This window comes from Microbacterium sp. Root180 (assembly GCF_001428485.1).
Taxonomy (GTDB): Bacteria; Actinomycetota; Actinomycetes; order Actinomycetales; family Microbacteriaceae; genus Microbacterium.
In genome coordinates this window covers 170,397-226,107 of sequence record NZ_LMHS01000001.1, presented here as the reverse complement: position 1 = coordinate 226,107, position 55,711 = coordinate 170,397, and the positions used below count along the sequence as shown (strand labels likewise).

At 69.0% G+C, this 55,711-nt stretch carries 63 protein-coding genes (2 of these 63 only partly in view); 11 read left to right on the top strand and 52 right to left on the bottom strand.

Features of this window, described 5'->3' with window-relative positions; translation table 11 throughout:
- The 4 genes in view from gcvPA to ASD93_RS01035 are tightly spaced (at most 4 nt apart) and all read left to right on the top strand, a layout consistent with a single transcriptional unit that may run on beyond the window.
- Positions 1-955: the 3' portion of an aminomethyl-transferring glycine dehydrogenase subunit GcvPA gene (gcvPA, locus tag ASD93_RS01050; protein WP_082569097.1), read on the top strand. Its footprint begins 452 nt before the window's first position; 955 of the gene's 1,407 nt are visible here — the last part of the coding sequence; its start codon lies off the left edge, out of view; the stop codon is at positions 953-955.
- Complete coding sequence (gcvPB, locus tag ASD93_RS01045; protein WP_056117741.1) at positions 952-2,538, top strand: aminomethyl-transferring glycine dehydrogenase subunit GcvPB; 1,587 nt, start codon at positions 952-954, stop codon at positions 2,536-2,538. The genes gcvPA and gcvPB overlap by 4 nt, the downstream gene beginning before the upstream one ends.
- Before the next feature lie 4 nt (positions 2,539-2,542).
- Entirely contained in the window at positions 2,543-3,700 is a 1,158-nt protein-coding gene (locus tag ASD93_RS01040) for an ATP-NAD kinase family protein (RefSeq protein ID WP_082569096.1), read from the top strand.
- On the top strand, positions 3,690-4,448 hold the full coding sequence (locus ASD93_RS01035; protein ID WP_056117738.1) for an SDR family NAD(P)-dependent oxidoreductase: 759 nt from the start codon (positions 3,690-3,692) through the stop codon (positions 4,446-4,448). The genes ASD93_RS01040 and ASD93_RS01035 overlap by 11 nt, the downstream gene beginning before the upstream one ends.
- A 67-nt stretch (positions 4,449-4,515) precedes the next feature.
- Here ASD93_RS01035 and ASD93_RS01030 read toward each other — a convergent pair whose 3' ends face one another.
- Entirely contained in the window at positions 4,516-6,066 is a 1,551-nt protein-coding gene (locus ASD93_RS01030) for a M20/M25/M40 family metallo-hydrolase (RefSeq protein ID WP_235566843.1), read from the bottom strand.
- A 230-nt stretch (positions 6,067-6,296) separates the two neighbouring features.
- On the opposite strand from ASD93_RS01030, the gene ASD93_RS01025 reads away from it, so the two are divergent.
- Positions 6,297-7,241, top strand: a complete 945-nt coding sequence (locus ASD93_RS01025; RefSeq protein WP_056117734.1) for a Ppx/GppA phosphatase family protein — start codon at positions 6,297-6,299, stop codon at positions 7,239-7,241.
- Positions 7,242-7,335: 94 nt separating this feature from the next.
- On the opposite strand, the gene glmM is transcribed toward ASD93_RS01025, so the two are convergent.
- Genes glmM through rplM form a run of 3 tightly spaced genes read right to left on the bottom strand, consistent with a single transcriptional unit; the run spans position 7,336 to position 9,657 of the window.
- Positions 7,336-8,694, bottom strand: a complete 1,359-nt coding sequence (gene glmM / locus ASD93_RS01020; protein ID WP_056117732.1) for a phosphoglucosamine mutase — start codon at positions 8,692-8,694, stop codon at positions 7,336-7,338.
- 16 nt (positions 8,695-8,710) lie between these two features.
- Positions 8,711-9,184 (bottom strand): 30S ribosomal protein S9, encoded by a 474-nt coding sequence (rpsI, locus tag ASD93_RS01015; RefSeq protein WP_082569095.1) that lies wholly within the window; start codon positions 9,182-9,184, stop codon positions 8,711-8,713.
- A gap of 26 nt (positions 9,185-9,210) precedes the next feature.
- A complete protein-coding gene (gene rplM, locus ASD93_RS01010; RefSeq protein WP_056117730.1) occupies positions 9,211-9,657 on the bottom strand; it encodes a 50S ribosomal protein L13 in 447 nt (148 codons plus the stop codon).
- Positions 9,658-9,877: 220 nt separating this feature from the next.
- Between rplM and ASD93_RS01005 the strand changes: the two genes are divergently transcribed.
- Both ASD93_RS01005 and ASD93_RS01000 read left to right on the top strand, forming a co-directional pair.
- Entirely contained in the window at positions 9,878-10,744 is an 867-nt protein-coding gene (locus tag ASD93_RS01005; RefSeq protein WP_056119004.1) for a hypothetical protein, read from the top strand.
- Between the two features lie 53 nt (positions 10,745-10,797).
- Positions 10,798-12,099 (top strand): UDP-glucose dehydrogenase family protein, encoded by a 1,302-nt coding sequence (locus ASD93_RS01000; protein WP_056119001.1) that lies wholly within the window; start codon positions 10,798-10,800, stop codon positions 12,097-12,099.
- 19 nt (positions 12,100-12,118) lie between these two features.
- On the opposite strand, the gene ASD93_RS00995 is transcribed toward ASD93_RS01000, so the two are convergent.
- Entirely contained in the window at positions 12,119-12,829 is a 711-nt protein-coding gene (locus ASD93_RS00995; protein WP_056117728.1) for an endonuclease/exonuclease/phosphatase family protein, read from the bottom strand.
- A 235-nt stretch (positions 12,830-13,064) separates the two neighbouring features.
- On the opposite strand from ASD93_RS00995, the gene ASD93_RS00990 reads away from it, so the two are divergent.
- Positions 13,065-13,955: a response regulator transcription factor gene (locus ASD93_RS00990; protein WP_056117725.1), complete on the top strand. Its 891-nt coding sequence runs from the start codon at positions 13,065-13,067 to the stop codon at positions 13,953-13,955.
- Positions 13,956-14,026: 71 nt separating this feature from the next.
- On the opposite strand, the gene ASD93_RS00985 is transcribed toward ASD93_RS00990, so the two are convergent.
- Positions 14,027-14,749: a glycosyltransferase gene (locus tag ASD93_RS00985; protein WP_056117723.1), complete on the bottom strand. Its 723-nt coding sequence runs from the start codon at positions 14,747-14,749 to the stop codon at positions 14,027-14,029.
- Between the two features lie 190 nt (positions 14,750-14,939).
- Here ASD93_RS00985 and ASD93_RS00980 point away from each other — a divergent pair, with 190 nt between their 5' ends.
- Entirely contained in the window at positions 14,940-16,598 is a 1,659-nt protein-coding gene (locus ASD93_RS00980) for a sensor histidine kinase (RefSeq protein WP_056117721.1), read from the top strand.
- Positions 16,595-17,770 (top strand): hypothetical protein, encoded by a 1,176-nt coding sequence (locus ASD93_RS00975; RefSeq protein WP_056117719.1) that lies wholly within the window; start codon positions 16,595-16,597, stop codon positions 17,768-17,770. The genes ASD93_RS00980 and ASD93_RS00975 overlap by 4 nt, the downstream gene beginning before the upstream one ends.
- Before the next feature lie 51 nt (positions 17,771-17,821).
- Here the strand turns inward: ASD93_RS00975 and truA are convergent, their stop codons facing one another.
- The gene (gene truA / locus ASD93_RS00970; protein WP_056117717.1) at positions 17,822-18,676 is read right to left on the bottom strand and encodes a tRNA pseudouridine(38-40) synthase TruA; all 855 of its coding nucleotides are present in this window, start codon (positions 18,674-18,676) and stop codon (positions 17,822-17,824) included.
- Between the two features lie 135 nt (positions 18,677-18,811).
- Here truA and ASD93_RS00965 point away from each other — a divergent pair, with 135 nt between their 5' ends.
- Positions 18,812-20,866: an acyltransferase family protein gene (locus ASD93_RS00965; protein ID WP_056117716.1), complete on the top strand. Its 2,055-nt coding sequence runs from the start codon at positions 18,812-18,814 to the stop codon at positions 20,864-20,866.
- A 217-nt stretch (positions 20,867-21,083) separates the two neighbouring features.
- Here the strand turns inward: ASD93_RS00965 and ASD93_RS00960 are convergent, their stop codons facing one another.
- The 45 genes from ASD93_RS00960 to ASD93_RS00740 form a co-directional block, all read right to left on the bottom strand.
- Positions 21,084-21,938 carry a type IV toxin-antitoxin system AbiEi family antitoxin domain-containing protein gene (locus tag ASD93_RS00960; protein ID WP_056117714.1) on the bottom strand — a complete coding sequence of 285 codons (855 nt, stop codon included), beginning with the start codon at positions 21,936-21,938 and terminating at the stop codon, positions 21,084-21,086.
- 387 nt (positions 21,939-22,325) lie between these two features.
- Positions 22,326-22,889, bottom strand: coding sequence for a 50S ribosomal protein L17 (gene rplQ, locus ASD93_RS00955; protein ID WP_056117711.1), 564 nt, complete (start codon positions 22,887-22,889; stop codon positions 22,326-22,328).
- Positions 22,890-22,924: 35 nt separating this feature from the next.
- Complete coding sequence (locus ASD93_RS00950) at positions 22,925-23,914, bottom strand: DNA-directed RNA polymerase subunit alpha (protein WP_056117710.1); 990 nt, start codon at positions 23,912-23,914, stop codon at positions 22,925-22,927.
- Between the two features lie 148 nt (positions 23,915-24,062).
- Positions 24,063-24,461 carry a 30S ribosomal protein S11 gene (gene rpsK, locus ASD93_RS00945; protein ID WP_056117708.1) on the bottom strand — a complete coding sequence of 133 codons (399 nt, stop codon included), beginning with the start codon at positions 24,459-24,461 and terminating at the stop codon, positions 24,063-24,065.
- 33 nt (positions 24,462-24,494) lie between these two features.
- Entirely contained in the window at positions 24,495-24,869 is a 375-nt protein-coding gene (rpsM, locus tag ASD93_RS00940; RefSeq protein WP_056117706.1) for a 30S ribosomal protein S13, read from the bottom strand.
- Positions 24,870-25,021: 152 nt separating this feature from the next.
- Entirely contained in the window at positions 25,022-25,138 is a 117-nt protein-coding gene (gene rpmJ / locus ASD93_RS00935; RefSeq protein WP_005050492.1) for a 50S ribosomal protein L36, read from the bottom strand.
- A gap of 62 nt (positions 25,139-25,200) precedes the next feature.
- The gene (infA, locus tag ASD93_RS00930; protein WP_005050493.1) at positions 25,201-25,422 is read right to left on the bottom strand and encodes a translation initiation factor IF-1; all 222 of its coding nucleotides are present in this window, start codon (positions 25,420-25,422) and stop codon (positions 25,201-25,203) included.
- Between the two features lie 150 nt (positions 25,423-25,572).
- On the bottom strand, positions 25,573-27,867 hold the full coding sequence (locus ASD93_RS00925) for a choice-of-anchor A family protein (protein ID WP_056117703.1): 2,295 nt from the start codon (positions 27,865-27,867) through the stop codon (positions 25,573-25,575).
- A gap of 45 nt (positions 27,868-27,912) precedes the next feature.
- Complete coding sequence (locus tag ASD93_RS00920) at positions 27,913-28,599, bottom strand: DsbA family protein (RefSeq protein ID WP_056117702.1); 687 nt, start codon at positions 28,597-28,599, stop codon at positions 27,913-27,915.
- Between the two features lie 9 nt (positions 28,600-28,608).
- The gene (gene map / locus ASD93_RS00915; RefSeq protein WP_082569094.1) at positions 28,609-29,448 is read right to left on the bottom strand and encodes a type I methionyl aminopeptidase; all 840 of its coding nucleotides are present in this window, start codon (positions 29,446-29,448) and stop codon (positions 28,609-28,611) included.
- A 3-nt stretch (positions 29,449-29,451) separates the two neighbouring features.
- Positions 29,452-30,075, bottom strand: a complete 624-nt coding sequence (locus tag ASD93_RS00910; protein WP_056117700.1) for an adenylate kinase — start codon at positions 30,073-30,075, stop codon at positions 29,452-29,454.
- Positions 30,072-31,397, bottom strand: a complete 1,326-nt coding sequence (secY, locus tag ASD93_RS00905; protein WP_056117698.1) for a preprotein translocase subunit SecY — start codon at positions 31,395-31,397, stop codon at positions 30,072-30,074. Before secY ends, ASD93_RS00910 begins: the two co-directional genes overlap by 4 nt.
- 100 nt (positions 31,398-31,497) lie before the next feature.
- Complete coding sequence (gene rplO / locus ASD93_RS15650; protein ID WP_082569093.1) at positions 31,498-32,232, bottom strand: 50S ribosomal protein L15; 735 nt, start codon at positions 32,230-32,232, stop codon at positions 31,498-31,500.
- Entirely contained in the window at positions 32,232-32,417 is a 186-nt protein-coding gene (gene rpmD / locus ASD93_RS00895; protein WP_023954062.1) for a 50S ribosomal protein L30, read from the bottom strand. The genes rplO and rpmD overlap by 1 nt, the downstream gene beginning before the upstream one ends.
- Positions 32,417-33,109 (bottom strand): 30S ribosomal protein S5, encoded by a 693-nt coding sequence (gene rpsE, locus ASD93_RS00890; RefSeq protein WP_082569092.1) that lies wholly within the window; start codon positions 33,107-33,109, stop codon positions 32,417-32,419. The genes rpmD and rpsE overlap by 1 nt, the downstream gene beginning before the upstream one ends.
- Entirely contained in the window at positions 33,106-33,465 is a 360-nt protein-coding gene (rplR, locus tag ASD93_RS00885; protein ID WP_056117695.1) for a 50S ribosomal protein L18, read from the bottom strand. Before rplR ends, rpsE begins: the two co-directional genes overlap by 4 nt.
- A 2-nt stretch (positions 33,466-33,467) precedes the next feature.
- Positions 33,468-34,004: a 50S ribosomal protein L6 gene (gene rplF / locus ASD93_RS00880; protein ID WP_056117693.1), complete on the bottom strand. Its 537-nt coding sequence runs from the start codon at positions 34,002-34,004 to the stop codon at positions 33,468-33,470.
- Between the two features lie 6 nt (positions 34,005-34,010).
- The gene (rpsH, locus tag ASD93_RS00875) at positions 34,011-34,409 is read right to left on the bottom strand and encodes a 30S ribosomal protein S8 (protein WP_045275471.1); all 399 of its coding nucleotides are present in this window, start codon (positions 34,407-34,409) and stop codon (positions 34,011-34,013) included.
- Between the two features lie 100 nt (positions 34,410-34,509).
- Positions 34,510-35,100: a 50S ribosomal protein L5 gene (gene rplE / locus ASD93_RS00870; RefSeq protein ID WP_056117691.1), complete on the bottom strand. Its 591-nt coding sequence runs from the start codon at positions 35,098-35,100 to the stop codon at positions 34,510-34,512.
- A 2-nt stretch (positions 35,101-35,102) separates the two neighbouring features.
- Positions 35,103-35,462 carry a 50S ribosomal protein L24 gene (gene rplX / locus ASD93_RS00865; protein ID WP_056117690.1) on the bottom strand — a complete coding sequence of 120 codons (360 nt, stop codon included), beginning with the start codon at positions 35,460-35,462 and terminating at the stop codon, positions 35,103-35,105.
- Between the two features lie 4 nt (positions 35,463-35,466).
- Positions 35,467-35,835: a 50S ribosomal protein L14 gene (rplN, locus tag ASD93_RS00860; protein ID WP_056117688.1), complete on the bottom strand. Its 369-nt coding sequence runs from the start codon at positions 35,833-35,835 to the stop codon at positions 35,467-35,469.
- 34 nt (positions 35,836-35,869) lie between these two features.
- Complete coding sequence (gene rpsQ / locus ASD93_RS00855; RefSeq protein WP_082569091.1) at positions 35,870-36,262, bottom strand: 30S ribosomal protein S17; 393 nt, start codon at positions 36,260-36,262, stop codon at positions 35,870-35,872.
- Positions 36,262-36,576, bottom strand: a complete 315-nt coding sequence (gene rpmC / locus ASD93_RS00850) for a 50S ribosomal protein L29 (RefSeq protein WP_045275475.1) — start codon at positions 36,574-36,576, stop codon at positions 36,262-36,264. The genes rpsQ and rpmC overlap by 1 nt, the downstream gene beginning before the upstream one ends.
- On the bottom strand, positions 36,576-36,995 hold the full coding sequence (gene rplP / locus ASD93_RS00845; RefSeq protein WP_018171451.1) for a 50S ribosomal protein L16: 420 nt from the start codon (positions 36,993-36,995) through the stop codon (positions 36,576-36,578). Before rplP ends, rpmC begins: the two co-directional genes overlap by 1 nt.
- Positions 36,995-37,759: a 30S ribosomal protein S3 gene (rpsC, locus tag ASD93_RS00840; RefSeq protein ID WP_056117686.1), complete on the bottom strand. Its 765-nt coding sequence runs from the start codon at positions 37,757-37,759 to the stop codon at positions 36,995-36,997. The genes rplP and rpsC overlap by 1 nt, the downstream gene beginning before the upstream one ends.
- Positions 37,759-38,157, bottom strand: a complete 399-nt coding sequence (rplV, locus tag ASD93_RS00835) for a 50S ribosomal protein L22 (RefSeq protein ID WP_056117684.1) — start codon at positions 38,155-38,157, stop codon at positions 37,759-37,761. The genes rpsC and rplV overlap by 1 nt, the downstream gene beginning before the upstream one ends.
- Positions 38,158-38,180: 23 nt before the next feature.
- Positions 38,181-38,462, bottom strand: a complete 282-nt coding sequence (rpsS, locus tag ASD93_RS00830; protein WP_056117683.1) for a 30S ribosomal protein S19 — start codon at positions 38,460-38,462, stop codon at positions 38,181-38,183.
- A gap of 12 nt (positions 38,463-38,474) precedes the next feature.
- Positions 38,475-39,314: a 50S ribosomal protein L2 gene (rplB, locus tag ASD93_RS00825; RefSeq protein ID WP_056117681.1), complete on the bottom strand. Its 840-nt coding sequence runs from the start codon at positions 39,312-39,314 to the stop codon at positions 38,475-38,477.
- A gap of 24 nt (positions 39,315-39,338) precedes the next feature.
- Positions 39,339-39,638, bottom strand: a complete 300-nt coding sequence (gene rplW / locus ASD93_RS00820; protein ID WP_056117679.1) for a 50S ribosomal protein L23 — start codon at positions 39,636-39,638, stop codon at positions 39,339-39,341.
- Positions 39,635-40,297 carry a 50S ribosomal protein L4 gene (gene rplD / locus ASD93_RS00815; protein WP_056117677.1) on the bottom strand — a complete coding sequence of 221 codons (663 nt, stop codon included), beginning with the start codon at positions 40,295-40,297 and terminating at the stop codon, positions 39,635-39,637. Before rplD ends, rplW begins: the two co-directional genes overlap by 4 nt.
- 4 nt (positions 40,298-40,301) lie before the next feature.
- Positions 40,302-40,952 carry a 50S ribosomal protein L3 gene (gene rplC / locus ASD93_RS00810; protein ID WP_414843691.1) on the bottom strand — a complete coding sequence of 217 codons (651 nt, stop codon included), beginning with the start codon at positions 40,950-40,952 and terminating at the stop codon, positions 40,302-40,304.
- Between the two features lie 17 nt (positions 40,953-40,969).
- Positions 40,970-41,278, bottom strand: coding sequence for a 30S ribosomal protein S10 (rpsJ, locus tag ASD93_RS00805; protein WP_013584016.1), 309 nt, complete (start codon positions 41,276-41,278; stop codon positions 40,970-40,972).
- A gap of 476 nt (positions 41,279-41,754) precedes the next feature.
- A complete protein-coding gene (locus tag ASD93_RS00800) occupies positions 41,755-41,970 on the bottom strand; it encodes an antitoxin (RefSeq protein WP_056117675.1) in 216 nt (71 codons plus the stop codon).
- A gap of 217 nt (positions 41,971-42,187) precedes the next feature.
- Complete coding sequence (gene tuf, locus ASD93_RS00795) at positions 42,188-43,381, bottom strand: elongation factor Tu (protein ID WP_056117673.1); 1,194 nt, start codon at positions 43,379-43,381, stop codon at positions 42,188-42,190.
- A 152-nt stretch (positions 43,382-43,533) separates the two neighbouring features.
- Positions 43,534-45,648, bottom strand: a complete 2,115-nt coding sequence (fusA, locus tag ASD93_RS00790; RefSeq protein ID WP_056117671.1) for an elongation factor G — start codon at positions 45,646-45,648, stop codon at positions 43,534-43,536.
- Between the two features lie 73 nt (positions 45,649-45,721).
- Positions 45,722-46,192, bottom strand: a complete 471-nt coding sequence (gene rpsG / locus ASD93_RS00785; RefSeq protein ID WP_056117669.1) for a 30S ribosomal protein S7 — start codon at positions 46,190-46,192, stop codon at positions 45,722-45,724.
- A 5-nt stretch (positions 46,193-46,197) separates the two neighbouring features.
- The gene (gene rpsL / locus ASD93_RS00780; protein ID WP_018171438.1) at positions 46,198-46,566 is read right to left on the bottom strand and encodes a 30S ribosomal protein S12; all 369 of its coding nucleotides are present in this window, start codon (positions 46,564-46,566) and stop codon (positions 46,198-46,200) included.
- A 330-nt stretch (positions 46,567-46,896) separates the two neighbouring features.
- The gene (locus ASD93_RS00775; protein ID WP_157536828.1) at positions 46,897-47,157 is read right to left on the bottom strand and encodes a hypothetical protein; all 261 of its coding nucleotides are present in this window, start codon (positions 47,155-47,157) and stop codon (positions 46,897-46,899) included.
- Positions 47,154-47,768 carry a hypothetical protein gene (locus tag ASD93_RS00770; RefSeq protein WP_056117663.1) on the bottom strand — a complete coding sequence of 205 codons (615 nt, stop codon included), beginning with the start codon at positions 47,766-47,768 and terminating at the stop codon, positions 47,154-47,156. The genes ASD93_RS00775 and ASD93_RS00770 overlap by 4 nt, the downstream gene beginning before the upstream one ends.
- The gene (locus ASD93_RS00765) at positions 47,759-48,337 is read right to left on the bottom strand and encodes a hypothetical protein (protein WP_056117661.1); all 579 of its coding nucleotides are present in this window, start codon (positions 48,335-48,337) and stop codon (positions 47,759-47,761) included. Before ASD93_RS00765 ends, ASD93_RS00770 begins: the two co-directional genes overlap by 10 nt.
- Complete coding sequence (locus ASD93_RS00760) at positions 48,334-48,813, bottom strand: hypothetical protein (protein WP_056117659.1); 480 nt, start codon at positions 48,811-48,813, stop codon at positions 48,334-48,336. The genes ASD93_RS00765 and ASD93_RS00760 overlap by 4 nt, the downstream gene beginning before the upstream one ends.
- Positions 48,810-50,099: a hypothetical protein gene (locus ASD93_RS00755; RefSeq protein WP_056117657.1), complete on the bottom strand. Its 1,290-nt coding sequence runs from the start codon at positions 50,097-50,099 to the stop codon at positions 48,810-48,812. Before ASD93_RS00755 ends, ASD93_RS00760 begins: the two co-directional genes overlap by 4 nt.
- The gene (locus ASD93_RS00750) at positions 50,099-50,428 is read right to left on the bottom strand and encodes a hypothetical protein (RefSeq protein WP_056117655.1); all 330 of its coding nucleotides are present in this window, start codon (positions 50,426-50,428) and stop codon (positions 50,099-50,101) included. Before ASD93_RS00750 ends, ASD93_RS00755 begins: the two co-directional genes overlap by 1 nt.
- A 331-nt stretch (positions 50,429-50,759) precedes the next feature.
- A complete protein-coding gene (locus ASD93_RS00745; protein WP_056117653.1) occupies positions 50,760-55,247 on the bottom strand; it encodes an FtsK/SpoIIIE domain-containing protein in 4,488 nt (1,495 codons plus the stop codon).
- Positions 55,244-55,711, bottom strand: partial view of an RDD family protein gene (locus ASD93_RS00740; RefSeq protein WP_056117651.1) — the end only. The gene runs 840 nt beyond the window's last position; 468 of the gene's 1,308 nt are visible here — the last part of the coding sequence; its start codon lies beyond the right edge, outside the window; it ends in the stop codon at positions 55,244-55,246. The genes ASD93_RS00745 and ASD93_RS00740 overlap by 4 nt, the downstream gene beginning before the upstream one ends.

Sequence of the window (55,711 nt, the reverse complement as noted above, 5' to 3'; positions counted from 1 at the left end):
CGCCATGGCCGGCCGGATGACCGGCCGAAAGAGGGTGCTGGTGTGCAGCGACGTGCTGCCCGCGAAGCTCTCGAAGGTCGTCGACTACGTGCGCGCCGACCTCGCCCTGCAGCACGTGCCGACACTGCGGGGCACCGCGGACGTCGACGCCGTGCGGTCCGCGCTGGGCGAGGACGTCGCCGCGGTCTGGATCGAGACGCCGAGCGCGACCGGGGCCGTGGAGGCGCGGATCGCAGAGATGGCGGATGCCGCACACGCGCTCGGAGCCGTCGTCGTGGTCGGCACCGATCCGATCGGCTACGGCGTGCTCACCCCTCCGGCTCTCCAGGGCGCCGACATCGTCACCGGGGACATCCAGTCGATCGGGCTGCACCAGTGGTTCGGGGGCGCGCACGCCGGGTTCATCGCGGTCCACGACGATCCCCGCTTCGTCATGGAGATGCCCTCGCGCCTGTTCGGCCTGGAGAGCACCACCGTGCCGGGCGAGTACGGCTTCGGCGACGTGGCCTACGACCGCACCTCGTTTGCGCACCGCGAGGAGGGCAAGGAGTGGGTCGGCACAGCTGCCGCACTGTGGGGCATCGCCGCCGGTGTGCACCTCGCCCTCCTCGGCCCGCAGGGCATGGCCGATCTCGGCGAGCTCCTCCTCGCCCGCACCCGCTACGCGCAGCTGCGCCTCGCGGCGGTGCCGGGCGTGACGCTCGACGACGACGCGCTGCATCTGCGCGAGTTCACCGTGTCGTTCGAGGGATGGGCGGCCGCCGACGTCGTCCAGGCGCTTCGGGCCGAGGGCATCGAGCCGGGCATCGCCGTCGGCGAGAACACCCTGCTGGTGTGCGTGACGGACGCCACGACCCAGGCCGACATCGACCGCCTCGTCGACGCCGTCGCGAGACTGACCCCGGCTGCGCAGGACGCAGCATCCGTCATCGCCCCCCAGGAGCAGATCGCATGAGCCTTCCCGTCGCCCCCAAGCCGCGTCCGCGCCGGTTCCACCAGGCGAGCTGGGACGAGCCGATCATCTTCGAGCTCAGCACGCCCGGCGAGCGCGGCGTGATCGTGTCTGCGGTCGAGACCGGCGTGCGCGACGCTGTCGGCGACGTCGTGGCGGCGCTTCCCGACGGGATGCGCCGCGCGAGTGCGCCGGCGCTGCCGGAGATCGGACAGATGCGCGTCCTGAAGCACTACCTGCGGCTGTCGCAGGAGACCCTCGGCTCCGACTTCAACGTCGACATCGGCCAGGGCACGTGCACGATCAAGTACTCGCCGAAGGTCAACGATCAGCTCATCGAGGTGCCGCAGCTGCGCGACCTCCATCCGGCTCAGGATCCGGGCGACGTGCAGGGCGCCCTCGAGATCACGTGGCGGCTCGAGCGCATGATCGCCGAGCTCTCGGGCATGGATGCGGTGTCCCTGCAGTCGCCCGGCGGGTCGGCCGGCATCTGGACCAACATCGCCATGATCCGCGCGTACCACGCCTCGCGCGGCGAGTCCGATCAGCGGGACGAGGTGATCACGACCATCTTCAGCCACCCGTCCAACGCCGCGGCGGCGAAGGTCGCCGGCTACAAGGTCATCACGATCTACCCCGACGCCGACGGCTATCCCGACCTCGACGCGCTGAAGGCCGCGCTCTCGACGCGGACCGCGGCGATCATGGTCACCAATCCCGAAGACACCGGCATCTACAACCCCGCGATCAAGGAGTGGGTCGATGCGGCGCACGCCGTCGGAGCGCTCGCGTCGTACGACCAGGCGAATGCGAGCGGCATCCTCGGCATCACCCGCGCGCGCGATGCCGGATTCGACGTGTGCCAGTTCAACCTGCACAAGACCTTCTCGGCGCCCCACGGCTGCGGCGGACCGGGCGCGGCCGCCAACGCCGTGAGCGCCGCGATGGAGCCCTTCCTTCCCGGCCCCCGCATCGAGCGGACCGGCGAGGGCTTCGTCGTGCACGAGCCCGGCGAATCGTCGATCGGCCACGTGGCTCCCGGGTTCGGTGTCGTGCTGCACGTCGTGCGCGCGTACGCATGGATCATGGCGCTCGGAGCCGAGGGCATCCGCGCCGCATCCGAGATCGCGGTGCTCAACAACAACTACCTCCTGCACCATGTCACCCGGATCCCCGGGGCGTCCGCTCCGTATGCGACCGGGCGGCGGCGCATCGAGCAGGTGCGGTACTCGTGGGAGTCGCTGTACGAGCAGACCGGCATCACCAGCGAGGAGATCGGCATCCGCATGGCCGATTTCGGCTTCCACTACTGGACCAGCCACCACCCGTACGTGGTGCCGCAGCCGTTCACTCTGGAACCCACCGAGTGCTACTCCAAGACGGAGATCGACGAGTACGTCGCAGCGCTCGCCGAGGTCGCACGCGAGGCGCGCGAAGAGCCCGAGGTTGTGCGCACCGCCCCCCATAACCAGACCGTGCACCACACCCACCACGACGATCTCGACGATCCCGAGCGGTGGGCGATCACGTGGCGCGCCTACCGCCGGAAGCATTTCGGCGAGGTCCCGATCGACGCTGTCGCGTAGGCGCATGCTCGGTCTCGTCGTCAACCCCATCGCCGGAATCGGCGGCCCGGCCGGCCTGGCCGGATCGGACGGTGCCGATGTGCAGGCCCTCGCGCAGGAGCGCGGGGGTGCGGCTCGCGCCTCCGCACGGGCGGCGCTCGCGCTCGAGGCCGTGCCGCCCGGCACGGCGGTGCTCACGGCGGCCGGTGCGATGGGGGCGGATGCCGCGGGCGCGGCAGGACTGGACCCCACGGTCGTCTACAGCCCGGCATCGTCTGCCGCCGCAGGCCCCGACGCCCCGCCCTCGACCCCTGCCGACACGACGGCGGCCGTACGGGCTCTCGTCGAGGCCGGAGCCACGCTCGTCCTGTTCGCGGGCGGCGACGGGACGGCACGGGATGTCGCCGCCGGGCTCGACGGAGCCTCCGAGCTCGCGGCGCTCGGCATCCCCGCGGGCGTCAAGATGTACTCGCCGGTCTTCGCGGTGAGCCCGCGCGCGGCGGGAGCTGTGGCGGCGGCCTGGGTCGACGGCGGGCTGCCCCTGCAGGAGCGCGAGGTGCTCGATGTCGACGAGGCCGCGCTGCGGCGCGCGCGCGTCGAACCTGTCCTCTACGCCACGATGAGAGTCCCCTACCGAGCCGGGCGCACGCAGGCGCGCAAGTCCGCCACGCCGGCCACCGAGCACGCGGCGGTGGTCGCGGCGGCGCGGGCCGCAGCATCCGCTCTCCGCCCCGGTGTGCGCTACCTGCTCGGCCCCGGGGGGACCATGTCCGAGGTCGCCCGAGCGATCGGGATCGACAAGACGCCGCTCGGCGTGGACGTCGTGCTCGACGGGCGCATCGTGCGCCGCGGCGCCTCGGAGCGCGAACTCCTCGACGAGATCGGCCGCGGACCCGCGAAGGCCGTCGTCTCGGTCATCGGCGGCCAGGGCTTCCTGCTCGGCCGCGGCAACCAGCAGCTTTCGCCCCGCGTCCTGCGCGGGCTCGGGCCCGATCCGCTGGTCGTCGTCGCCCCCGAGTCCAAGCTGATCGAACTGCAGGGGCGCCCCCTGCTGGTGGACACCGGAGATGCCGTCGCGGATGCCGCGATCGACGGCTTCGTCCGCGTGATCACCGGGCCCGCAGCATCCAGTTTCTATCCTGTCCACGCACCCGAACTCACGGAGGAACCCCATGCGTCTTGAAGGAAAGAAGGCCATCGTCACCGGCGGCGCGGGAGGCATCGGCCGCGCCGCGTCGCTCGCCCTCGCCGCCGAGGGCGCCGCCGTCGCCGTCGTCGACCTGAACGCCGAGGCGGCCGAAGCGGTCGCCTCCGAGATCCGAGCGGCCGGAGGCACCGCGATCGCGCTGGCCGCCGACGTGTCGAGCGAGGTCGACATCGAGCACGTCGTCGCCTCGACGGCGGCGGAGTTCGGCGGGATCGACGTCGTCTTCAACAATGCGGGCATCATCCGCCGCACGACTGCCGTCGAGACGACCGTCGAGGAATGGGACCGCGTCTTCGGGGTCAACGTGCGCGCGGTCTTCCTGATGTGCAAGCACGTCGTGCCCCTCATGGCGGCCGCCGGGGGCGGCTCGATCGTGAACACAGGCTCGGGCTGGGGCCTGAAGGGCGGCGGTCAGGCGATCTCGTACTGCGCGTCCAAGGGCGCGGTCGTCAACATGACCCGCGCCCTCGCGATCGATCACGGACCGCAGGGCATCCGCGTGAACTCGGTGAATCCCGGTGACGTGGACACCGGGATGCTGCGCGACGAAGCGCGTCAGCTCGGGCAGGGCGAGTCGGGGTTCCTGGCCGAGGCGGCCGATCGTCCGCTGGGCCGCATGGGACAGCCGCACGAGATCGCGGCTGCGGTGGTGTGGCTCGCGAGCGACGAGGCGTCGTATGTCACCGGCGCCGCGCTCGTGGTCGATGGGGGCGGCATCGCCTGACCCTCCGGGAGTGAACGCGGGCCCGCCTCCGAGGAGGCGGGCCCGCGTTTCGGGACGGGACGCCGCCTCAGTCGGCCCAGGTGCCTTCCGCGCCCGCCGGGTCAGGCAGACGCAGTCCGCCGGGGATCGACTTGCCGCGCACGCCGTTGACGAGCTCGGTCGAGTACGAGTACACGAGGACCGAGAGCGCGATCGCGTCGGTGTTCACACCGAGTGCCTCCAGGCTGACGTTCTCGATGTCGTCGCACTCCTGGTGGTAGCACGGGTCGAGCCACTCATCGGCCGTCCCGCCCCAGATCTCGGCCTGCTCGGCCGTCTTCACGTCCTCAGCACCCGTGAACAGACCACCCGCGGGAATGCCGTTGAGGATGAAGGCCTCGTAGTCGCTGCGCCCGCTGAACTCGGCGTCGTCGTAGGGCGTGTCGATGCTCGTGAAGTAGCGCTCGAAGAGGTCCTCGATCTGGATCGAGCCTTCGGGCACCACCACCGGCGCCTCGAACGTGGACTCGTCGCCGTCGTACACCATGTAGATGTAGTTCGGCGAGGCGACCATGTCGAAGTTCAGGTAGAGCGCGATGCGGTCCTTCTCGGCCTGGCTGAGCCCGGCGACGTACTCGGTGGAGCCGATGAGGCCTTCCTCCTCCGCACCCCACCACGCGAAGCGCACGGTGTTCTGCGGCTTGAGCTTGCTGATGCTCTCGGCGACCTCGAGCAGCGCCGCCGACCCCGAGCCGTTGTCATTGATGCCGGGGCCTTCGGGCACCGAGTCGAGGTGCGCGCCGGCCATGACGACGTTGTCGTCGTTGACACCGGGCAGTTCGGCGATCACGTTCTTCTGCGGGTGGTTCTCGGACTCCGGCTTCACCACGCGTGCGGTGGAACCCGGAACGGCGAGCGCAGCGCCGGAGGCGAAGTCGGTGGCGATCACGGGGATGTCGAGCGGATCGGGGTTGGCCCCGATGAGCGTGACGTTCGTGATCATGCCGGAGCGTTCGGGGGTGTTCCCCTGGTTCATGATGATGACCGCCTCGGCGCCGGCGTTCTGCGCGTTGCGCGCCTTCACACCGAACTCGCACGTTCCGCGCTGGATGAGCGCGATGTCGGCCGTGCCCGAGAAGTCGAGCCCGGCGAAGTCCGCGGCCTCGCACCCGCTGGTGACCGGATCACGCGGCATGGCGAGCACGAGGTCGACCGGGATGACCTGACCGGTCACCGTTCCCGACCCCGATCCCTCGGAGAAGTTGCCGGCCGCCAGGGCGACGTTCTGCGGCGTCAGCTGCTGCAGCTCTGCCGGCGGCTGATAGGCGTAGTCGAACTCGTCGATCGACACCTCCCAGCCCGCAGCCTCCATCGTCTCGACGACGTAGTCGACGCTCGCCTCGTATCCGGGGGTGTCCGCGGCCCGGTTGCCGCCGTTCGCGGTCGCGATCTCCTGGAACGCCTCGAGGTGCTCGAAGGCGCCCTCCGCCGTGACGCACTCGAGGAGCTTCGAGACGGTGTTGTTGTTGCGGTTGTCGCACTTGGCGGCGGGTGCTGCTGTGGCGGCGGCCGGGGCGATGGCCACGGCCAGGACCGTCGCCGTGGCTGCGGCGAGCGCCAGCCCGGCTCTGCGTGTCATGCGGGATCGATTCATGTTCTCTCCTTCACGAGGGCGCTCCTCTTCGAGCGCCGTGCGCACGAACTCGCCACCGGGGCGTCCGCGCGCGGGACGGATGCCGGATCGGCATCCTGGCGCCGAGGCTAGACGCGCCCCGGAACGGGCGGAAGTGCCCGCCGCGACTTCTCATCCGAGCCTCATGCGACGTCACAGTGACCGCACGCCCGTCCCGCTGCCGCTACTGTCGTGCCGTGCGCCTCGGAGTTCTCGACATCGGTTCCAACACCGTCCACCTGCTCGTGGCCGACGTCCGGCCGGGCGGTCGCCCGCTCGCCGCGACCAGTCAGCGCACGGTGCTCAGGCTGATGCGCTACCTCGGTCCCGACGGCGAGATCACCGCCGAAGGAGTGACGGCGCTCGTGGACGCCGTGACCGAGGCGCGCCGCGTGGCGGCATCCGAGAACGTCGACGAACTGCTCGCCACCGCGACGTCCGCCGTGCGCGAGGCGGCGAACGGCCCGGAGGTCATCGCGCTCATCGAGAACGCGCTCGGCCAGCCGCTCCAGGTGCTCGGCGGCGAGACCGAGGCGCGGTACACCTTTCTCGCCGTCCGCCGCTGGTTCGGCTGGGCTGCGGGGCAGGTGCTGCTGTTCGACATCGGCGGCGGCTCGCTCGAGATCGCGGCCGGAGCGGACGAACTGCCCGAGGCTGCGGCATCCGTCCCCCTCGGGGCGGGACGCATGACCGTGCAGTTCCTGCCCGACGACCCGCCCGGCGAGGACGCGGTCGAGCGGCTGCGTGCCCACGCCCGTGCGACGCTGGCTCCCGTCGCGGCCGAGTTCCGCGCGCTGGCACGCCCCGACCACGTGGTCGGCTCGTCGAAGGCGATCCGCTCGCTGGCCAAGCTGGTCGGATACCCGGTGCCGGGATGGTCGGGAATCGAGCGGATGCTGCTCCCCCGCGCCTCGCTCGGCTCATGGATCCCGCGCCTCGCGAAGATCCCGGCGAGCGCGCGCCAGGAGCTGCCCGGGATCACGCCGGACCGCACGTTCCAGATCGTCGCGGGCGCTGTCGTGCTGCACGAGGCTATGCGGGCGCTCGACGTCGACGAGCTCGAGGTGTCGCCATGGGCTCTCCGCGAGGGCGTGCTCCTGCGCTACATCGAGTCGCTGTCGTGGAGCGCGCCGCCGGCCTGACCCTGCCCCGCACCCCGTGCCCCAGCGAGTCGCCAAGACACGCCGGTGGCACGCGCGAGGTCGGCGCGACTCAGCGACTCAGCGACTCAGCGACTCACAGCGCCAGGCGCTCGCGCACGACCTCGGCGAGAGCGTCGGCGTGACGACGGGCGTCCTCGGCGGACGCGGCCTCGACCATGACCCGCACGAGCGACTCGGTGCCGGACGGGCGCAGCAGCACGCGGCCGGAGTCGCCGAGCTCGGCGACCGCGGCGGCGACGGCATCCGACACGCCCTCGTCGGAGTTCGCGCGCGAGCGGTCGACGCCCTTCACGTTGACGAGGACCTGGGGGTACACGGTCATGATCGATGCGAGCTCCGCGAGGGACTTGCCCTGTCGAGCCATCTCACCGACGATGTGCAGCCCCGTGAGGAGTCCGTCGCCGGTGGTGGCGAACTCGCTCATGATGACGTGGCCGGACTGCTCGCCGCCCAGCGAGAACCCGCCCTCGTTCATGCGCTCGAGCACGTAGCGGTCGCCGACAGAGGTCTGCTCGACGCGGATGCCGTGTTCGGCCATCGCCCGGTGGAGCCCGAGGTTGCTCATGACAGTGGCGACGAGGGTGTCGCCCGCGAGGTGCCCGCGGTCCTTCATCGCCACCGCGAGGATGGCCATGATCTGGTCGCCGTCGACGATCGCGCCGTCGGCGTCGACGGCGAGGCAGCGGTCGGCGTCCCCGTCGTGCGCGATCCCCACGTCGGCTCCGTGGGCGAGGACTGCTTCTGCGAGCTTGTCGAGATGCGTCGAGCCGACGCCGTCGTTGATGTTGATGCCGTCGGGGTCTGCCCCGATGACGGTGACGCGGGCGCCGGCATCGCGGAACGTCTCGGGGGAGACTCCGGACGCCGCGCCGTTCGCGCAGTCGAGGACGACGTGGATGCCGTCGAGACGGTGCGGCAGCGAGCCCAGCAGGTGGACGACGTAGCGGTCCTCCGCGTCGGCGAACCGGCGGATGCGTCCGACAGCCGCACCGGTGGGCTGCAGCTTGGGGCCGGCCATCGCGTGCTCGATGCGCTGCTCGACGACATCGGGGAGCTTCACCCCGCCGCGCGCGAAGATCTTGATGCCGTTGTCGGGCGCCGGATTGTGCGAGGCCGAGACCATGACACCGAAGTCGGCGTCCATGTCCGCGATGAGGAACGCGGTCGCGGGAGTCGGCAGCACGCCGGCGTCGAGCACATCGACGCCCGACGAGGCGAGGCCGGCTTCGACCGCGGCGGAGAGGAACTCACCCGAGATGCGCGGGTCGCGCGCGACGACAGCGGTCAGCCGCTTGCCGGCGGCGCGCCGCGCCTCGGCAGAACGACCCTGGCCCAGGACGACGGCCGTCGCCTGAGCCAGGGACAATGCGAGATCGGCGGTGAGGGGGCCGTTGGCCAGCCCCCTCACCCCGTCCGTGCCAAAGAGCGGCATACGGAACGAGAGCCGATCAGCGCTTCGAGTACTGCGGCGCCTTGCGGGCCTTCTTGAGACCGGCCTTCTTGCGCTCGATGACGCGGGCGTCGCGCGAGAGGAAGCCGGCCTTCTTGAGGGCCGGGCGGTTGTTCTCGGCGTCGATCTCGTTGAGCGCACGGGCGATGCCGAGGCGCAGCGCGCCGGCCTGGCCCGAGGGGCCGCCGCCCTGGATGCGCACGATGACGTCGTACGCGCCGGTCAGGCCGAGAACCGTGAACGGGTCGGTGATGAGCTGCTGGTGGAGCTTGTTCGGGAAGTAGTCCTCGAACGCGCGGCCGTTGACGGTGATGGTGCCCGAGCCGGGGATCACACGCACGCGGGCGATTGCCTGCTTGCGGCGGCCGACCGCGCCGCCCGAGACCGAGAGCACGGGGCGCTCGGCCACGACGACGGTCTCGTCGGCCGGGGTCTCGGTCGAGTAGTTGGTGGATTCTTCGATGTTCGCCACGAGTATGTCCTTAGTCTGTACGGCGCTTACTGGGCGACCTGGTCGAGGGTGTACGTCTTGGGAAGCTGGGCACCGTGGGGGTGCTCTGCACCGCGGTAGACCTTCAGCTTGCGCAGCTGCGCCGCACCGAGGCTGTTCTTGGGGAGCATTCCGCGGATGGCCTTCTCGACGGCGCGCTCAGGGTTCTTGGTGAGGAGCTCGTCGTACGTGATCGACGTCAGGCCGCCGGGGTAGCCCGAGTGGCGGTACGCCTTCTTCTTCTGGAGCTTCTGACCCGTGAGGGCCACCTTCTCGGCGTTGACGATGATGACGAAGTCACCGGTGTCGATGTGGTTCGCGAAGGTCGGCTTGTGCTTGCCGCGAAGCAGGGCGGCGGCGTGCGAGGCGAGGCGGCCGAGGACGACGTCGGTTGCGTCGATGACCAGCCAGTCGCGCTGGGTCTCGCCAGCCTTGGGGGTGTAAGTGCGCGTCACAATAGTGCTGCTTTCTTGATTCGAACGGAGAGGTTCGTGAATCCCGCTCCGGGGTGGTTCTGTCTCTCGAGGAGGACCGAACACGCCAGTGGAGGGCTCACGTTCGTGGTGCCGGGTCAGCTGAGCCGCACACCAAACGTCAAGTCTACGGCATCCGAAAGCACTGACCAAACCGGTGAGAGACGCGCTCCCGTCCGGGCTCCTCGCTATCCTCGTCGACATGCCGCCCGCCGTGCCGTCGACCTCGGTCCAGCGCACCTACCGCTATCTGCGTCTGGCCGTCGCCGGTACGGTCGTGGTCATCTACGTCTCCGTCGGGCTGGCCGCGGCATCCGTCGGCTGGCTCGCCTCGGTGAGCGACTACTTCTACACGCCCGCGCGCAACGCGTTCGTCGGGGCCCTCATCGCCGCCGCGCTCGCCCTGGTCGCGCTGTCGGGCCGCGGCGCCGAGCGGGCCCTGCTCGATGCGGCCGCGCTCTTCGCCCCTCTCATCGCTCTCGTGCCCACCACGCTCGCCCCGGGCAGCGTTCCCGGCGTCGTCGTGCCGTGCGTGCATCGGTGCTTCCCGCCGGAGTTCGCAGCGGATGCCGCGAACGGCGTCGCGACGTACCTCGTGGTCGGCTTGCTCACGATCCTGGTCGGCGTCCTGCTCGCCGCGCTCCGGCAGGTGTCGCTCGAGACCGTCGGATTCAGCCTCGTGAGCAGTACAGCCGTGCTCGTCGTCGTCGGTGCGCTGTGGCTGTTCGCGCGCGACGCGTTCCTCGCCCAGGGACACTTCGTCGCCACGATCGCCTTCTTCGGCTTGTTCGCGTCGGTAGCGGTCATCAACGCGTTCCCTCGTCGCGGGGATCCTCCTCCGATGGTCTTCCGCGCGCTCTATGTCGCGATCGCCCTCGGGCTGGTCGCGGTGCTCGTCGTCTACGTGGCGCTGCTGCCCGACTCCGACGCGACCGGTGTTCCGGTCGTGCTCCTGGCCGAGGCCGCGGCGCTGACGCTGTTCTTCGCCTTCTGGGTGGTGCAGGGGATCGAGAAGTGGAACGACGGCGATCCGAGCATCCGCCCCGCCGGAGTCGATCTCGGCACCTGAGCGCCGCCGGTAGGATGTGGCCGTGCGGCAGGGTGCCGCGGTCTGGAGCGCTCGTGCGCCTGTCGGTTATCGGCTGCGGATACCTCGGAGCGGTCCATGCGGCCGCCATGGCCTCGATCGGGCACGACGTCGTCGGCATCGACGTCGACGCCACTCGCATCGAGAGCCTCTCCCGAGGCGAGGCGCCGTTCTTCGAGCCGCATCTCGACGACCTCCTGACGGCGGGGCTCGCGTCGGGAAGACTGCGCTTCACAACCGACATGGCGGAGGCATCCGGAGCCGCGGTGCACTTCCTCGCCGTCGGCACACCTCAGCAGAGCGGCGGCCATGCGGCCGATCTGACCTTCGTCGACGCCGCCGTCGATGCCCTCGTCCCCCACCTGAGCCCCGGTGACATCGTCGCCGGCAAGTCGACGGTTCCCGTCGGCACGGCGGCACGGCTCGCGGCGGTCGTCGCGCGAGCCGGCGCAAGCCTGGTGTGGAACCCCGAGTTCCTGCGCGAGGGCTGGGCGGTGAAGGACACCCTTGAGCCCGATCGCCTCGTCGTGGGCGTGGGACCGGACGGCGCGGGCGTCGACGCGCTGCGCGAGGTGTACAGCCTCGCGGTAGAGGCGGGAACACCGTTCATCGTCATGGAGTGGCCCACCGCCGAACTCGTCAAGGTCGCCGCGAACGCGTTCCTCGCCACGAAGATCTCCTTCATCAATGCGATGGCGGAGATCGCGGAGGTCACCGGCGCGGACGTCACCCAGCTCGCCGATGCGATCGGCTACGACGAGCGCATCGGTCGTCGCTTCCTCGGCGCGGGGATCGGCTTCGGCGGCGGCTGCCTGCCGAAGGACATCCGCGCGTTCGCCGCGCGCGCCGAGGAACTCGGGCGAGGCGAGTCGATCGGATTCCTGCGAGAGATCGACGCGATCAACCTCCGCCGACGCGAGCGCGCGGTCGAACTCGTGGTCCAGGGTCTGGGCGGCTCGGCGTTCGACAAGCGGGTGACGCTGCTCGGAGCCGCGTTCAAGCCCTTCAGCGACGACATCCGCGACTCCCCCGCGCTCGACGTCGCCGTGCGCCTGCGCGGACTCGGCGCCCACGTCACCGTCACCGACCCGGCAGCGCTCGCCAACGCCCGGCGGCAGTATCCGCAGCTGACGTACGTCGACGATCGGGACGAGGCGCTGCGCGACGCGGACTGCGTCGTGCTGGTGACCGAGTGGGACCTGTATCGCCGCGAGCTCACCCCGGAACACACCTCGTCGCTGACTGCGGGCCGAGTGGTCGTCGACGGACGCAACGGATGGGATGCCGCGGCCTGGCGCGCCGCCGGCTGGACCTACCTGGGCATGGGCAGGCCCTGAGGCCACCCTCCGGATCGGATCAGGATGCCTCGGCGCGAGGCTCCTCGACCGTGCGGCTCCCCGCGACCGGTCGGGCGGTGACGAGGATCGGCAGGTGATCGCTGAGGCCCTGGGGCAGCGTGCGCACCCGGTCGATCTCGAAGCCGATGGAGGTCGCGAAGTCGTAGTGCCCCCGGAAGAAGCGGTAGCGGGTGTAGGTGCGCGAGTCGCTGAGGTTCAGCTCGTAGCCCTGCTCGCGCACCTTCTGCCCGAGATGCTCCTTGAACACCGGATAGTTGTAGTCGCCGACCATCAGCGCCGGGATCCCCTCCCCCAGGCTCTGGAGCTCGTCGAGGGCGGTGCGGATCTGGTGACGGCGCAGCGAGTTGAGCGCGGTGAGCGGAGCAGCGTGGAAGGACGCCACGATCAGCTCACGTCCCTCGTCGATATCGTGCAGGCGCACGCCGAGCAGGCGCTCCTCCGCGGGCTTGAGCACGCGGTCGTGCAGTGACTTCTTCAGCGCGAGCGCGCGGACGTCCACGGCACGATAGGTGTTCTCGCGGTAGTACACGGCGAGCCCGAGGCGGTTGCGCTGCGTGGCGTCCGCGAGCCGCAGTCCCTCGATCTCCTCGGGCAGGTCACTCGTGTCGGCTTCCTGAAGACACAGCACGTCGGCGGCGTGGCCCGCGACCAGGTGGGCGAGCTCGCCCGCCGCGCGGTGTTTGCGCAGGTTGTACGAGATGACCTTCATGACGAGCACAGCCTAGGCCTGCAACGTGACCAGCGGTTGGCCATCACGTGGATCCTCCGCGCACTCACAGAGTCACGGTCGCGGCTGAGCCAGTACTGAGCGAATCCTCGCGGGGCACCCGACATCCGGACAGGGGTGCGCGGTACCATCGGAACACCTCGCCGTCGCGCGCGGAGCGTCGCACTGGGGTCGACGCCCGTCGCAGGTGAACACGCTGAACGAGAGACGCCGGACCATGAGTACCCCAGTAGACGAGCTGAAGACCGCAGTCATCATCGAGGACGACGCGGAGATCCGCCACATCCTCACCGAAGTGCTCGAGTCCGCCGGGTTCTCCACCATCTCCGTGGGAAACGGCATCGATGGGGTCCGTGCCGTCCTGACGTACCAGCCGCTCCTCGCGACGGTCGACGTCAACATGCCCGGCATCGACGGGTTCGAGGCGGCTCGCCGCATCCGCGCGGCACAGTCGGACACGTACATCATCATGCTCACCGGACTCAACGACGAGGCCGACGTGGTGGCGGGCCTGGGGGCCGGCGCCGACGACTACCTGCTCAAGCCGTTCCGCCCGCGCGAGCTCAGGGCGCGCGTCGAAGCGCTGCTGCGTCGCACGCGCGGCGACACCACGGTCCCCGTGAGCGTGACCTCCGCACCGCCCCAGGCACTCACGGAATCGTCGTTCCCCGCTGCTCGGCCCACGACCTCGGCGCCCGCTGCCTCGACCGACGCCACCGCGGCTGCGCTGCCGGCGGCATCCGCGGCGGTCCACGCCGACGACGCGTCCGCAGCGGACGGCTGGATGGCTCATCGCGACCTGCTCCTGCACGCCGAGAATCGGTTGGTGACGATCGACGGAGAGGACCTCGATCTCACGCGCACCGAGTTCGACCTCCTCGCGACGCTCCTCGAGTCCAAGCGGCGCGTGCGCAGCAAGGCCGACCTCACGCTGGTGCTCCGCGGCGAGTCCTACGTGACGAGCTACTTCGTGGGCGACGCGGACAAGCGCGCGGTCGAGGCGCACATGACCAACCTCCGGCGAAAGCTCGGAGACAACCCGACGAGCCCGCGCTACATCGAGACCGTGCGCGGCGTCGGGTACCGCCTCACATCGGAGCTGGCCTGAACGCCAGCGTTGTGACGAGATGCCCCGCCGTGACGGCGAGGCACCCGCATGGCGAACGCGTCGGGTTCGCCTCAGGACCGGGAGTGCCGGCGGCCGAGGCGCGTGAAGAGCCACCGCCGCGACAAGACGAACGCGCCGATCGTGAGCGAACCGGCGAGCACGGTGAGAAAGGTGAACCGCACGGACCGGGCGCCCGGGCCCATCGTGGTGAGAGAGCCGGTGCCGATCTGCAGCGACAGCAGCGAGTCGTCGACCTGGGCGTCCTTGGCCCACGGAGTGGACCGGTGGTTGCGCTCCATGACCTCACGCAGGGCCTGCGTCGAGAAGATCGAGAACCGACCGCCCATGATCGAGCGGTCATCGATCGAATAGATGGCCGAGATGCCGCCGATACGTGTGTCCGAGACGGCCTCGAACTCGAGACGCTCGACCGCCTTCGCGCCGGCGACGGCGTCGCCGTCGACGCCCAGGAGGTAATCGCACGCTTCTACCATCGTGTAGCCGTAGTTGAGGGCGTCGACCTTCCTGCCGGAGTTCTTGCCGATGTCGTGGACGAACACCTCGGTGAACTGCGCCCCCAGCTCGGTGACGAACTCGTGCGGGCCGGCGTACTTCGAGGCGATCTCGACGGTGGCGTCAGACGTGTTGCGCACCACGACATGGATCACGTCGGGCACGCGCGTCTGCGACAGCAGCGACTCGATGACCTCGGCGATCGAGGCCTGCTCGTTGAAGGCCGGGATGACACAGCCGATGGTCGAACGATGCGTCGGGGCGGCAGCCAGGTCGGTCACTGTCGTCCCTTTCGATCGATGCGGTCAGTGAGCGGCGCCAGTGCGGCGCCCTCGTCCAGCTTGAGCGACGCACCGCAACGGGATCGGCGCGCTCCCCTCTGCTTGCCTCAACGTTTCCACAAGAGTTCCGCAACGACGGCGCGCGCCAAGGTCCCGGATTCCAGCCGTCATGACCTCTAAAATCCCTGGTATGGCTCCCGATGAGCGGTCGGCCTCGGCGTTCGCCGCGCCGGGGACGCGCACGCGCTCGATCTGGCTGACGCAGCTCGTGCTCGCCGCGAGTCTGGTCATGATGGGCGTGCTCGTGCTCGCCCTGCAGCCCGAGCTGTTCGCACGATGGACATTCGCGGTCGGGATGCTGACCCTCATCGTGCTCACCCTCGCGACGCTCGCGATCCCGTGGGCCCGCCTGCCGCGGAACGCCGTGCTGGTCGTGCCCTTCCTCGACGCTCTTGCGATCGGCCTGCTGGCCGCCAGCAACACGCAGCTGCGGTTCGGGTTCCTCTGGGTGTTCCCGGTCATGTGGGTCGCGCTGCACTTCCGCGTCGTCTACCTCGGCGCCATGCTCGCGCTCATCGGGGCGATCCTGCTGCTCCACTCGGCGACGGAGCCCTCGAGCGAGTCGGCGCTGCGCGTCTTCACCGTCCTGCTCTCCCTGACCTTCCTGGGTATCACGGCGCACCTCGCGATGCGGCAGACCCATGCACTGCGTCGGCTTCTCGGCCGCCAGGCCGGACGCCTGACGGTGGCGCTCGGCCGCACGTCGGCTCAGGAGCGGCGCACGAGCGAGATCCTCAACGGCGTCGATACGGGCGTCGCGCGCCTGTCGCCGTCGGGCGACGTGCTGGCCGTGAACGACGCCTACGCCCGTCTCTACGGGCTCGACCCGCTCGACCCGAGCCTCCCCGCCCGCTCGGTCGAATACACCGAGCTGCGCGGCATGCCGGTCCCCCCGTCCGGGCGGCCTTTCGCGCGCGCCGCACGGGGCGAGCTGTTCGCCGACGCGCGCGTGTGGCTGTTCACTCCCGCCGGGGAATGGCGAGTGCTGTCGGTCACCGCGAAGCCTCTCGCGGCATCCGATCGCGAGGACGCCAGCATCCTGCTGGTCGTCCACGACGTCACCGCCATCACGCACGCCCAGCGGGAGCGCGAACGTCTGTCCGCGATGGCCTCGCACGAGCTGAAGCATCCGCTCACCGTCATGATCGGCAACGCAGAGCTCGCACTCGAGACCGAGAATCTCACGCCGAAGATGCGGCAGCGCCTCGAGGCGATCGTAGGGGCGAGCGAGCGGATGCTGGAGATGACCAACACGATGCTCCAGACATCGCGCACGGCATTCTCGGCACGCGAGGCGTACGACGACCTCGACCTGCGCCAGATCGTGGCGGACTCGGTCGAATCGTTCCGCGCGACGGCGAACGCGCACGAGGTCGACATCGCGCTGGACCTGGACGAGCGACTCCCCGTCACCGCCGACGGATTCCGTGTGCGCCAGGTCGTCGACAACCTCGTGAGCAACGCGATCAAGTACACCGCGCGCGAGGGTCGCGTGCGCATCGTCGGCGAACTCGACGGCGCGACCGTCTCGCTCGTGGTCTCCGACACCGGGATCGGCATCGCCGCGAGCGATCTGCCCAACATCCTCACGCCCTACTTCCGTACCGCGAAGGCCAAGGAGACGGCCAGCGGCACCGGACTCGGGCTCGGCATCACCCGCGAGATCATCACCGCGCACGGCGGCACGCTGTCCATCGACAGCGAACCCGGCGTGGGCACGACCGTGTCGGTGCGACTGCCCCGCAGCCAGCACGCCGTCGCCACCACCGGGATGGAGACCCGCGCATGAACGACCTCGCCGGCCTCGCCGGAGTGAACCTCGGCATCGCACAGGCCGCGATCACGACGCTCGCGACGATGCTCACGATCGGCGTCGGGTTTCTGAGCAAGCCGAGCGCGGCGACGCTGTACTGGTCGTTCGCGTTCGCGCTGGCGATGGTGGCGACGTTCGGCGTCGTGGCGGGCGGCCTCAACGACGCCGAGGTGCTGCGCCGGGCGTCGCTCGGGCTGCTGCTGGGTACTCCCGCGCTGCTGTGGTCGGGTTTCCGCGCCCTCTGGGGACTGCGCGCACACCTCTGGGCAGGACCCGTGCTCGCCGTCACGTCCGCAGCAGTGCTCATGGCGGTCGGCGACCTCGCCGCGTTCACTGTCGCCTATCGGACGGCATTCTTCGCGTCATCCGTCTTCGCGGGGCTGTTCTTCCTCGACTGGGTGCGGGTGCCCGCGCGGCGGCAGGACAAGGTCGTGCTGCCGCTGGCGATCGTGTCGGCGGCGTTCTTCGTCTTGGCACTCGGCACCCTCATCGCAGGGTTCGTCTTTCCGCCCTCCGGCGGCGACGACTTCGTGCTGCTGCGCACCGTCTCGTCCATCGGAATGGTCGTCTACGTCGGGTGCGCTCTGGTGGCCATCATGGGCGTCGCGACGCGCGACACCCCCTTCACGCGCGCTCCCGCTGCGACCTCCGACTGGCAGCGCTTCGAGAACACGGCGATCGATCGCCTCCTGCGCGCGCAGCGCACGTCCGAGGCGTGGTCGGTGGTCTATCTGCAGCTGGACGACGCGGCCGACATCCGCCAGACGGCGGGATCGGCGACCTTCGGGGCGCTCTCGGCGAGCCTCGAGGAGGCTGCCCGCCTCGCCTTCCCCGCTGAGACCGACGTCGGAAGCCCTGCCCCCGGCGCGACGGTCCTCCTCGTGCCCCGCACGGACGCGATCGTGCGCGACTGCCTCCGCGACGTGCTCGAGCGCGTCCCGCAGCTCGATGTCGACGGGCGGCTCCCCATCCGGCCCACGGCGAGCGCAGGATGGGCTCCGGCATCCATCCTGGGCTATGACCTCGATGCTCTCGTCTACACGGCGCGCGAGGCGGCGGGCGTCGCGGCGCAGAAGGGCGGCGACCGGTGGGAGCGGGTGAGCGCCGCCCTCGTCGAGGGCCTGCTCAACCGCACAGAGCGACTCTGAGCTCGGCGGCCGGGATCTACCGGCTCCGAGCGGATGCCGCATCCCGGCCGGTCACGGCAGGGCGCGACGGGCCCGCGTCTGCTCCGCGCGCTGATCCAGCAGTTCGTCGACCGGGTAGCCGACCTCGGTCAGTGTCAGCCCGCGGGCGGCGAGGACCTTGACCTCGGGCACTCGCTCACGCGCATCCCGGATCTCGACGATGTCCTCGATGTCCAGGCGGCCCTCCCCGACCGCGACGCACGCGCCGACGAGGGCGCGCACCATGCTGTGGCAGAACGCGTCCGCCTTGATGTTCGCCATCAGGACGCCACCTGGGTCGCGGTGCCAGTCGAATTCCAGGAGGGTGCGGATCGTCGTCGCCTCCTCGCGCGGCTTGCAGTAGGCGGCGAAGTCGTGGAGTCCGATGAGCGAGCGGGCCGCGGCATCCATGGTCCCGGCATCCAGTCGTGCGCGCACGGACGTCGTGCGGTGGCGCTCGAGCGGGTCGTAGCCCGCGACCCTGTCGGCGATGCGGTAGGCGTAGCGACGCCACACGGCCGAGAAGCGCGCGTCGAACCCGGGCGGTGCCGCGACGGATCGGGTGACGACGACGTCGGAGTAGGCGCCCACCACGCCGGTCAGCCGAGCGGCGAGGGCCGCGACGGGGTCCGACGACTCGCCCGCCGTCGCCCGCGAGCGGCCCGCCAGGACGCGATCGCGCTGCGCGTCGTCGAGATCGACGTGAGCGACCTGCCCGGTCGCATGGACTCCGGCATCGGTGCGGCCGGCCACGACGAGGCGCGGCTCACCGCCGAGCACGCGCGCGACGGCGCCCTCCAGCGTCTCCTGCACGGTGCGCAGTCCCGGCTGACGCGCCCAGCCGCGGAAGTGCGTCCCGTCGTAGGCGATGTCGAGGCGGATGCGCACCGCTCCAGCCTAGTTCCGCCGTGCCCCGCGACCCCGTCGGCCCAGGACGCTGGGCACGTGCAAGACCTGCCGGTGTGACCTCGGGCGTATCGGCGGGCGCATCGTAGAATGGCTGCTCCCCCACATACGGAACTCATGACGTCGACTGCGCGCTCCCTCCCCTCCCGGTACGCCGGGCTGGATGGGCTGCGTGCGATCGCGGTGGCGCTGGTGCTCGTGTACCACCTCTTCCCGCCCGCGCTCCTGCCGGGAGGCTTCGTCGGCGTGGACGTCTTCTTCGTCATCAGCGGCTTCCTCATCACCTCCCTGCTGCTGCGCGAGCACGACACCACGGGACGCATCCGGCTCGGCGCGTTCTGGATCCGACGCCTCCGCAGGCTGGTGCCCGCCCTCGTCCTCGTGGTGGCGGTCTGCTCGACGCTGGCCTGGCTGATCGGCGGGGACGTGCTGGTGCGGCTCGGCTCCCAGATCGTCGGAGCGGGGACCTTCAGCTACAACTGGCTCTCCATCGCCGCGGACACCGGCTACTTCGGCGGTGCGACCCCGGAGCTCTTCCGCAACTTCTGGTCTCTGTCGGTCGAGGAGCAGTTCTACGTCGTCTGGCCGCTCGTCCTTCCCCTCTTCCTCCTCCTGCCGCGAGGCGCGGCGCGCACGGCCGCCGCACTCGCTCTCGCCGCCGCGTCCGCGGTCTGGATGGGCTCGGTGGTGTCGGGGGGCGGCGACCTCACGCGCGCATACTTCGGCACCGACACGCACTCGTTCGGCATCCTGCTCGGGGTGGCGCTGGCGTTCCTGCTCGTGCCGGTCCTCTCGCGGCCGACGCAGGCCGAGAGCCCTCCCGCACTGCCGGGCGTCACCCTTCCGCCCGGCTGGACGCTCGCGCTGCCGACCTCCGCGCTTCCGGCGGCGCGGGCCTCGTGGATCGATCGCCCCGCCACGCGCACGGTCACCGGATGCCTCGGCATCGCCGCTCTCGCGGGCGTCGCCGTCGTCGCGGCCATCGCGCCGACGGACGGTGCGGTGACCTTCCCGGGCACGCTCCTGACGGCGAGCATCTGCACGGCGATCGCGATCGCCGCAGGCGTGTGGCCGCGCTCCTGGTTCGGCCCGGCGCTCGACGTGCAGCCGCTGCGCTGGATCGGCGACCGCTCGTACGGCATCTATCTGTGGCACTGGCCGCTGCTCGTGCTGGCGATGGCGGCAGTCCCCGGCGCCGACGTGCCGGTGTGGATGGGATTCGGCGTGCTCGCGCTCACCCTCATCGCCTCCGAGCTGTCCTACCGCTTCGTCGAGACGCCCATCCGCCGCCGAGGATTCCGCGCCTGCCTGCGCGGCCTGGTGGGACAGGCACGTGGCGGACCCCGCGGACACCTGCGCCTCGGCGCCGTCGTCATCGTGGCCGCGGTCGTGTTCGGAGGCACGTCTGCGGCGATCGCCGCGGCACCGGTCGCATCGACCGGCGAGACGGTCGTCGAGGCGGGCCAGGCGGCGCTCGAGCGAGCGACCGCGAGTCCCGCGCCGTCAGCGACGCCGACCGCTCTCGCGACCGCCTCGCCCGAACCCACGCCGGTGGTGGCGCAGCCGAACGGACCCCTGACCATGAAGCCGTCGCCCACGCCGAGCGCCACGCCGGTGACGGGGGATCAGATCACAGCGGTGGGCGACTCGGTGATGCTCGCTTCCGCACCGGCCCTGCTCGAGCAGCTTCCGGGGATCCAGGTCGATGCGGCGGTGTCGCGCTCCGCGTGGGCGGGCCCGGGGATCCTCGAGCAGCTGGCGGGCTCGGGCGCCCTGCGCCCCTACGTCGTGGTCGCGCTCGGCACCAACGGGCCGGTTGACCCCGGGTCGCTGGAGCGCATGGCCCAGATCGCGGGGCCGGATCGGCACCTGGTCCTCGTGAACGCCTTCGCTCCCCGCGATTGGATCCCCGGGGTCAATCACGACCTCGCGGAGTTCGCGAAGAGTCATCCGCGCGTCGTGGTCGCCGACTGGTCGACGGCGATAGGCACGCGCACCGACCTGCTCGCAGGCGACTCGATCCACCCGGGCGCCGCCGGCGGGAGGGTGTTCGCGGAGACGATCGCCCGAACGATCGACGAAGTGGAACGCGAACGGGCTCGCCGCCAGTACCAGAACGAGCTCCGCCTCTACGACCGGCTCTCCGACCGTCCGCTGCCGGTCGCCGAGTAGCCTCGCCGGCACCCCTGCCGCTCGCGGCGTCGCGGTGTCGCGGCGGCAGCCGCCCCTCCTCCCGCCCGCCCGGTCGGTCGGCGCATAACTCCTGCACTTCGCATGCGACTCGGGCAGCGCGACGCGTCGTTCGGCGGTCCGGCGCCGGCGGGCCCGCAAGGTGCAGGAGTTATGCGCCGACGTAGACGGGTCCCGGCCCCCCTGCCGCCCGCCTACCTCAGCAGGTCGGAGCGCGCGACATCCGCCAGCAGGGCCTCAACGTCCTCGGGGTGGAAGATGATGTCCTCGGCGAGCAGTCGAATCGTCGCGAAGCCGCGCCGCGCGGCTTCCTGATCGCGCCGGATGTCCCTGCGGCGCTGACTCCAATCACCGTGGTGGCTCTGCTGTCGCACTCGATGATGAGCTTTCCGGCGATGACGAAGTCGACCCGGCCCACTCCGCCCAGCTCGACCTGGACCTCGAAAGGGATGCCGAGCCGGCGCAGCATGAGGCGAACGAAGCTCTCGGTCCCCGACTCCGCGCGACCGTCAACAAGCCGGAGCAGCACGCCGTATTTGGCGGGTAGCGCGCGGAACAGCGTGCGCATCTCCGATTCGGACATCAGTCCGACGTACAGCACGCTGTCCAGAGCCGCGATCACCTCGCGTGGGGGCCGGCATGTCACGAGCGTGCGGATTGCGTCCTCGAGGCCAACCGCCTCACGGGTCGCAGGTTCGGTGAGATCTCCCCAGTGCACGCGAGCGATCGCACCATGCACGTCTCTGCGCCAGCGATCGCGCCGATGTCGAGGGCCGCGCACGCGAGACATCTCTCGCCCCACATGAACATGAACCCGCGCATCGTCGATCGTGAAGACGCCGGCAGCGGCCAGCGCTGAGACGCACGTCAGCCGGCCGCCGATGCGGACCGCGATATCGGCCGCCAGACTCGCGGTGCGGACGTAGTGGTCCCTTCTCAACCGGGTGAGGGTCCCGGAGCGCACGGCGCGCGTGATGCCCTTCGGCGTGAATCCGGCCTCGAGCAGCTCAGCGCGAGAGACCACTCGCTCGCCGTCAGTGGTGAAGTTCGACACCGCCGAACGTTCGCATCGCGGCAGAGGACGAAGCGATCGCGAGCCCTCGACGGTGGGTAAACCGCTCACGCGCGGCGCTTGTGGAGAAGGCGACGCCGCCATCGCGCACCGTCGGGCCGGCGCATAACTCCTGTACCTTGCGTCGTGCGCCGCACGCGTGGGCCGGAATCACGCGGGCCGGATGCCGCGCGCATACGAACGTGCAGGAGTTATGCGCCGCGGTGCCCCGCGTGGCGGGCGCCCCGGAACCGGCCGACCGCTTCCCCGCCAGCACACGCAGCGAGTCCCCGCAGACGCAGCGAGACCCGCGGGCCCGAAGGCCCGCGGGTCTCGCGGTGCAATGGTGGACGCCGGAGCGACCTGCCGGGCGCCGGGCCCGGACGCCGATTACTCGGACTTCTCCTCGGCGGGGGCCTCGACGGCCTCCTCGGCGGCGGCCTCGGCGGCAGCGCCCTCCTCCGGCGACTCGGCGCCGGCTTCGGCGGCCTCGTCGACGGCGGGGGTCTCCTCGGCGGCATCCTCGACAGGAGTCTCCTCGGCGACCGGAGCAGCCTTCGCGGCAGCCTTCTTGGCCGACTTCGCCTTCGGGGTCACGGGCTCGAGGACGAGCTCGATGACAGCCATGGGGGCGTTGTCGCCCTTGCGGTTGCCGACCTTGGTGATGCGCGTGTAGCCGCCCTCGCGGTCGGCCACCAGCGGCGCGATCTCGGTGAACAGGACGTGCACGACTTCCTTGTCACCGATGACCGACAGCACCCGGCGACGGGCATGCAGGTCGCCGCGCTTGGCGAAGGTGATCAGGCGCTCGGCGAGCGGACGGAGGCGCTTGGCCTTCGTCTCGGTCGTCTTGATCGACTTGTGCGTGAAGAGGGCCGCGGCGAGGTTCGCAAGCAGCAGGCGCTCGTGTGCGGGGCCGCCTCCGAGGCGGGGACCCTTGGTGGGCTTAGGCATTCTTGATTACTCCAGTGTGAAAGTCGATCGGGGGATCAGACGGTCTCGTCGTCGTAGCCGCCGTAGAAGTGCGCACCGTCGAACCCGGGGACCGAGTCCTTCAGCGACAGGCCGAGCGAGACGAGCTTGTCGCGCACCTCGTCGACCGACTTCTGACCGAAGTTGCGGATGTTCATGAGCTGCGTCTCGGACAGGGCGACGAGCTCCGACACGGTGTTGATGCCCTCGCGCTTGAGGCAGTTGTACGAGCGGACCGAGAGATCGAGATCCTCGATCGGCATCGACAGCTCGTTCGACAGGACGGTCTCGACCGGCGCGGGGCCGATCTCGATGCCCTCGGCCTCGACGTTGAGCTCGCGTGCCAGGCCGAACAGCTCGGTCAGCGTGCGACCGGCCGAAGCGACCGCGTCGCGCGGAGCGATCGAGGACTTGGACTCGACGTCCAGCACGAGCTTGTCGAAGTCGGTGCGCTCGCCCGCACGCGTCGCGTCGACGCGGTACGAGACCTTGAGCACCGGCGAGTAGATCGAGTCGATCGGGATCTGACCGGCCTCGGCGTACTCGTTGCGGTTCTGGGTCGCCGAGACGTAGCCGCGGCCACGCTCGATGGTGAGCTCGAGCTCGAACTTGGCGGTGTCGTTGAGCGTGGCGATGACGAGTTCGGGGTTGTGCACCTCGACACCGGCCGGAGCCGAGATGTCGGCGGCGGTGACCTCACCGGAGCCGGTCTTGCGCAGGTATGCCGTGATGGGCTCGTCCCGCTCGCTGGAGACGACCAGCTGCTTGATGTTGAGGATGATCTCGGTGACATCCTCCTTGACACCCGGGATGGTGCTGAACTCGTGGAGGACGCCGTCGATGCGGATCGACGTCACGGCTGCGCCGGGGATCGAAGACAGGAGGCTGCGACGCAGCGCGTTGCCGATCGTGTAGCCGAAGCCAGGCTCCAGCGGCTCGATGACGAAGCGGCTGCGGAACTCCCCGATCTTCTCCTCGGTCAGAGTGGGACGCTGTGCGATGAGCACTATGTGTTCCTTTCGATCACGTGCCCGCTATATGACACGTGCGGTGGGTGAGGTGTTGAATTTTTCTCAGGGCAGCCGCCGTTCGAGATGCGGATGCCGGAAGCGTGCGGTAGCCGGGGCACCGTGAGGGTGCCCCGGCTCCGGGAAATCAGACGCGGCGGCGCTTGGGCGGACGGCAGCCGTTGTGGGCCTGCGGCGTCACGTCCTGGATCGAGCCGACCTCGAGGCCGGCGGCCTGCAGCGAGCGGATCGCGGTCTCGCGGCCCGAGCCCGGGCCCTTCACGAAGACGTCGACCTTCTTGACGCCGTGCTCCTGCGCCTGGCGAGCGGCCGACTCGGCGGCCATGCCTGCGGCGTAGGGGGTCGACTTGCGCGAGCCCTTGAAGCCCACGCCACCCGACGACGCCCAGCTGATGACGGCGCCCGACGGGTCCGTGATCGAGACGATCGTGTTGTTGAACGTCGACTTGATGTGGGCCTGGCCCAACGCGATGTTCTTCTTCTCCTTGCGGCGCGGCTTGCGCGCGGCGGTCTTGGCCTGTGCCATGTTGCGTTCTCCCTAAATCCTGGGGGCCGCGCCTTAGCGCGCCTTCTTCTTGCCGGCGACGGTGCGCTTGGGGCCCTTGCGGGTACGCGCGTTCGTCTTGGTGCGCTGACCGCGCACGGGGAGGCCGCGGCGGTGACGCAGGCCCTCGTAGGAACCGATCTCGACCTTGCGGCGGATGTCGGCGGCGACCTCGCGGCGCAGGTCACCCTCCACCTTGAAGTTGCCTTCGATGTAGTCGCGGAGGGCGATGAGCTGGTCGTCGCTGAGGTCCTTGACGCGGATGTTCTCGTCGATCTCCGTAGCCTTGAGGATCTCGTTCGAGCGGGTACGGCCGACACCGTAGATGTAGGTGAGGGCGATCACCACGCGCTTGTCACGCGGGATGTCAACGCCGGCAAGACGTGCCATGCGGGTTTCTCCTAGGAGTGAGTGGAGGTGTGGAGCAGGATCGGTGCCCGGGCCTCCGCCCGAGGTGTCCCCCGCGAACGGGTTCTGATTCTGCCTGTGTCGTGTTCAGTTGTGGGATCGGATGTCTCGAGCCGAGGCATCCGGAAGCATGATCAGCCCTGGCGCTGCTTGTGGCGCGGGTTGGACTTGCAGATCACCATGACGCGGCCGTGGCGGCGGATGACCTTGCAGTGGTCGCAGATGGGCTTGACGGAGGGGTTGACCTTCATGATTCTTCTCTTCGCTGTCTTCGCCGGGCAGGCCGGAGCCTGGGGCGTTACTTCTCGACCGGTCAGCGGTAGCGGTAGACGATGCGTCCGCGGGTGAGGTCGTACGGGCTGAGCTCGACGACCACGCGGTCCTCGGGGATGATGCGGATGTAGTTCTGCCGCATCTTTCCCGAGATCGTGGCGAGCACCTTGTGTCCGTTGGTCAGCTCAACGCGGAACATCGCGTTGGGCAGGGCCTCGGACACGACGCCCTCGATCTCGATGACACCGTCTTTCTTCGCCATACGCTCGCTATCACTGCTTCTGCAGACCGGTCGGTCTGCGTTGGATGGGGATTGTGGTGCTCGGACACGCCGATGAAGGCGCAACGCACCAAAGATCAAGCATAGGTGATATCGGATGCCTCGGCAAACCGACTCAGGTGCTCCCCAGGCTCAGGGACGTCGCCGGCGCAACAGCGTCAGAGCGACCACGATCGTCCCGCCGACCAGAAGTGCGGCGCCGACGCCGATCGCCCACCACGAGACGGCTCCCCCCGTCGCCGGAAGGTCGGGAGAGACCTCGCCGCCACCGCCGGGGTCGACGGGGTCCACGGGGCTGACGGTGAAGACGTTCACGATGCTGAAGGACAGCGGCGCGAGTGCGGACTCCGCGGTGACGACGGTCGACGCCGGTGAGATCACGGGGTCAGCCCACGTACCGCCGTCGGCGATCGGTGCGATCTCGTGGACCGTGCAGGTCGCACCCACCGGGGCGGCGATGGGCTCGCTCACTCCCCCTGCCGTCAGCTCCCAATCGCCTTCGCCGACGACCTCGCCGGCGAGCGTGCACGACCACGTTCCGTCGAACGACACGTCCGGGGCGCCCGCGCCGGTGACGGACTTGGCGATGGTGAACGCCCCGAACAGCCGGGACAGGGTGTTGGTCACCGTCACGGCGATCGGCGTCTGCGCCGAATCCGCCGAGATCTGCACCAGCCCCGGAGTGATGACCGGGGTGGACCAGGCTCCGCCGAGCGGTGACGTCGGCGCGGTCTCGGCGATCGTGCACCAGGCTCCGACCGGCGCCTCGATCGGAGCGGAGGTCTCCCCCGCCGTGAGCTGCCAGCTGCCCGAGTCGAGGACGTCGGCGCCACCCTGGGTCGCGGCGCACTGCCAGGTGCCGGCGAACCCGTCCGCGAACGCGACCTCATCGGGATTGTCGACGATCTTTCGAATCGTGAAGGACCCGATGGCGAGGGCGTTGGTGACGGCGAACGCGAGCTGGGGCTCCTCGGAGGCCGCGGGCACGACGAAGTCCACGGGGGCCTCGACGTCCTCGCCGTTGAGCGTCCACGTCGGTGCCTGCCACGCCGCGAGGCTCGTCGGGTCGAAACTCAGCGTGCTCGCGAGAAGTCGGGCGCGATAGGTGAGGCCGACCGTCTCGGTGACCACGCAGGGTGCGCCGACCGGCAGGCCGTCGACCGTCGTCGTCTCGCCAGGGGCGACCTCCCACTCGACGATGAGCTGGCCGCCGTCCTCGAGCGAGCACGTCACCAGGCCGTGGAACGTCGTGTCCGAGGGAAGGGTAGCCGCGTCCTCCGGCGAGAGCACCTTCGAGATGGTGATCGAGCCCGGCTCGTCAGGGGCGATGACCGGAATGCACTCGAAGGGCGCGCTCACCCACGGATAGTTGTGGTGCTCATTGCCGACTCCGTCCATGAGGATCGTACCGTTGGTGTACAGCCGGCCGTTCGTGCTCGCCGTGACCCGCAGAGTCGGCTGCGCGGCATCCGGATTCGCATTCGGCACCAGGATCGAGCCGAGCACCTGGGACGACCCGGCGATGTGCACCGACGTCGCGTCAGCGAAATTCCACATGGTGCGGGCTGCGAGCACACCGAACAGCGGCGACGCCGGATCGTCGGCGCGCACGCCGTCCTCGGCGAAGTAGTTGGGAGCCCAGGTCACCGGGCCGCCCGCGACGTTGATGATCACGGCGGCGCCGTCGGGGATGTTCTCGAAGCCGATCGCGGGGCTGCCGGCCAGCGTCGCGGCGCCGACGTCGAAGACCTGCGTCGCGGACGTGCCGTCGCCGGTGAACGTCAGGAGGGCACCGATCGTGATGGTGCCGGTGGGTGGCAGCGCGTCGAAGCCCGCGGATTCGGCGGCGATCTCCGACCCCCACGTCGACCAGGGCGCGATCGCTGCGGCGCCCATCCCCTGCGTGAGGGTGCCGTTGTTGAGCTCGTAGTTGAGGCCGGACAGCTCGTAGTCGGGGATCGACTGCCCACCGATGGCGACGTCGCCGCCCAGGAGCTGTCCGCCGTCGAACGCGTTGGCGCCGACGTCGAGCACGGTGGTCGCACCGACGCTCACGTCGCCGCCCACCGCGAGCATCGTCGTCCCGGGCAGCGGCACGACCCCTGACCCGACGCCGACCCACCCGACGTTGAACCGGCCGCCCGCGCTCTTGTCGAACGAGGCATCGCCCCCGACGACGACCACGCCCTCCGCTTCTGCTGCCGCCTGGCGGACCTGGAAGCCGTCGCCGGCGTAGATCGCGACGTTCTGATCGGTCCAGACGGGATTCGTGTTGCCGGGACCTGGAATCGTGCCGTCCGGACACTCGCCGATCGCCGCCGTAGCCGGTGCGGCCACCCACGGCGCCACGACGAGCGCGCCCGCGGCGATCAACCCCCACGCCGCGACGGATGCCGTCGCGGCCGCTGCGAAGCGATTCGACGCCATGACGCTCCCTTGTCCCAGGCCGAAGCCTAGCGCGGGAGCTCCCTCCTACTGCAGAGCTGCCCGCAGATCCGCCTCGGGGTCGCCGGTCAGCGTGACGAACTCGCCGTTCAGGAGGACCGTCGGCGTGCCGATGCCGCCCGCGCCGGGGCGAACGGGGGTCTCCTCGGTCATCGCGGTGACGTAGTCGGAATAGACTCCGTCGTTCACGCACGACTCGATGCCGGTCACGCCGACGGACTCTGCGATCTGCAGGATCTGGTCATCGGTCAGTCCCGGCGTCCCCTCCTGGGGCTGGTTCGCGAACATCGCATTCATGAAGGGGAGGGATGCCTCGGCATCCGCCACCGCGACGCAGTACATCGCGTTCGCCGCGCGCGTCGAGTACTCGGTCCCCTGCGACTGGGCGTCGAGGATCGAGATCGGGTGGATGCCGAGTGTGATCGAGCCATCGTCGACCATCGCGGCGATGGTCTCACCGTAGATCTGCTCGAACTGGTTGCAGACCGGGCACATGAAGTCGATGTAGGTCTCGAGGTTGCTCGCCCCGTCGCCCACGAGGATCGCGCCGGTGTCGGGGTCGATGTTCGCGGCCGACGGCGCCTGGCCGGGCTCGGGTTTCGCGTCCTGGTTGTTGAGGGTCACGATGAAGATCGCGACGGCGGCGAGCGCGACCACGACGCCGACGCTCACCCAGATGGCGAACCAGTTGACCTTGCGAGGACCCTCAGCCATGACCCACTCCTATGCGATCTCGGTCGGCGTCACGCCGAAGGGTGCGAGCCCCGCCGCACCGCCGTCGGGTGCCGTGAGCACCCAGATACCACCATCGTGCACCGCGACGCTATGTTCCCAGTGGGAGCCGGCGGTGCCGTCGAGCGTCGAGACGGTCCAGCCGTCGTCCTCCACGAATGTCGTCTGGTCGCCGATCACGACCATCGGCTCGATGGCGAGGACGAGTCCCGGACGCACCTCGGGTCCGGGATCCGACACACGGTAGTTGAAGACCGAGGGCGACTCGTGCATCTTGCGGCCGATGCCGTGACCCACGTACTCGCGCAGGATGCCGTAGCCCGGCGCCGGCGCGTTCGCCTCGATGTGCTCCTGGATGGCGGCACCGATCTCGCCGAGGTGACGGGCGGTGGCGAGCTTCGCGATGCCGGCCCACAGCGACCCCTCGGTCACGTCGGACAGCCGCTGCCGCTCGGTGACGACATCGGGGCGATCGGGGTCGTCGAGCACGACGGTGAACGCGGAGTCGCCGTTCCAGCCCTGGAACTCGGCACCCGCGTCGATCGACAGGATGTCGCCCGGAGCGAGAGACCGCGCGCCCGGGATGCCGTGCACCACCTGCTCGTTCACCGATGCGCAGATGGTGTGACGGTAGCCGCGGACCATCTGGAAGTTCGACTTCGCGCCGCGTGCGGTGAGCACCGCGGATGCCGCGGCATCCAGCTCCTCCGTCGTCACGCCCGGGGCGATCAGATCCCGGACCGCGTCGAGCGCCGCCGCGGTGATGAGACCGGGCTCCACCATCGCCCGCAGGTGGGCGGGCGACTTGTAGATCGAACGGCGCAGCGACACGGCTCAGGCTGCGGCGGAGCGGATGAGCCCGCGCGCTTCGAGCGCCGCGATGATGCGATCGGTGATCTCGTCGAGCGTGCCGACGCCGTCGATCTCCTCGACGAGGCCGCGCACGCGGTAGAAGCCGAGGATCGGCGCCGTCTCGCGCTCGTAGATGGCGAGGCGGTTGGCGATGACCTCTTCGGTGTCGTCCGTGCGTCCCTGCTCCTGCGCGCGCAGCGACAGCCGCGCAATGCTCTCGTCCCGCGGCACGCTCAGCTCGATGACCGCGTCGAGGGTCTCGTCGCGTCCTTCGAGGAACTCGTCGAGGTGAGCGACCTGACTCACGTTTCGCGGGTAGCCGTCCAGCAGGAAGCCGCCCTCGGCGTCGGCGTGCGAGAGGCGTTCGCGCACGACCGCGCTGGTCAGCTCGTCCGACACCAGGTCGCCGGCCTCGATGACCGACTTCACCTGGAGACCGAGGTCGCTTCCGTCCGCTACGGCTGCCCGGAAGACGTCACCGGTGGAGACGGCCGGGATGCCGAACGCCTGTGCGATGCGGACGCCCTGCGTGCCCTTGCCCGAACCCTGCGGCCCGACGATCAGCAGTCGGGTCGCCGCGCCGTCCTGAGCCTGTCGAAGGGTCATCGCAGGAGCCCCTCGTAGTGGCGCTGCTGCAGCTGCGCATCGATCTGCTTGACGGTCTCGAGACCGACACCGACGATGATCAGGATCGAGGCGCCGCCGAACGGGAAGTTCTGGTTCGCGCCGACCGCCGCGAGGGCGATGAGCGGGAGCAGTGCGATGCAGCCGAGGTACAGCGAGCCGGGAAGCGTGATGCGCGTGAGCACGTAGTCGAGGTACTCCGCGGTCGGACGGCCCGCACGGATGCCGGGGATGAAGCCGCCGTACTTCTTCATGTTGTCGGCGACCTCGACCGGGTTGAACGTGATCGCGACGTAGAAGTACGTGAAGCCGACGATGAGCAGGAAGTACACCAGCATGTAGATCGGGTGGTCGCCGTTGGTGAAGTACTGCTGGATCCACGCCACCCACGGTGCGATCTGGTTGTCGGCGTCGGGCTGCGCGTTGAACTGCGCGATGAGGGCGGGGATGTACAGCAGCGACGAGGCGAAGATGACGGGCACGACGCCGGCCATGTTGACCTTGATGGGAATGTAGGTGTTGGTGCCGCCGTAGGTGCGGCGTCCGACCATGCGCTTGGCGTACTGCACCGGGATCCGGCGTTGCGACTGTTCGACGTACACCACCAGCGCGACCACGACTATTCCGACCGCGAGCACGAGGAGGAACACCTCGAAGCCGCGCGACTGCCAGATCGCCCACATCGACGCGGGGAAGGCGGCCGCGATCGAGGTGAAGATGAGGAGCGACATGCCGTTGCCGATGCCGCGCTCCGTGACCAGCTCGGCGAACCACATGATGAGGCCGGTGCCGGCGGTCATCGTGATGATCATGAGCAGCTGCGCCCACCACGCGTCGTTGGTGAGCAGCTGCTCGCACTCCGGGACGCCGGTCGACGGGAAGAGCTGACCGCTGCGGGCCACCGTCACGAGGGTGGTCGACTGCAGCAGCGCCAGCGCGATCGTGAGGTAACGGGTGTACTGCGTGAGCCGCGCCTGGCCCGCCTGGCCCTCCTTGTAGAGGGTCTCGAAGTGCGGGATGACGACACGCAGGAGCTGGACGATGATCGTCGCGGTGATGTACGGCATGACGCCCAGCGCGAAGATCGACAGCTGCAGCAGCGCGCCGCCCGAGAACAGGTTGACCAGCGAGAGCAGGCCCTGGGTTCCTGCCGACTGTCGCAGGCACTCCTGCACATTCGGGAAGTCGACGAACGGTGCGGGGATGTGCGCACCGAAGCGGTACAGGGCGATGATCGCCAGGGTGAATGCGATCTTCCGCCGCAGATCGGGAGTGCGGAAGACCCGCGCGATGGCGCTGAACAAGAGGATGCCTCCAGAAGGGATGCCGGCGCGCACAGCGACGTGCCGACGTCCAGGGTAACCCAGTGGGGGCCGGAGCAAGCTCCGGCCCCCACTGTGCGTACTACTTGACGGTGCCGCCCGCGGCGACGATCTTCTGCTCGGCGGAGCCCGAGACCTTGTCGACCGACACGTTGAGCTTCACCGAGATGTCTCCGGTGCCGAGCACCTTGACCTTCTCGTTCTTGCGGACCGCGCCCTTGGCGACGAGGTCGCCGATGGTGACATCGCCACCGGACGGGTACAGCTCCGCCAGCTTCTCCAGGTTCACGACCTGGTACTCGACGCGGAACGGGTTCTTGAACCCGCGCAGCTTCGGGGTGCGCATGTGCAGCGGCATCTGGCCGCCCTCGAAGCCGACCTTGACCTGGTAGCGGGCCTTGGTGCCCTTGGTGCCACGGCCGGCGGTCTTGCCCTTCGAGCCCTCACCGCGACCCACGCGGGTCTTGGCGGTGCGGGCTCCGGGGACCGGACGCAGGTGGTGCACCTTGAGGACACCCGGACGCGATGCCGGGGCATCCGCCTTCGGGGCCGCCTTCTTGGCCGGAGCCTTCTTGGCGGCAGGAGCCTTCTTGGCAGCAGGAGCCTTCTCGGCCTTGTCCGCAGCCTCGGCCTTGTCGGCCTTGGCGGCGGCGGCCTTGGCGGGCGCCTTCTTCTCGGCGGCCGGCTTCGCAGCGGCAGCCTTGGGAGCAGCCTTCTTGGCCGGGGCTGCCTTGGCGGATGCCTTCTTGGGGGCGTCCGTCTTCTTGGCAGTCTCGGCCGCGACGGCGGCCTCGTTCTTCTCGGCCTTCTCAGCCATCAGTCGATCTCCTCAACCTTCACGAGGTGGGCGACGGTCTTGACGTAGCCGCGCGTCTGCGCGTCGTCGGGACGGACGACCGAGTCGCCGATCCGCTTGAGACCGAGCGAACGCAGCGTGTCACGCTGGTTCTGCTTCTCACTCACCTTGGACTTGACCTGGGTAACCTTCAGGCGCGCGGCCATCAGACACCTGCCTTCGCAGCAGCCGCGGCCTCGGCCTCGGCACGGACGAGACGGGCGGGGGCGACCTGGTCGAAGTCGAGGCCACGACGTGCGGCGACCGCACGAGGCTCCTCGAGCTGCTTCAGCGCCGCGACCGTCGCGTGGACGATGTTGATCGTGTTCGACGAACCGAGCGACTTCGACAGGACGTCGTGGATGCCGGCGCACTCGAGCACGGCGCGCACCGGGCCACCGGCGATGACACCGGTACCGGCGGCGGCCGGACGAAGGAGCACGACACCAGCGGCGGCCTCACCCTGCACGGGGTGCGGGATGGTCGAGCCGACGCGGGGGACACGGAAGAAGTTGCGCTTGGCCTCTTCGACACCCTTCGAGATCGCCAGGGGGACCTCGCGGGCCTTGCCGTATCCGACGCCCACGACGCCGTTGCCGTCACCGACGACCACGAGCGCCGTGAAGCTGAACCGACGACCGCCCTTGACGACCTTCGACACACGGTTGATCGTGACGACGCGCTCCAGGAACTGGCTCTTGTCGGCATCGCGCGAACCGCGGTCGCGCTGATTGGCGTTGCGCTCGCGTCCGCCGCGACGCGGCTCGCGCTCACGCTCGGCGGGCGCCTCAGTGGTGGCGGCAGCAGCAGCCTGCTCGGTCACTTCGGTCTCCACGTTGTTGTTGGTTGTTTCGCTCACAGGTTCAAACCCCCTTCGCGAGCGCCGTCGGCGATCGCCGCGACACGGCCCGCGTAGCGGTTGCCACCGCGGTCGAACACGACGTCGGAGACGCCGGCAGCCTTCGCACGCTCGGCGACGAGCTCGCCGACCTTGCGGGCCTTGGCGGTCTTGTCACCGTCGAACGCGCGCAGATCGGTCTCGAGCGTCGAGGCCGAGGCCACGGTGCGGCCCTTGCTGTCGTCCACGACCTGCACGAAGACGTGGCGGGCCGAACGGGTGACGACGAGGCGCGGACGCTGCTCGGTGCCGACGACCTTCTTGCGAAGGCGGGCGTGACGACGCGCACGCGCGTCGGTCTTCGACTTCACAGCCATGGTTACTTACCAGCCTTTCCGGCCTTGCGCCGCACGACCTCGCCGGCGTAGCGCACGCCCTTGCCCTTGTACGGCTCGGGCTTGCGGATCTTGCGGATGTTGGCAGCCGCCTCGCCGACGGCCTGCTTGTCGATGCCGCTCACGGTGAGCTTGTTGTTGCCCTCGACCGTGAAGGTGATTCCCGCGGGCGGGTCGACGAGAACGGGGTGCGAGAAGCCGAGCGCGAACTCGACCGAGCTGCCCTTCTGCGCCACGCGGTAACCCGTACCGACGACCTCGAGGCCCTTGGTGTAGCCCTGGGTGACACCGATGATGTTGTTGTTGATGAGCGTGCGGGTCAGGCCGTGCAGCGAGCGCGAGGAGCGCTCGTCGTCGGGACGGGTCACGACGACCTGGCCCTCTTCGACCTTGACCTCGATGGGGCGCGCCACGGTGAGCGAGAGCTCGCCCTTGGGGCCCTTGACCGCGACATCCTGTCCGTCGACCGCAATGGTCACGCCGGCGGGGATGTCGATCGGGAGACGTCCGATACGCGACATGTCAGATCACCACACGTAGGCGAGGACTTCCCCACCCACGCCCTTCTGCTCGGCCTGACGGTCGGTGAGAAGACCGGAGGAGGTGGACAGGATGGCGACGCCGAGCCCGCCGAGGACACGGGGGATCTCGGTCGACTTCGCGTAGACGCGGAGGCCGGGCTTCGAGACGCGCTTGATGCCGGCGATCGACCGCTCGCGGTTCGGGCCGTACTTCAGCGTGAGGGTGAGCGTCTGGCCGACGCGGGCGTCCGAGACCTCCCAGGAGGAGATGTAGCCCTCCTGCTTGAGGATGTCGGCGATGTGGGTCTTGAGCTTGGAGCTCGGCAGCGACACAGAGTCGTGGTGCGCCGAGTTCGCGTTGCGCAGACGGGTCAGCATGTCTGCGACCGGGTCTGTCATTGTCATGTCAGTTTTCCTTTGTTCATGAGGTTTCGACTGCCGTTACACGACAGGCGACCTTCTATGAGTTCCCCGGGAGCCGGGTGGCTCCCAGGGAGATCTCGGCTCAGGCCTGAGCGTCCTCGGTGCGGAAGGGGAAGCCCAGGTGGCGCAGCAGCGCACGGCCTTCGGCATCCGTCTTCGCCGACGTCACGACCGTGATGTCGAAGCCGCGGACACGGTCGATCTTGTCCTGGTTGATCTCGTGGAACACGGACTGCTCCTGGAGACCGAACGTGTAGTTCCCGTTGCCGTCGAACTGCGTGGCCGACAGGCCGCGGAAGTCGCGGATGCGGGGCAGAGCGAGGTTGACCAGGCGGTCCACGAACTCCCACGCGCGGTCACCGCGGAGGGTGACGTGCGCGCCGATGGCCTGACCCTCGCGCAGCTTGAACTGCGCGATGGACTTGCGGGCCTTGGTGACGACCGGCTTCTGACCGGTGATCTTGGTGAGGTCGTCGACCGCACCATCGATCACCTTGCTGTCGCGAGCTGCCTCGCCGACGCCGGTGTTCACGACGACCTTGACGAGACCGGGGATCTGCATGACGTTCGGGTAGCCGAACTCGTCCTGCAGAAGCTTCTTGATCTCGGTGTTGTACTTCTGCTTCAGGCGGGGCTGGATCTTGCCAGCCTCCACGGCAGTGGCGGTGCTCATGTTCAGAGGTCCTTGCCTGACTTCTTCGCGTAGCGCACGCGAACGGTGCGCTTCACGCCGTCCTTCGTCTGCTCCTCGACGCGGTGACCGACGCGGGTCGGCTTCTTGGTCGAGGGGTCGACGACGGCGACGTTGGAGATGTGGATCGGGGCTTCCATCGTCTCGATGCCGCCCGTCTTGGTGCCGCGCTGGCTCTGGCCGACGCGGTTGTGCTTCGTGACGAAGTTCACGCCCTCGACGATGACGCGGTTCTGCTCGACAAGGACCTCGAGGACCTTGCCCTGCTTGCCGCGGTCGCCGCCGTTGGCCTGCTTCTTGCCTGTGAGGACCTGAACCAGGTCCCCCTTCTTGATCTTGGCCATGGGGTCAGATCACCTCCGGTGCGAGCGAGACGATCTTCATGAACTTCTTGTCACGGAGCTCACGACCGACCGGTCCGAAGATGCGGGTGCCACGGGGCTCCCCGTCGCTCTTCAGGATGACGGCGGCGTTCTCGTCGAACTTGATGTACGAGCCGTCGGGACGACGGGTCTGCTTCTTGGTGCGGACGACGACGGCCTTGACCACGTCGCCCTTCTTGACGTTGCCGCCCGGGATCGCATCCTTCACCGTTGCCACGATGATGTCGCCCAGACCGGCGTACCGGCGGTGCGAGCCACCGAGCACGCGGATCGTGAGCAGCTCCTTGGCGCCGGTGTTGTCGGCGACCTTCAGGCGGGATTCCTGCTGAATCACTTGTTACTCCTTGGGTTCCAAGCAAGCCGAGGGCTTACTTGGCCTTCTCGAGGATCTCGACCAGGCGCCAGCGCTTGGTGGCGCTCAGCGGACGGGTCTCGTTGATGAGGACGAGGTCGCCGATACCGGCCGTGTTGCCCTCGTCGTGGGCCTTGACCTTCGACGTGCGACGGATGACCTTGCCGTAGAGGGGGTGCTTCACGCGGTCCTCGACCTCGACGACGATCGTCTTGTCCATCTTGTCGCTCACGACGTAGCCGCGGCGGGACTTGCGGTAGCCACGGGCGTTCTCGTCGCGCACGTCGTGCGCGGCGGACTCGTGACCGGTCACCTGGTCCTTGACCTCGGCCTTGGCAGCCTTGGGAGCCGCAGCCTTGGGAGCGGCGGCCTTCTTGGCGGGAGCCTTCTTCTCAGTGGTCTCAGCCATTACTCGGCCTCTTCCTTCACGGCCTCGTCAGCGGCATCCGCCTTCTTGGCCTTCGTCTTCTTCGCCTTCGTCGCGGTCTCCAGCGGCGCGGGCGTGGCACGGATGCCGAGCTCGCGCTCACGGATCACGGTGTAGAGCCGCGCGATGTCGCGCTTGACCGCACGGATGCGGCCGTGGCTCTCGAGCTGGCCGGTGGCCGACTGGAAGCGCAGGTTGAACAGCTCTTCCTTGGCCTTGCGCAGCTCCTCGACGAGGCGCTGGTCTTCGAACGTGTCGAGCTCGCTCGGGGCGAGCGTCTTGGTGCCGATCGCCATTACGCGTCGCCCTCCTCGCGCTTGATGATGCGTGCCTTGAGAGGCAGCTTGTGAATGGCACGGGTCAGGGCCTCGCGAGCGAGTTCCTCGTTGACGCCGGCGACCTCGAAGAGGACGCGACCCGGCTTGACGTTTGCGACCCACCACTCGGGGGAACCCTTACCGGAACCCATGCGGGTCTCGGCCGGCTTCTTCGTGAGCGGACGGTCGGGGTAGATGTTGATCCACACCTTTCCGCCGCGCTTGATGTGACGGGTCATCGCGATACGAGCGGACTCGATCTGACGGTTCGTCACGTAAGCGGGCGTGAGGGCCTGGATGCCGAACTCACCGAACGACACCTTCGTGCCACCGGTGGCCTGACCCGAGCGGCCCGGGTGGTGCTGCTTGCGGTACTTGACCTTGCGGGGGATAAGCATTACGCCGATGCTCCTTCTGCGACGGGGGCCTCGGTGCGAGGGCCACGACGACCACGGTCGCCGCCACGGTCGTCACGACCGCGCGACTGCTTCGGCGCGTTCGCCTGCTCGCGCGCCAGTTCCTTGTTGGTGAGATCGCCCTTGTAGATCCAGACCTTCACGCCGATGCGGCCGAAGGTGGTCTTCGCCTCGTAGAAGCCGTAGTCGATGTTCGCGCGCAGCGTGTGCAGCGGCACACGACCCTCGCGGTAGAACTCCGAGCGGCTCATCTCGGCGCCGCCGAGGCGACCGGAGACCTGGATGCGGACGCCCTTGGCGCCGGCGCGCTGCGCACCCTGCAGGCCCTTGCGCATCGCGCGGCGGAATGCCACACGAGCGCTGAGCTGCTCGGCGATGCCCTGCGCGACGAGCTGAGCGTCGGCCTCGGGGTTCTTGACCTCGAGGATGTTCAGCTGGATCTGCTTGCCGGTGAGCTTCTCGAGGTCGGCGCGGATGCGCTCGGCCTCGGCGCCACGGCGACCGATCACGATGCCCGGGCGGGCAGTGTGGATGTCGACGCGGACGCGGTCACGGGTGCGCTCGATCTCGATGTTGCTGACACCCGCGCGGTCGAGCGAGGTCGTCAGCAGACGACGGATCTTGATGTCCTCGGCCACGTAGTCGGCGTAACGCTGTCCGGGCTTCGTCGAGTCCGAGAACCAACGCGACACATGGTCCGTGGTGATGCCGAGGCGGAAGCCGTACGGGTTGACCTTCTGGCCCATTACTTGCTCGCCTTCTTCGTCTTGGCAGCCGGTGCCGCCTCAGCGACCTCGGGCGTAGAGAGCACGACCGTGATGTGGCTCGTGCGCTTCTTGATCTGGAACGCGCGACCCTGGGCGCGGGGCTGGAAACGCTTGAGCGTCGTGCCCTCGTCGACGTACGCGTTGGCCACGTACAGGTCCTGCTCGTCCAGGTACTCGCCATCCTTGTCGGCCTTCACGCGAGCGTTCGCGATCGCCGAGGCGACGAGCTTGTAGATCGGCTCGCTCGCACCCTGCGGCGCGAACTTGAGGATGGCCAGGGCCTCCTCAGCCTGCTTGCCCTTGATGAGGGCGACGACACGACGAGCCTTCTGAGGGGTCACGCGGATGTGTCGCACACGTGCGATGGACTCCACCATTTCTCTCTCCTCTACGTCGCCGCTCAGCGGCGACGGCCCTTCTTGTCGTCCTTCACGTGGCCGCGGAAGGTGCGGGTGGGCGCGAATTCGCCCAGCTTGTGGCCGACCATGGTCTCGGACACGAACACAGGGATGTGCTTGCGTCCGTCGTGCACGGCGATCGTGTGCCCGAGCATTGCGGGGACGATCATCGAGCGGCGCGACCAGGTCTTGATGACGTTCTTAGTGCCGGCTTCGTTCTGTACGACGACCTTGCGAAGCAGGTGCTCGTCGACGAAGGGGCCCTTCTTGAGACTGCGTGGCATCTTCCTCTACTCCTACTTGCGCTTCTTGCCGGCGTTGCGACGGCGAACGATGTACTTGTCGCTTTCCTTGTTCGCGTGGCGGGTGCGGCCTTCGGCCTTGCCCCACGGCGAAACAGGGTGACGACCACCGGAGGTCTTGCCCTCACCACCACCGTGCGGGTGGTCGACGGGGTTCATCGCGACACCACGGACGGTCGGGCGGACACCCAGCCAGCGCTTGCGGCCGGCCTTGCCCCAGTTGATGTTCGACTGCTCGGCATTGCCGACCTCGCCGATCGTCGCGCGGCAGCGCGCGTCCACGTTGCGGATCTCGCCCGAGGGCAGACGCAGCTGGGCGTAAGGGCCGTCCTTCGCCACGAGGCGAACCGACACTCCGGCCGAGCGGGCGATCTTCGCGCCGCCGCCGGGGCGGAGCTCGATCGCGTGGATCACGGTACCGGTGGGGATGTTCTTCAGCGGCAGGTTGTTGCCCGGCTTGATGTCGGCCGAGGCACCCGACTCGACGATGTCGCCCTGCTGCAGCTTGTTCGGGGCGAGGATGTAGCGCTTCTCACCGTCGAAGTAGTGCAGGAGCGCGATGCGCGCCGTGCGGTTGGGGTCGTACTCGATGTGAGCGACCTTGGCGTTGACGCCGTCCTTGTCATTGCGACGGAAGTCGATGACGCGGTACTGGCGCTTGTGGCCACCGCCGATGTGGCGAGTGGTGATGCGGCCCTGGTTGTTGCGTCCACCGGTCTTGGCGAGCGGGCGGAGGAGCGACTTCTCCGGCGTCGATCGGGTGATCTCGGCGAAGTCGGCCACCGACGAGCCGCGGCGACCCGGGGTCGTGGGCTTGTACTTGCGAATAGCCATATCTCTAGTCCTCTATCCCGACCGTCAGCCGACTGCCGTGAAGATGTCGATGGTGCCCGACTTCAGGGTCACGATGGCGCGCTTGGTGTCCTTGCGCTTTCCCGTGCCGAAGCGGGTGCGGCGGGCCTTGCCGACGCGGTTGATCGTGTTGACCGCGGCCACCTTGACGCCGAAGATCTTCTCGATCGCGAGCTTGATCTCGGTCTTCGTGGCACGCGGGTCCACCAGGAACGTGTACTTGCCCTCGTCGATGAGCCCGTAGCTCTTCTCGGAGACGACCGGCTTCAGGATGATGTCGCGCGGGTCCTTGTTCACGGCGGTCATGCCGAGACCTCCTCGGTGGAGCCGGCCTTCGACGCGACGAACGCGTCGTAGGCGGCCTTGGTGAAGACGATGTCGTCCGAGACGAGCACGTCGTATGCGTTGAGCTGGTCGGAGTACAGCACGTGGACGTACGCGAGGTTGCGGACGCTCAGGATGCTGAGCTCGTCGTCACGCGTGATGACGACCAGCACGTTCTTGGTCGGAGCGAGCGTCGCGAGGACCGCAGCGGCGGCCTTCGTCGACGGAGCGCCCTCGATGCCGAACGAGTCGACGATGTGCAGGCGGTCGCCGCGAGCACGATCGCTGAGCGCGCCCAGCAGGGCGGCGGCGATCATCTTCTTGGGCGTGCGCTGCTCGTAGTTGCGCGGCTTCGGGCCGTGGACGATGCCACCACCGGTCATGTGCGGCGCGCGGATCGAGCCCTGGCGGGCGTTACCGGTGCCCTTCTGCTTGAAGGGCTTGCGGCCGGCGCCCGAGACCTCACCGCGACGCTTGGTCGAGTGGGTGCCCTGGCGAGCCGCGGCGCGCTGCGCCACGACGACCTGGTGGATGAGCGGGATGTTCGTCTTGACGTCGAACAGAGCGGCGGGCAGCTCAACCGAGCCGGCCTTCTTGCCGTCTGCCTTCACGACGTCGAGCGCGAGAGTCGAGTCAGCCATGTGTTCAGGCACCCTTCACTGCGTTGCGGACGTAGACGATGCGGCCGCGCGCACCGGGGACGGCGCCCTTGACGAGCAGCAGACCCTTCTCGGCGTCGACGGCGTGCACCTTGAGGTTGAGGACGGTCACGCGCTCGCCACCCATACGGCCGGCCATGCGCATGCCCTTGAAAACGCGGCTCGGGGTCGACGAGGCGCCGATCGAACCGGGCTTGCGGTGGTTGCGGTGGGAACCGTGCGAAGCGGAGACGCCCTTGAAGTTGTGGCGCTTCATGACGCCCGCGAAGCCCTTGCCCTTGCTCGTGCCGACGACGTCGACGAGCTGGCCGGCTTCGAAGGTGCCGTCCACCGTGAGCTCCTGACCGAGTGCGTAGTCAGCAGCATCCGCGGTGCGGACCTCGGTGAGGTGACGACGCGGCGTCACGCCGGCGGCCTCGAAGTGGGCCGTCTGCGGCTTGTTCACCTTGCGGGGGTCGATCTGGCCGTAGGCGATCTGAACGGCCTTGTAGCCGTCCTTCTCGGGGGTGCGAACCTGGGTGACCACGTTCGGCGCGACCTCGATGACGGTGACGGGAACGAGCTTGCCGTTCTCGTCCCACACCTGGGTCATGCCGAGCTTGGTGCCGAGCAGTCCCTTGGAAATCTTGTTGTTGATGTCAGCCACGTCGAACCTCAGAGCTTGATCTCGATGTTGACGTCAGCCGGCAGGTCGAGACGCATCAGCGAGTCGACGGCCTTGGGCGTCGGGTCGATGATGTCGATCAGACGCTTGTGGGTGCGCATCTCGAAGTGCTCGCGGCTGTCCTTGTACTTGTGGGGCGACCGGATGACGCACACGACGTTCTTCTCGGTCGGAAGGGGCACAGGGCCCACCACGGTGGCGCCGGCACGGGTCACGGTGTCGACGATCTTGCGCGCGGAGCTGTCGAGCCCGGCGTGATCGTACGACTTCAGGCGAATGCGGATCTTCTGTCCCGCCATTGTCTGCTCACTCTCTTTCTCGCGTCTTACCGTTCCGGGCTTCCCGGAGGCATTGGACGCACGGTGGCGCTCATGCGCCATGGCACTTCTGCACTGCTCTTGCAGTGCGTTGCTGCACCGCTGTTCTGATGTCAATCCGGATGCCGCGCCGAAGCGCCGCTCCCCGGCATCCCGCTCCCTGCTCGCACGCGAGAGGAACACTCTCGTGATGGAGGGGGTTTGAGATGTGGTGGTTCTTTGCTGCCCGCGGCCTAGGACCCTGCGCTTTCGCGCCGCCTATGCACTGCCCTGGCAGTGATCCTGAGCGCGCCGAAGGACGCGCCGGAATGTGGAACCTCACTAGTCTACGTGTCGCCCGGGCGTGTCGCAAACTCGGGCGTGTCGCGCGGTGGGTATCCTCGGCTCCTTCTCAGGAGACCGACGACAAAGCGGCCCGGGTGGAGACCCGGGCCGCTCAGACGTCGTGAACCAGCGGACTACTCGTGGCCGATCGACTTGTCGATCGTGTCGCGCACGCCGTCGACGTGCTGGTCGATGCCGTCGGGCGCCACCTTCTTGACGAAGTCGGCCGCGGCGTCGAGAACGTCATCGCTGACGCCCTCCGCCTGTTCGGACTTGATCGCGTCGTCGATCTTGTCCTTGTTCTGCTCGAGGAAGTCCTTGCCCTGATTGACCAGGTCGTCGATACCCATCGCTTCTCCTTCGCGCCCCCCGTGGGCGTACCCCGCCATTCAACGGGGATCGGCGACCGCCGTCAACACTCCGACCGCCGAGCCGACGACGAAGGGGCCGGGCCCGAAGGCCCGACCCCTTGTCGGTGACGCTGAGATCTCGATACGGCGCTTCGCGCCTACTCGATCTGAGCTGCTGCCGCGTCAACTTCGCTGCGCGAAATCGACCCGGCCCGGCTCACTTGATGATCTTCGTGACCGTGCCGGCGCCGACGGTGCGGCCACCCTCACGGATGGCGTAGCCGAGGCCCTCCTCCATGGCGATCGGCTGGATCAGCTCGACCGTCATGTCGGTGGTGTCGCCGGGCATGACCATCTCGGTGCCCTCGGGCAGCGAGATGACGCCGGTGACGTCGGTGGTGCGGAAGTAGAACTGCGGGCGGTAGTTCGTGAAGAACGGGTTGTGGCGTCCGCCCTCCTCCTTGGACAGGATGTACGCCGTGCCCTCGAAGTTGGTGTGCGGGGTGACCGAACCGGGCTTCACGACGACCTGGCCGCGCTCGACATCGTCACGCTTGGTGCCGCGCAGGAGCAGACCACAGTTCTCGCCGGCCCATGCCTCGTCGAGCTGCTTGTGGAACATCTCGATACCGGTGACGATCGTCTTCTGCGTCGGGCGCAGACCCACGATCTCGACCTCGGAGTTGATCGCGAGGGTGCCGCGCTCGGCGCGACCCGTCACGACCGTGCCACGGCCGGTGATGGTGAAGACGTCCTCGATGGGCATGAGGAACGGCTTGTCCTTGTCACGCACCGGGTCGGGGATCGACTCGTCGACGGCGTCCATGAGCTCGACGATCTTCTCGACCCACTCGGCGTCGCCCTCGAGAGCCTTGAGGCCCGAGACGCGGACGACCGGAGCGTTGTCACCGTCGAAGTCCTGCGACGACAGCAGCTCGCGGACCTCGAGCTCGACGAGCTCCAGGATCTCCTCGTCGTCGACCATGTCGCTCTTGTTCAGCGCGACGAGCAGGTAGGGCACGCCGACCTGCTTGGCGAGCAGGACGTGCTCGCGGGTCTGAGCCATCGGGCCGTCGGTGGCGGCGACCACGAGGATCGCGCCGTCCATCTGAGCCGCGCCGGTGATCATGTTCTTGATGTAGTCGGCGTGACCGGGGGCGTCGACGTGAGCGTAGTGACGCTTGGGCGTCTCGTACTCGACGTGCGAGATGTTGATCGTGATGCCGCGCTGGCGCTCCTCGGGAGCGGAGTCGATCGACGCGAAGTCGCGCTGCACGTTGGTGGCCGACGGGTACTTGTCGGCGAGCACCTTCGAGATCGCGGCGGTGAGCGTGGTCTTGCCGTGGTCGACGTGACCGATCGTTCCGATGTTCACGTGCGGCTTGGTGCGCTCGAACTTGGCCTTAGCCACTTGGTCCTCCTCAGGACGTTCGTGTAGAAGCGCCGGGCGCTGGTTTGCGACCGAGTCTCTACGGGGATATCTCCAGCTTACTGGAGACGGTTCTGGTGATTCTGTGTGAAGTTGTGCCGGGGCCCCGCGTCACCGAGGGGCCCCGGAAAGGGCTACTCGCCCTTGGTCTTCTGGACGATCTCGTCCATGACGTTGCGCGGGACCTCGGCGTAGCTGTCGAACTCCATGGAGTAGACGGCACGGCCCGAAGTCTTCGAACGCAGGTCGCCGATGTAGCCGAACATCTCGGACAGCGGAACCAGCGCGCGCACGACCTTGACGCCCTGAGCATCCTCCATGGACTGGATCTGCCCGCGACGCGAGTTCAGGTCGCCGATGACGTCGCCCATGTACTCCTCGGGCGTACGCACCTCGACGGACATGAGCGGCTCGAGGATGACCGGGTTCGCGCGGCGGACGGCCTCCTTGAAGCCCATCGAACCGGCGATCTTGAACGCCATCTCGGACGAGTCGACGTCATGCGACGCGCCGTCGAGAAGGATCGCCTTGACGCCCACCATGGGGTAGCCGGCGAGCACGCCGACGTTCATGGCGTCCTGGAACCCCTGATCGGTCGGGCTGATGTACTCGCGCGGGATACGGCCACCGGTGACCTTGTTCTCGAACTCGTACGTCTTGTCGGCCGTGACCTCGAGGGGCTCGATCGTGAACTGGATCTTCGCGAACTGACCCGAGCCACCGGTCTGCTTCTTGTGGGTGTAGTCGTGCTTCTCGACCGACTTCTTGATCGTCTCGCGGTACGCGACCTGGGGCTTGCCGACGTTCGCCTCGACCTTGAACTCCCGCTTCATGCGGTCGACCAGGATGTCGAGGTGCAGCTCGCCCATTCCCTTGATGACGGTCTGGCCGGTGTCGGAGTTCTGCTCGACGCGGAACGTCGGGTCCTCCTCCGCGAGCTTCTGGATCGCGAGACCCAGCTTCTCCTGGTCGGCCTTGGTCTTGGGCTCGATCGCGACCTCGATGACCGGCTCGGGGAACGTCATCGACTCGAGGACGACCTGGTGCTGCGCATCGCAGAGCGTGTCGCCCGTGGTCGTGTCCTTGAGGCCGATGACCGCGTAGATGTGACCCGCGGTGACCGAGGGGACCGGGTTCTCCTTGTTGGCGTACATCTGGAAGATCTTCCCGATGCGCTCCTTCTTGGACTTCGTCGAGTTGACGATCTGCGCGCCGGAGTCCAGGTGACCCGAGTACACGCGGATGTAGGTCAGGCGACCGAAGAACGGGTGCGTCACGATCTTGAACGCCAGCGCCGTGAAAGGCTCCTCGCGGTCGGCGTGACGCTCGATGATCGTCTCTTCGTTCTTCGGGTCGTGGGCCTCGATGGCCGGCACGTCGAGCGGCGACGGGAGGTAGTCGACGACCGCGTCGAGCATCGGCTGCACGCCGCGGTTCTTGAACGCCGAGCCGCAGAGCACCGGGTAGAGCTCCGAGTTGACGGTCATCTTGCGGATGGCGCCCTTGATCTCGGCGACCGTGAGCGGCTCACCGCCGAAGTGCTTCTCGAGAAGCTCCTCGTCGGACTCGGCGACCGTCTCGAGGAGGATCTCGCGGTACTCCGCGACCTTGTCGGCCATGTCGGCCGGGATCTCCTGGATCTCGTACTTGGCGCCCATGGTGACATCACCCTTGGCGTCGCCGGCCCACACCAGTGCGCGCATCTCCACGAGGTCGACGACGCCGATGAAGTCGTTCTCGACACCGATCGGCAGCTGGATGACGAGCGGCTTGGCCTTCAGCTTGTTGACGATCGTGTCGACCGTGAAGTAGAAGTCGGCGCCGAGCTTGTCCATCTTGTTGACGAAGCAGATGCGCGGGACGTCGTACTTGTCGGCCTGACGCCAGACGGTCTCGGACTGGGGCTCGACGCCCTCCTTGCCGTCGAAGACGGCGACGGCGCCGTCGAGGACGCGGAGCGAGCGCTCCACCTCGACCGTGAAGTCGACGTGACCGGGGGTGTCGATGATGTTGATCTGGTTCTTGTCCCAGAAGCACGTGACGGCAGCGGACGTGATCGTGATGCCGCGCTCCTGCTCCTGCTCCATCCAGTCGGTGGTCGACGCGCCATCGTGCGTCTCACCGATCTTGTGATTGGTGCCCGTGTAATACAGGATGCGCTCGGTCGTCGTCGTCTTGCCGGCATCGATGTGCGCCATGATGCCGATGTTGCGGACCTTGGTCAGGTCGGTGAGCACTTCTTGTGCCACGGGGTCTTCCTTACTTTTCGGAATCCAGTCGATCGTTCGTCGGCTCCGCAGGGCGGAGCCGCCGCCGAGCTGGTTACCAGCGGTAGTGAGCGAAGGCGCGGTTCGACTCGGCCATCTTGTGGGTGTCTTCGCGGCGCTTGACCGCGGCACCCAGGCCGTTCGAGGCATCCAGGATCTCGTTCTGGAGGCGCTCGGTCATCGTCTTCTCACGACGGCCCTTGGCGTAGCTGACGAGCCAGCGGAGGGCGAGCGTGTTGGCGCGGTGAGGCTTGACCTCGACCGGCACCTGGTAGGTCGAGCCACCGACGCGGCGCGACTTGACCTCGAGGGTCGGGCGCACGTTGTCGAGGGCCTTCTTGAGCGTGGCGACAGCGTCCTGGCCGTTCTTGGCCTCGACGCCCTTGAGCGCCGTGTAGACGATCGACTCGGCGAGCGACTTCTTGCCGTCGACGAGGATCTTGTTCACCAGCTGGCTGACGATCGGAGCGCCGTAGACCGGGTCGTTGACGACGGGGCGCTTCGGGGCGGGTCCCTTGCGAGGCATCTAACTCAACCCTTCTTCGCGCCGTAGCGGCTGCGAGCCTGCTTACGGTTCTTGACGGCCTGCGTGTCGAGCGCGCCGCGGACGATCTTGTAGCGGACACCGGGGAGGTCCTTCACACGACCACCGCGGACGAGCACGAGCGAGTGCTCCTGCAGGTTGTGGCCCTCGCCGGGGATGTAGGCGGTGACCTCGGTGCCGTTGCGGAGCTTGACACGGGCGACCTTGCGCATCGCCGAGTTCGGCTTCTTCGGGGTGGTGGTGTACACACGGGTGCAGACACCCGCCTGCTGCGGGTTCGCCTTGAGCGCCGGCGCCTTGGTCTTCGAGACCTTGGGCGAGCGACCCTTGCGAACCAACTGCTGAATGGTTGGCACGTTCTCTCCTATGTTGCGCTGCACGGTGACAGCGTTCGTGTCTCCCCCGCAGCATCCGGATCTTGCGATTCGTGACGCGGCGGGCTCACATTCATCCACCGGCACGGCATGATGATGCCGAGCATTTGTTGGTGGATATGCCGTGGGGGTGGCCTGTTCGCAGGCCCTTCCCTGAGATGCGGCGCCTCGCGATCCGTCCGCCGCGCCGGGGCACAGCGGATGGCGCGCGTGGGCGCACACCCGATCAATGATACGCGGGATGCCGGGGGTCGGTCAAACGCGCACAGCTCATGCACAGCGCGTCTCGACGTCGCCATGCGCCGGCGCGTCTCAGCTCCCCCTCGAACGCCGCCCCTTCGTGAGCGACGAGCCCGCCACCACCGCCGCCGCGCCCGCGAGCAGCGCGAAGATCGTGAACACGATGGCGCCGACGATCGCGGGGCTCTCACCGCTGCCGCTGCCGGGGCCGGACGTCGAGACGGACGTGCCGGCGCCTTCGGTGAACACGGTGATCCAGGTGGTCACCGCGCCCCACCCGAGGAACACGAACAGGAGGATGCCGAGCACGAGGAGGCCGATGCGCAGGATCACGACCACGCCCCTTCCGGCTCCGAGCGGGGACGCTCGTCTCCTCCGACGCGCACGCGGAGGGAGCGGAACAGCGCCTCGACGACGGGTTCAAGCTCCTCGAGCACCGCAGTCTGCTCCTCGATGAGCTCGACGACGAACACGTAGCCGCCGACGACGCCGACGACGCGCAGCACCGACAGGCGGCGGTCCGGGAGCTCGGTCAGGACGACGGCGCGGATCGCGACATCGAACGACGTGCCCTCGAGGACCGTGATGGTCTGGACGTAGCCGCCGACCCCCGCGCGGGCGAGCTCTGCGAGCTCCTCCGCTGCGCGCGCGTCCGTCTCGGTGACGTAGAGGTGGACGAGACGCTCGGGCCCGCCTTCGACGGGAAGATGCCAGAAACGCTCGAGCGCTCCGGGAAGGGGCGGCTCCACTGCCGCCATGGCGAGCGCGCTCGACTCGAGGGCGTCGCGCACCTCGGCGGGCGCGTCGATCCCCGTCATGAGGCTCGTCGCGAGATCGGACGCCCACGCCGCCGGGTCGGGATATCCGTTCCACGGGAACTCGAGGGGAACCGGGATCCAGACCCGGTGGTCGAGCTCGATCGTGTACTCGAGGGTCATCGCCACCGGAACGTCTCCATGATCGTGTCGCACATCTCGGTCATCGCCTCGATCATCGCGGGATCCGCCCCGTCGGGGAACGGGATGGCCGCCACGAAGACCAGACCGCGGCGCGCATGGCCGGGCATCGCGAACGCGTAGCCGACCTGACGCGTGCGGATGGACGACAGGTCGCCGGCGCCCTGCGCCTCGGAACGCCACCGCAGGATCCGTCCGACGCGGGTGTCGAAGGCCTCGACGGCGGCCCCGGCGGTCGCGCGCACGGATCCGTCGAAGTCCACACCGGGCTTGGCGACGTGCTGACGCACGGCGATGCTGGCCGGCGGGAGGACCTCGTCCGACGACGTCGGCAGGTAGATCGCGGTCACGCCGGTCTGCACCAGCCGGCGCCACTGCGCCTCGACGAGCGTGCGCGCCTGCGCGTCCAGATCAGGGCGCGAGAGCTCCCGCATGCGCGCGGACGTCTGCGTGATGAGCGCGCGCTTGCCCTCCTCGTCCACGAGGTAGCGCACCCACCCGGGCGGCATCATGATGTGGAAGCCGGTGGGCGCCGGCACGGTGGCGGATTCGGTCATGACCGGGCCTGCGGCATCCGCTCGGCGCGGCCGGCTCGCGCCCCCTGCACGACCGAGCCCACGAAGACGACCAGGACCGCCGCAGCCGAGATCCCCAGCGGGAGCAGGTACTCGGTCGCCAGTGCTCCGCCCTCCCCGAACGCGAAGAGGAAGAACCCGGAGGCGAACGCGCCGGCGACCGCCGGTCCGATGGCCCCGGTGAGCACCGATGCGTCAGCCGGGCGCGATGTCAGCGCCCACACGGCGCCCGCCAGCAGCGCGACGGACGCGAGCGCCGTGAGCAGCCACGCCGGGACGGGGAAGACGGGGAACGGGACGACCTGCTCCCAGTTCGCGTTCCCCTCGGCGGTCACCTGCGCGCCGGAGAGAAGGAGTGCCCCCACGAGGAACGCGACGAGGATCCCGGTCTGCACCAGGACGGCGCTCAGGAAGACGATCCCGAGCGGGCCGATGCGGTGTGCGCTGGGTGAGGTCACTTTCCCCAGGGTAGTTCCACATCCTCGAGGAGCGGGATGTCGGGCTGCGCGTCCGCGACTCCCAGCCCGTCCACTCCGGTGAACGTGGTCCACAGGCCCGTGTTGAGAAGCTGCTGGCCTCGGCCGGGAAGCGCGCCGGCGGTGCTCGTGATGAACTCGGCGACGCCGGGGTTGTTCGCCCACTGCGACGAACGCATCGTGGTGAGGAAGTTCTGGATCTGAACCCCTTCCGAGCCGCCCATCGCGATCGAGCGGAACGGGTTCACGAACAGGCTCGGCCGGGGAAGCGCGAGCCAGGATCGCACGGGTGCGACCAGCGATCGCAGGGGCGACGTCCACGACGTGGGCCGCAGCAGGCTCAGCCTCGGCAGCCCCGAGCGGATGGCGGTCGTCACGACGCTCCGCCCGCCGCGCACGACGGTGCTGAGCACGGGCGCGCCGCGCGAGAGGACCTTGCCGATCCCGAACGGCAGGAGTCCCACGAGGCTCCACGCGACGTCGCTGAGCGTCGCCTTGCCGAATGCGAACTTCAGCAGGGTGAGGCCCACAACGAGGAGGGTGAGCCCGAGGATCACGAGGCCGAGAAGGCCGGTGAGCGGTGCACCGATGATGAGGGCGATGACGCTGAGCACGATCAGCACGATCCCGATCACATCGAGCGCGCTGTCGACGAACTCCCAGAACCCGTCGTTGTTGCCGGCGGTGTCCATCGCCTGCTGGATGTCGTCGACGGCGTCGTCGTACGCATCCGACCAGGCCACGAAGACCTGGTCGAACTCGGTCCACAGCTCGTTGCGCGTGGTCGTCGCGGTCGTGAGCGCGGTCGTGGCGGAGCCCACTTCGTCATCGGCGGCGGACCGCTGCGCGTCGGTGGGGTCGTCCTCCCACGGCCACGTGGTGTCGAGCGAGTCGCGGCTGCTGATCGCCTCCGCCTTGGCATCGCGCGCCGACTGGTAGTCGAGCTCCGCGCGCTCGACCGAATCGAGGTTGCGCCGGAGCCAGGATTGCGCGGTCTCGAGCGCGTCGGCGTACGTGCGCAGCGCCTTGCCGGTCTCGCGGTAGCGCACGCCCGCGGAGTCCAGGTCGTCGGCACTCTCGGAGGCCATGTCGGCCAGCTTGTCGGTGCCCTTGCTCTTGTGGATGGACGAGTCGCCGATCGCGGTCAGCTCTTCGGCGGTCTTCTCCATCACCAGTCCGAGCTTGACCCACGCGTCGCCGCGGGTCCAGATGTCCTCGGGGTTGCCTTCGAGCTGGCGCAGCTCATGCCCACCCTGCGGCGACCGCATCAGACGGCCCTCACGTTCGTGGTGCTGGTGTCACGGGATGCGTCGATGTCGGCCGCCGTCTGGGTGTCCCACTCCTCCCAGCCGTCGACGATCGACGACAGCTGGTCGTAGATGTTCTGGAGGTTCTCCTCGAGCGTCCCGCGCTTGCCGTTCCACGCCGACTCGAAGTCCGAGGCCTTGTCGCGCAGCGCAGAGCGGTCGTCCGGGCGGGCGATCGCCCGCTCCAGACCGTCGTTGATCTTCGCTGCCTCCTTGAACTCGGCCAGCGCGGCCGACAGACCCTGGCGGGTCGCCTGCAGCCGTTCGAGATCGAGCATGACGTCGGCCATGGCGCGTTCCTCCTGTCGCCGGCGCGCGGCGAGGGATCCTCGCCGCGCGCTGGACGTGGGTCAGTTGCCGGCGAGTGCCTGGTCGGTGTCCTTGATCGCCTGCTGCATCTTGCGCAGCGACTCGCCCATGTCGGTTGAGGCGGCGCAGGATGTCGCCGATCTCCTCGCGACCCGAGTCGAGCTTGCCCGACATCGCTTCCATCTCACCGTACGAAGCCTTGAAATCCGCCATCGTCCATCTCCTTCTCGGAACACCGGACCACCCCGGCTGCCTCCACGGTAAGCGCAACCCCGTCCGCATGCACATGGGGAGGATTCCCCATCGGGCGGATCAGGCCCCGTCCTCGACCAGCGGCAGCTGCACCGTGACGAGCTGCCCGTTCTCGACGAAGATGCCGCGACCGGCGGGATACTCGTGGCGCTGCACCTTGGGGAACGGGACCTTGAAGAGCGAGTCGCCGTCGTAGGTCTCGGGCCGGAGCGCGATGCCGTGGCGACCGGCCTTGAGCTCGCCGACGAGACCGTACCCGCTGCTCAGCTGAGACACATCGCCGTCGGCGACCAGGAAGTGGTCGCTGCGGTTGATCGCCTGGAAGAGCTCCTTCAGCGGGCGCTCCGCATCGGTGTCCCCGAACTCGGCGAGGTTCTCGACCACGATCGCGATGCGGCGCGTGACGGACTCGTCCGTCACGATCTCCTTCAGCTCCTTCGCCAGGGCGCGAACGTCCTCGATCGTCGACTCCGCGCGTCGCCACGCGCGGAAGCCGCGCAGCGCGGCCCGCCGGCCGCCGATGTGGAACAGCTCCACCTCGGGGTCGAAGCGCTCGAGCGAGGACACGATGCCACGCAGCGCGGTCGTCTTCCCCGACTGCGGAGGACCGGCCACGACGAAGGTGCCGACCGGCTCGAAGCCGGTGGGCCCGAGCGTGTCGTCGCCGATGCCGAGCGTCGGGAAGTCGCCGACGCGGGCGGGGAGCTCGGAGACATCCAGCTCCGTCGGAAGTGAGCCGATGTTCTTCGCCTCGACGGCACCGGACGCGCGCAGCGCCGCGGCGAACGCCTCGGCCGCGGCGTTCTGCTCGGCCACATTCGTCGTGCCGCCGATCACCGCGACCTGGGTCTCCAGTCCGTCGACGATCGCCCGCCCCGGCACGCTCCGCTCATTCAGCACATCCTTCGCGACGCCGAGGATCGAGTACGCGCCTTCGTCGGACATCCGCAGCACGATGCGCTTGGTGACGTTGGCGCTCACGGCCGTCGGCACGGCGCCGTAGCGATCGGCGGTGGCCACGACGTGGACGCCGAGCGGGCGGCCCTCGCCGAGGAGGCGCATGAAGATGCCGTAGAACGCGGCGCGCGTCGACGATGTCTCCCAGTCCTGCTTGAAGACGCCGAAGCCGTCGAGAAGCACGACGATGCGCGGCTCGGCGGTGTCCCCCGAGATCTCGCGGTACTCGGTGAGCGTCGACGCGTTCACCTCGGAATAGCGCTTGGCGCGGTCGTCGAGCACGCCGCGCAGCGTGCGGAGCAGGCGCTGCACCCGCTCGACGTCGTCGCCCGAGACGACCGATCCGACGTGGGGCATGATCTCGAGCGAGCGCAGCGCGCCCGTGCCGAAGTCGATGCCGTACACAGCGACGCGGCCGAGGTCGGGCCGGGCGCCCGCCGCGATCCCGATCGTGCGCAGCGCGGCGCTCTTGCCCGCGCCGCTCGTGCCGTAGACGAGCATGTGCCCGTCGGTGTCGGGATGGAAGGAGACCGCCTCCTGCAGCTGGCGCTGCGGGATGTCGGCGAGGCCGATCGGAATGCGCTGGTCGCCCTCCAGCGGCAGGTCGCGCAGGTCGATCGTGGATGTCAGGTCGTCGAGCCACGGACGGCGCGGGACCGGGATGCCGGCATCCGTCGCCGCCCGCCCGAGGTTGGCGACGAGCCGCTTCTGGTCATTGGGACCGAGGTCCTCGTCGTGCGCGTCGGAGTCGTTCTCGCCCTCCGCCTCCCACAGCGTGACCGACCCGAACCGGAGTTCGGCGACGCGCACCTGGGCGCGATCGGGCTCCTCGGCCGTCCACCCGCCGGCATAGCCGGACTGGAACGGGACGAGCCGGCCCGGCCCGGTCTTCGCGATGCCGCGGCCCGGGAGCGACGGGTCGAAGGTCGAGGCCACGGCGTCGCCGACGACGTCGTTGGAGTCCGCGGCATCCGCCATGCGCAGTGCCACGCGCAGGTTCGTGTTGGCCCGCAGGTTGTCCTTGATGACGCCGGCAGGGCGCTGGGTCGCCATGATGAGGTGGATGCCGAGCGAGCGACCGCGCTGAGCGATGTCGACCACGCCGTCCACGAACTCGGGCACCTCGGTGGCGAGCGCGGCGAACTCGTCGATCACCAGCACGAGCGCGGGCGGAGTCTCGGGATCCTGGCGCTTCTCGAGCTCGAGGAGATCCTTGGCCTTCTTGCGGTTGAGGAGGTGCTCCCGGTGGTGCAGCTCGGCGCGCAGGCTCGTCAGCGCCCGGCGCACGAGGTGCGGGCTCAGGTCGGTCACGAGTCCGACCGTGTGCGGCAGCTCGACGCAGTCCGCGAACGCCGACCCGCCCTTGTAGTCCACGAACAGGAACGTGACGCGGTCGGGGCTGTACTCGGCGGCCATCCCCAGCACCCAGGCCTGGAGGAACTCCGACTTGCCCGCGCCGGTGGTGCCGCCCACGAGAGCGTGCGGTCCCTGGGTGCGCAGGTCGAGCGACATCGCGTCGGGGCTGCCCTGTCCGACGTAGGCCTTGAGGGTGCCCGCGCGCTTCAGGCGCGGACGGGGGCCTCGGGACCTGTCGATGATCGAGTTGTTCTGCCGCCAGCGCTCGATCGCGGCCTGGGGCTCGGCGGCCATGTCGGTGCCGATGAGGCGCAGGAGCGACACGCTCGCGGGAAGATCGGACGAGTCGGCGGCGACCGAGCTCGAGTCGACCACCGGCGCCAGGCGCTTGGCGAAGATCTCGGCGTACTCGCGCGAGACGCCCTCGATCGCGACGCTCTGGGCGCGATCGCCCGCGCGAACCCACCCGACCATGGCGTCGTCGAGGCCCCCGGTGACGTCGATGAACGTGCGGCAGGACGCCGGGAGCGACTCGACCGTCGGAGCGACGAAGACGGTGTAGACACCGGCATCCGGGCCCCGCTCGATCACCTGCGTGAGGCGCGGGCGATCGACGGGGGCATCATGGGTGACGAACAGCACCAGCGAGACGTCGCCGGGCACCTCCGAGTCGCCGCCGCTCTGCTGCCCGACGTGCTTGCCGAGCGACATCGAGACCTGCTGCTCCGACAGCGGTCCGCGTCGGGTCGCCGATCCCGACAGACGTTCGAGGATCGCCTCCTCGAGGCCGTTGAGGAGGGCGGTGCCCGCCGATTGGCTGTCGGCGAGGGCCATCTCGGCGAACGGCGAGCGAGGGCTGGTGGTGTGGGGCAGCCACTTCATCCACTCCATGTCGCCGGTCCAGCCCGGATCGACGATGGCCGCGGTGACGACCTCGTTGGGCGCGTGGAGGCCGAACAGCTGCACGCCGAGTCCTCGGATCACGTCGGCGGCGAACTCGCGCGGGCCCGCGATGCCGATGGCGCCGGCCGACGGCAGCAGCTCGATGACCGGCACGTCGTCGATCCGCGAGAAGCGGTCGCGCAGCTGCCGGACCTGCTGGGAGTACTGCGCGATCCCGCGCTGATCGTTGGCCTCCTGGACGGTGTTGCGGCTCGTTCCGCCGCCCACGCCCAGACGGAGCCCGAGGAAGTTCCAGTGCTCGGGCCGCCGGGTCCACAGCAGCGGCCCCAGTGCCATGGCGTTCTCGTACACCGTCGCCGTCGCGGGCGCCTCCGCGCGACGCCGTTCCCGCTCGACGACCACCTCCTCCTCGAGCTGCTCCTCCAGCTCCTCGAGCTGCGTCTCGAAGGTCTCGATCTCCAGCTGGAGCTTCTTGCCCTGCTGCGTGCGCTGGCCGATGAAATTGCCGAGCATCATCAGCGGTGCCATCGCGACGATCAGCAGCGCCGTCGGGCGCTGGGTGACCGCGAACATCGCGAAGCCGAGCAGCACCGGCGCCATGATCATCGGCCAGGGGAAGATGCGCGGGTCGGCTTCGTTGGGGATGATCGGATGCCGGAACTCGCGGCCCGCGTAGCGGTCCTCGACCCGCGGCGACCGGTTGAACATGAGGGCGCCGCCGCGCTCGAGGACGAGCGAGTCGGCGGTCACGACGCGGGGAACGAGCGAGAAGGACACCTCGGTCGCGCCGATCGTGATCTTCTGGCCGGGGATGACGCGGACCCGCTGGACCAGCCCGCCGTCGACGACGAGGCCGTTGGCCGAGTTGAGGTCGACGAGCTCGATGCCCTGGTCGACCTCGACGCGCGCGTGACGCTTCGAGACGAGCGGGTCGTCGAGCAGCAGCTGGGCGGGGGCGACGCGTCCGATCACGGTCGTGCCCGCGGGCAGGGAGACGGTGCGCCCCGCCTCGGGTCCGCTGTGGATGCGCATCACGGCAGCCGTGACGGCGCCGTCGCCACTCGTCGCCGCGGGCACGATCGAGGCGTCGAAGCCCGAGCCGATCGGCGCGTCGGCGATCGACGCCGACGGGTCCAGCTGCACCGGACGTCCGGCCGGCGAGGCCACCAGGAGCGTCGGGACAGCGCTCGCGTTGACACCTCCGGCGGCCGCGAGCGCGTCGCCCTCGGCGAGCGCGCGGGCGACATCCTGCACGGTGGCGGTGGAGTCGGCGGTGACGAGCACGTCGACCGTCGAGCCGACGCCTCGCCGCAGACCCAGCTTCAGCTTCACGAATCAGCACCTCTCGCAACGAGCTCGAACGTCCTGCCGCCGACCTGCACCGTCCACCCGACGGGAACGCGCATGCGCTCCCCCGCCGGCACATCGACCACGTCGCCGCCCGGCGACAGCAGCTGCGTGCCGTTGCGCGACCCGCGGTCGCCGACCCACACCCCTTCGGCGTCCTGGCCGAACGACGCGTGGGTCTTCGACATCAGCCGCTCAGGATCCTCGAGCCGCACGAGCGCGTCCGGCGCCTCGCCGGCCGCGCCTTCCGGATCGCGCCCGATGAGTCCGAGCACCGGTACGCGCACGACCGAGCCGTCGTCGAAGCGGACCATCGCCTGGGCACGGCGAAGGCCGCTCGCGGGCGCACCCGCCGGGGACTGCACGATCTCGGCCGGCGGCGGCGAGGCAGGGGCAGCAGCGGCCGGGACACCGGATTCCGCAGCGGGCGCGCCCGGAGAGCCCGTCGC

Coding starts and splice junctions, on each gene's coding strand:
- rplF (WP_056117693.1), bottom strand. CDS start 34,004: ATGTCGCGTATCGGACGTCTCCCGATCGACATCCCCGCCGGCGTGACC.
- ASD93_RS00920 (WP_056117702.1), bottom strand. CDS start 28,599: ATGGCTGAGGGTCCTCGCAAGGTCAACTGGTTCGCCATCTGGGTGAGC.
- rpmD (WP_023954062.1), bottom strand. CDS start 32,417: ATGGCCGCGCGCCTGAAGGTTACCCAGGTCAAGTCCAAGGTGAGTGAG.
- ASD93_RS00800 (WP_056117675.1), bottom strand. CDS start 41,970: ATGGGTATCGACGACCTGGTCAATCAGGGCAAGGACTTCCTCGAGCAG.
- rpsS (WP_056117683.1), bottom strand. CDS start 38,462: ATGCCACGCAGTCTCAAGAAGGGCCCCTTCGTCGACGAGCACCTGCTT.
- ASD93_RS00995 (WP_056117728.1), bottom strand. CDS start 12,829: ATGAAGGTCATCTCGTACAACCTGCGCAAACACCGCGCGGCGGGCGAG.
- rpsK (WP_056117708.1), bottom strand. CDS start 24,461: ATGGCACAGGCCAAGACCGCCGCGCGCAAGCCGCGCCGCAAGGAGAAG.
- rpsJ (WP_013584016.1), bottom strand. CDS start 41,278: ATGGCGGGACAGAAGATCCGCATTCGCCTGAAGTCGTACGATCACGCC.
- ASD93_RS00755 (WP_056117657.1), bottom strand. CDS start 50,099: ATGCGGTCGCCGCAGGGTGGGCATGAGCTGCGCCAGCTCGAAGGCAAC.
- rplE (WP_056117691.1), bottom strand. CDS start 35,100: ATGAGCACCGCCACTGCCGTGGAGGCTGGCAAGATCCAGCCCCGCCTG.
- rpsG (WP_056117669.1), bottom strand. CDS start 46,192: ATGCCTCGCAAGGGACCCGCCCCGAAGCGCCCCGTCGTCAACGACCCG.
- rpsQ (WP_082569091.1), bottom strand. CDS start 36,262: ATGGCTGAGACCACTGAGAAGAAGGCTCCCGCCAAGAAGGCCGCCGCT.
- rplQ (WP_056117711.1), bottom strand. CDS start 22,889: ATGCCTAAGCCCACCAAGGGTCCCCGCCTCGGAGGCGGCCCCGCACAC.
- rpmJ (WP_005050492.1), bottom strand. CDS start 25,138: ATGAAGGTCAACCCCTCCGTCAAGCCCATCTGCGACCACTGCAAGGTC.
- rpsC (WP_056117686.1), bottom strand. CDS start 37,759: ATGGGCCAGAAGGTCAACCCGTACGGCTTCCGCCTCGGCATCACCACG.
- rplD (WP_056117677.1), bottom strand. CDS start 40,297: ATGGCTGACTCGACTCTCGCGCTCGACGTCGTGAAGGCAGACGGCAAG.
- rplW (WP_056117679.1), bottom strand. CDS start 39,638: ATGACCGCCGTGAACAAGGACCCGCGCGACATCATCCTGAAGCCGGTC.
- ASD93_RS00750 (WP_056117655.1), bottom strand. CDS start 50,428: ATGGCCGACGTCATGCTCGATCTCGAACGGCTGCAGGCGACCCGCCAG.
- gcvPB (WP_056117741.1), top strand. CDS start 952: ATGAGCCTTCCCGTCGCCCCCAAGCCGCGTCCGCGCCGGTTCCACCAG.
- ASD93_RS01035 (WP_056117738.1), top strand. CDS start 3,690: ATGCGTCTTGAAGGAAAGAAGGCCATCGTCACCGGCGGCGCGGGAGGC.
- ASD93_RS00975 (WP_056117719.1), top strand. CDS start 16,595: ATGAACGACCTCGCCGGCCTCGCCGGAGTGAACCTCGGCATCGCACAG.
- rplV (WP_056117684.1), bottom strand. CDS start 38,157: ATGGTGGAGTCCATCGCACGTGTGCGACACATCCGCGTGACCCCTCAG.
- rpsH (WP_045275471.1), bottom strand. CDS start 34,409: ATGACAATGACAGACCCGGTCGCAGACATGCTGACCCGTCTGCGCAAC.
- rplP (WP_018171451.1), bottom strand. CDS start 36,995: ATGCTTATCCCCCGCAAGGTCAAGTACCGCAAGCAGCACCACCCGGGC.
- infA (WP_005050493.1), bottom strand. CDS start 25,422: ATGGCGAAGAAAGACGGTGTCATCGAGATCGAGGGCGTCGTGTCCGAG.
- rpmC (WP_045275475.1), bottom strand. CDS start 36,576: ATGGCGATCGGCACCAAGACGCTCGCCCCGAGCGAGCTCGACACGTTC.
- ASD93_RS00910 (WP_056117700.1), bottom strand. CDS start 30,075: ATGACCCTTCGACAGGCTCAGGACGGCGCGGCGACCCGACTGCTGATC.
- rplX (WP_056117690.1), bottom strand. CDS start 35,462: ATGGCCAAGATCAAGAAGGGGGACCTGGTTCAGGTCCTCACAGGCAAG.
- glmM (WP_056117732.1), bottom strand. CDS start 8,694: ATGCCGCTCTTTGGCACGGACGGGGTGAGGGGGCTGGCCAACGGCCCC.
- ASD93_RS00965 (WP_056117716.1), top strand. CDS start 18,812: ATGACGTCGACTGCGCGCTCCCTCCCCTCCCGGTACGCCGGGCTGGAT.
- ASD93_RS00990 (WP_056117725.1), top strand. CDS start 13,065: ATGAGTACCCCAGTAGACGAGCTGAAGACCGCAGTCATCATCGAGGAC.
- rplB (WP_056117681.1), bottom strand. CDS start 39,314: ATGGCTATTCGCAAGTACAAGCCCACGACCCCGGGTCGCCGCGGCTCG.
- ASD93_RS00925 (WP_056117703.1), bottom strand. CDS start 27,867: ATGGCGTCGAATCGCTTCGCAGCGGCCGCGACGGCATCCGTCGCGGCG.
- rpsM (WP_056117706.1), bottom strand. CDS start 24,869: ATGGCACGTCTTGCCGGCGTTGACATCCCGCGTGACAAGCGCGTGGTG.
- ASD93_RS01030 (WP_235566843.1), bottom strand. CDS start 6,066: ATGACACGCAGAGCCGGGCTGGCGCTCGCCGCAGCCACGGCGACGGTC.
- ASD93_RS01005 (WP_056119004.1), top strand. CDS start 9,878: ATGCCGCCCGCCGTGCCGTCGACCTCGGTCCAGCGCACCTACCGCTAT.
- ASD93_RS00765 (WP_056117661.1), bottom strand. CDS start 48,337: ATGACCGAATCCGCCACCGTGCCGGCGCCCACCGGCTTCCACATCATG.
- rplO (WP_082569093.1), bottom strand. CDS start 32,232: ATGGCTGAGAAGGCCGAGAAGAACGAGGCCGCCGTCGCGGCCGAGACT.
- ASD93_RS01040 (WP_082569096.1), top strand. CDS start 2,543: ATGCTCGGTCTCGTCGTCAACCCCATCGCCGGAATCGGCGGCCCGGCC.
- rplR (WP_056117695.1), bottom strand. CDS start 33,465: ATGGCTGTGAAGTCGAAGACCGACGCGCGTGCGCGTCGTCACGCCCGC.
- ASD93_RS00980 (WP_056117721.1), top strand. CDS start 14,940: ATGGCTCCCGATGAGCGGTCGGCCTCGGCGTTCGCCGCGCCGGGGACG.